General features: G+C 59.4%; 57 protein-coding genes and 1 tRNA gene (1 of these 58 only partly in view). 28 read left to right on the forward strand and 30 right to left on the reverse strand.

Features of this window, described 5'->3' with window-relative positions; translation table 11 throughout:
- The first annotated feature begins 42 nt into the window (after positions 1-42).
- On the forward strand, positions 43-561 hold the full coding sequence (locus ACIQJ2_RS13525) for a GNAT family N-acetyltransferase (protein ID WP_400669382.1): 519 nt from the start codon (positions 43-45) through the stop codon (positions 559-561).
- Positions 562-773: 212 nt separating this feature from the next.
- Positions 774-1163: a MerR family DNA-binding transcriptional regulator gene (locus ACIQJ2_RS13530; protein WP_199094741.1), complete on the forward strand. Its 390-nt coding sequence runs from the start codon at positions 774-776 to the stop codon at positions 1161-1163.
- Positions 1164-1186: 23 nt separating this feature from the next.
- Here ACIQJ2_RS13530 and ACIQJ2_RS13535 read toward each other — a convergent pair whose 3' ends face one another.
- From ACIQJ2_RS13535 to ACIQJ2_RS13545, 3 genes are read right to left on the reverse strand one after another with little or no spacing between them, the layout of a single operon-like run.
- Positions 1187-1660 carry an isoprenylcysteine carboxylmethyltransferase family protein gene (locus ACIQJ2_RS13535; RefSeq protein WP_199148794.1) on the reverse strand — a complete coding sequence of 158 codons (474 nt, stop codon included), beginning with the start codon at positions 1658-1660 and terminating at the stop codon, positions 1187-1189.
- A 12-nt stretch (positions 1661-1672) separates the two neighbouring features.
- Entirely contained in the window at positions 1673-2662 is a 990-nt protein-coding gene (locus ACIQJ2_RS13540) for a DUF1624 domain-containing protein (protein WP_400669385.1), read from the reverse strand.
- 58 nt (positions 2663-2720) lie between these two features.
- Positions 2721-3413 (reverse strand): DUF599 domain-containing protein, encoded by a 693-nt coding sequence (locus ACIQJ2_RS13545; protein ID WP_400669387.1) that lies wholly within the window; start codon positions 3411-3413, stop codon positions 2721-2723.
- 200 nt (positions 3414-3613) lie between these two features.
- Here ACIQJ2_RS13545 and ACIQJ2_RS13550 point away from each other — a divergent pair, with 200 nt between their 5' ends.
- Positions 3614-5023, forward strand: coding sequence for an L-serine ammonia-lyase (locus tag ACIQJ2_RS13550; RefSeq protein WP_199148791.1), 1410 nt, complete (start codon positions 3614-3616; stop codon positions 5021-5023).
- A gap of 60 nt (positions 5024-5083) precedes the next feature.
- The gene (locus ACIQJ2_RS13555; RefSeq protein WP_199151251.1) at positions 5084-5518 is read left to right on the forward strand and encodes a DUF1489 family protein; all 435 of its coding nucleotides are present in this window, start codon (positions 5084-5086) and stop codon (positions 5516-5518) included.
- A gap of 9 nt (positions 5519-5527) precedes the next feature.
- On the opposite strand, the gene ACIQJ2_RS13560 is transcribed toward ACIQJ2_RS13555, so the two are convergent.
- The 7 genes from ACIQJ2_RS13560 to ACIQJ2_RS13590 form a co-directional block, all read right to left on the reverse strand.
- Positions 5528-5803, reverse strand: coding sequence for a hypothetical protein (locus ACIQJ2_RS13560; protein WP_199151250.1), 276 nt, complete (start codon positions 5801-5803; stop codon positions 5528-5530).
- A gap of 227 nt (positions 5804-6030) precedes the next feature.
- Complete coding sequence (locus ACIQJ2_RS13565) at positions 6031-7524, reverse strand: D-alanyl-D-alanine carboxypeptidase (RefSeq protein ID WP_400669391.1); 1494 nt, start codon at positions 7522-7524, stop codon at positions 6031-6033.
- Positions 7525-7642: 118 nt separating this feature from the next.
- A complete protein-coding gene (locus tag ACIQJ2_RS13570; RefSeq protein ID WP_400669393.1) occupies positions 7643-8413 on the reverse strand; it encodes a hypothetical protein in 771 nt (256 codons plus the stop codon).
- A gap of 328 nt (positions 8414-8741) precedes the next feature.
- A complete protein-coding gene (locus ACIQJ2_RS13575) occupies positions 8742-9347 on the reverse strand; it encodes a transglutaminase-like cysteine peptidase (RefSeq protein ID WP_199151247.1) in 606 nt (201 codons plus the stop codon).
- Between the two features lie 386 nt (positions 9348-9733).
- Positions 9734-10696 carry a prolyl aminopeptidase gene (pip, locus tag ACIQJ2_RS13580; protein ID WP_400669396.1) on the reverse strand — a complete coding sequence of 321 codons (963 nt, stop codon included), beginning with the start codon at positions 10694-10696 and terminating at the stop codon, positions 9734-9736.
- Positions 10697-10770: 74 nt separating this feature from the next.
- Complete coding sequence (locus ACIQJ2_RS13585; RefSeq protein WP_400669399.1) at positions 10771-11400, reverse strand: PilZ domain-containing protein; 630 nt, start codon at positions 11398-11400, stop codon at positions 10771-10773.
- An 84-nt stretch (positions 11401-11484) separates the two neighbouring features.
- Complete coding sequence (locus ACIQJ2_RS13590; protein WP_246762468.1) at positions 11485-12144, reverse strand: PAS domain-containing protein; 660 nt, start codon at positions 12142-12144, stop codon at positions 11485-11487.
- 314 nt (positions 12145-12458) lie between these two features.
- Between ACIQJ2_RS13590 and ACIQJ2_RS13595 the strand changes: the two genes are divergently transcribed.
- On the forward strand, positions 12459-13226 hold the full coding sequence (locus tag ACIQJ2_RS13595; protein ID WP_400669402.1) for a rhomboid family intramembrane serine protease: 768 nt from the start codon (positions 12459-12461) through the stop codon (positions 13224-13226).
- 167 nt (positions 13227-13393) lie between these two features.
- Positions 13394-13828 carry a CBS domain-containing protein gene (locus ACIQJ2_RS13600; protein ID WP_199151242.1) on the forward strand — a complete coding sequence of 145 codons (435 nt, stop codon included), beginning with the start codon at positions 13394-13396 and terminating at the stop codon, positions 13826-13828.
- 111 nt (positions 13829-13939) lie between these two features.
- Here the strand turns inward: ACIQJ2_RS13600 and ACIQJ2_RS13605 are convergent, their stop codons facing one another.
- The 3 genes from ACIQJ2_RS13605 to folE form a co-directional block, all read right to left on the reverse strand.
- Positions 13940-14899 carry a patatin-like phospholipase family protein gene (locus ACIQJ2_RS13605; protein ID WP_199151241.1) on the reverse strand — a complete coding sequence of 320 codons (960 nt, stop codon included), beginning with the start codon at positions 14897-14899 and terminating at the stop codon, positions 13940-13942.
- Between the two features lie 107 nt (positions 14900-15006).
- Entirely contained in the window at positions 15007-15456 is a 450-nt protein-coding gene (gene hisI, locus ACIQJ2_RS13610; RefSeq protein WP_400669406.1) for a phosphoribosyl-AMP cyclohydrolase, read from the reverse strand.
- Between the two features lie 134 nt (positions 15457-15590).
- A complete protein-coding gene (gene folE / locus ACIQJ2_RS13615; RefSeq protein WP_199150523.1) occupies positions 15591-16202 on the reverse strand; it encodes a GTP cyclohydrolase I FolE in 612 nt (203 codons plus the stop codon).
- A 291-nt stretch (positions 16203-16493) separates the two neighbouring features.
- Between folE and ACIQJ2_RS13620 the strand changes: the two genes are divergently transcribed.
- The 5 genes from ACIQJ2_RS13620 to ACIQJ2_RS13640 all read left to right on the forward strand — a co-directional run bounded on the left by ACIQJ2_RS13620 (position 16494) and on the right by ACIQJ2_RS13640 (position 21026).
- Positions 16494-16955, forward strand: coding sequence for an iron-sulfur cluster assembly scaffold protein (locus ACIQJ2_RS13620; protein WP_400669409.1), 462 nt, complete (start codon positions 16494-16496; stop codon positions 16953-16955).
- A 15-nt stretch (positions 16956-16970) separates the two neighbouring features.
- Complete coding sequence (yidD, locus tag ACIQJ2_RS13625; protein ID WP_199150521.1) at positions 16971-17393, forward strand: membrane protein insertion efficiency factor YidD; 423 nt, start codon at positions 16971-16973, stop codon at positions 17391-17393.
- A 6-nt stretch (positions 17394-17399) separates the two neighbouring features.
- Entirely contained in the window at positions 17400-17927 is a 528-nt protein-coding gene (locus ACIQJ2_RS13630; protein ID WP_400669412.1) for a DUF1697 domain-containing protein, read from the forward strand.
- 128 nt (positions 17928-18055) lie between these two features.
- Entirely contained in the window at positions 18056-20044 is a 1989-nt protein-coding gene (thrS, locus tag ACIQJ2_RS13635; RefSeq protein ID WP_400669414.1) for a threonine--tRNA ligase, read from the forward strand.
- Positions 20045-20186: 142 nt separating this feature from the next.
- Positions 20187-21026, forward strand: a complete 840-nt coding sequence (locus ACIQJ2_RS13640) for a lysophospholipid acyltransferase family protein (protein WP_400669417.1) — start codon at positions 20187-20189, stop codon at positions 21024-21026.
- Positions 21027-21079: 53 nt separating this feature from the next.
- Here the strand turns inward: ACIQJ2_RS13640 and ACIQJ2_RS13645 are convergent, their stop codons facing one another.
- Positions 21080-22201 carry a hypothetical protein gene (locus ACIQJ2_RS13645; RefSeq protein WP_400669420.1) on the reverse strand — a complete coding sequence of 374 codons (1122 nt, stop codon included), beginning with the start codon at positions 22199-22201 and terminating at the stop codon, positions 21080-21082.
- Positions 22202-22310: 109 nt separating this feature from the next.
- Here ACIQJ2_RS13645 and ACIQJ2_RS13650 point away from each other — a divergent pair, with 109 nt between their 5' ends.
- From ACIQJ2_RS13650 to ACIQJ2_RS13665, 4 genes are all read left to right on the forward strand, one after another.
- Positions 22311-22898: a nitroreductase gene (locus ACIQJ2_RS13650; RefSeq protein WP_400669423.1), complete on the forward strand. Its 588-nt coding sequence runs from the start codon at positions 22311-22313 to the stop codon at positions 22896-22898.
- A complete protein-coding gene (locus ACIQJ2_RS13655) occupies positions 22898-23494 on the forward strand; it encodes a flavin reductase family protein (RefSeq protein ID WP_400669426.1) in 597 nt (198 codons plus the stop codon). The genes ACIQJ2_RS13650 and ACIQJ2_RS13655 overlap by 1 nt, the downstream gene beginning before the upstream one ends.
- Before the next feature lie 229 nt (positions 23495-23723).
- Positions 23724-24875 (forward strand): DUF2336 domain-containing protein, encoded by a 1152-nt coding sequence (locus ACIQJ2_RS13660; protein WP_400669617.1) that lies wholly within the window; start codon positions 23724-23726, stop codon positions 24873-24875.
- Between the two features lie 33 nt (positions 24876-24908).
- The gene (locus ACIQJ2_RS13665; RefSeq protein ID WP_400669429.1) at positions 24909-25373 is read left to right on the forward strand and encodes a GNAT family N-acetyltransferase; all 465 of its coding nucleotides are present in this window, start codon (positions 24909-24911) and stop codon (positions 25371-25373) included.
- An 8-nt stretch (positions 25374-25381) separates the two neighbouring features.
- Here the strand turns inward: ACIQJ2_RS13665 and ACIQJ2_RS13670 are convergent, their stop codons facing one another.
- From ACIQJ2_RS13670 to parE, 3 genes are all read right to left on the reverse strand, one after another.
- The gene (locus ACIQJ2_RS13670; RefSeq protein ID WP_199150512.1) at positions 25382-26560 is read right to left on the reverse strand and encodes an AI-2E family transporter; all 1179 of its coding nucleotides are present in this window, start codon (positions 26558-26560) and stop codon (positions 25382-25384) included.
- 139 nt (positions 26561-26699) lie between these two features.
- Positions 26700-27830, reverse strand: a complete 1131-nt coding sequence (locus ACIQJ2_RS13675) for an esterase-like activity of phytase family protein (protein WP_400669432.1) — start codon at positions 27828-27830, stop codon at positions 26700-26702.
- A 152-nt stretch (positions 27831-27982) separates the two neighbouring features.
- Positions 27983-30040, reverse strand: a complete 2058-nt coding sequence (parE, locus tag ACIQJ2_RS13680; protein WP_400669435.1) for a DNA topoisomerase IV subunit B — start codon at positions 30038-30040, stop codon at positions 27983-27985.
- 205 nt (positions 30041-30245) lie between these two features.
- Between parE and ACIQJ2_RS13685 the strand changes: the two genes are divergently transcribed.
- The 4 genes from ACIQJ2_RS13685 (at position 30246) to ACIQJ2_RS13700 (ending at position 34469) form a co-directional block, all read left to right on the forward strand.
- Positions 30246-31142 (forward strand): alpha/beta hydrolase, encoded by an 897-nt coding sequence (locus ACIQJ2_RS13685; protein ID WP_400669437.1) that lies wholly within the window; start codon positions 30246-30248, stop codon positions 31140-31142.
- Between the two features lie 137 nt (positions 31143-31279).
- On the forward strand, positions 31280-32050 hold the full coding sequence (gene tpiA / locus ACIQJ2_RS13690) for a triose-phosphate isomerase (RefSeq protein WP_199150508.1): 771 nt from the start codon (positions 31280-31282) through the stop codon (positions 32048-32050).
- A 114-nt stretch (positions 32051-32164) separates the two neighbouring features.
- Complete coding sequence (gene secG, locus ACIQJ2_RS13695; RefSeq protein ID WP_199150507.1) at positions 32165-32698, forward strand: preprotein translocase subunit SecG; 534 nt, start codon at positions 32165-32167, stop codon at positions 32696-32698.
- A 142-nt stretch (positions 32699-32840) separates the two neighbouring features.
- Positions 32841-34469, forward strand: a complete 1629-nt coding sequence (locus tag ACIQJ2_RS13700; RefSeq protein ID WP_199150506.1) for a CTP synthase — start codon at positions 32841-32843, stop codon at positions 34467-34469.
- Here ACIQJ2_RS13700 and ftrA read toward each other — a convergent pair.
- Complete coding sequence (ftrA, locus tag ACIQJ2_RS13705) at positions 34432-35469, reverse strand: transcriptional regulator FtrA (protein ID WP_400669440.1); 1038 nt, start codon at positions 35467-35469, stop codon at positions 34432-34434. The genes ACIQJ2_RS13700 and ftrA overlap by 38 nt on opposite strands.
- 64 nt (positions 35470-35533) lie before the next feature.
- Between ftrA and ACIQJ2_RS13710 the strand changes: the two genes are divergently transcribed.
- Together ACIQJ2_RS13710 and ACIQJ2_RS13715 are read left to right on the forward strand one after the other, a co-directional pair.
- Positions 35534-35968, forward strand: a complete 435-nt coding sequence (locus ACIQJ2_RS13710; RefSeq protein ID WP_400669442.1) for a rhodanese-like domain-containing protein — start codon at positions 35534-35536, stop codon at positions 35966-35968.
- A gap of 197 nt (positions 35969-36165) precedes the next feature.
- Positions 36166-37215 carry a HoxN/HupN/NixA family nickel/cobalt transporter gene (locus ACIQJ2_RS13715; protein ID WP_400669444.1) on the forward strand — a complete coding sequence of 350 codons (1050 nt, stop codon included), beginning with the start codon at positions 36166-36168 and terminating at the stop codon, positions 37213-37215.
- Positions 37216-37217: 2 nt separating this feature from the next.
- On the opposite strand, the gene ACIQJ2_RS13720 is transcribed toward ACIQJ2_RS13715, so the two are convergent.
- Positions 37218-37817: a LysE family translocator gene (locus tag ACIQJ2_RS13720; RefSeq protein ID WP_199149070.1), complete on the reverse strand. Its 600-nt coding sequence runs from the start codon at positions 37815-37817 to the stop codon at positions 37218-37220.
- Positions 37818-37915: 98 nt separating this feature from the next.
- Here ACIQJ2_RS13720 and ACIQJ2_RS13725 point away from each other — a divergent pair, with 98 nt between their 5' ends.
- Positions 37916-38791, forward strand: a complete 876-nt coding sequence (locus ACIQJ2_RS13725) for a LysR family transcriptional regulator (RefSeq protein WP_400669446.1) — start codon at positions 37916-37918, stop codon at positions 38789-38791.
- A gap of 24 nt (positions 38792-38815) precedes the next feature.
- Here the strand turns inward: ACIQJ2_RS13725 and ACIQJ2_RS13730 are convergent, their stop codons facing one another.
- Positions 38816-39904, reverse strand: coding sequence for a citrate synthase/methylcitrate synthase (locus tag ACIQJ2_RS13730; protein ID WP_400669448.1), 1089 nt, complete (start codon positions 39902-39904; stop codon positions 38816-38818).
- Positions 39905-39988: 84 nt separating this feature from the next.
- On the opposite strand from ACIQJ2_RS13730, the gene ACIQJ2_RS13735 reads away from it, so the two are divergent.
- Positions 39989-41122: a citrate synthase gene (locus ACIQJ2_RS13735; RefSeq protein WP_400669450.1), complete on the forward strand. Its 1134-nt coding sequence runs from the start codon at positions 39989-39991 to the stop codon at positions 41120-41122.
- A 26-nt stretch (positions 41123-41148) separates the two neighbouring features.
- Here the strand turns inward: ACIQJ2_RS13735 and ACIQJ2_RS13740 are convergent, their stop codons facing one another.
- Together ACIQJ2_RS13740 and tehA are read right to left on the reverse strand one after the other, a co-directional pair.
- Positions 41149-41526, reverse strand: coding sequence for a VOC family protein (locus ACIQJ2_RS13740; RefSeq protein ID WP_400669453.1), 378 nt, complete (start codon positions 41524-41526; stop codon positions 41149-41151).
- Between the two features lie 30 nt (positions 41527-41556).
- Positions 41557-42558, reverse strand: a complete 1002-nt coding sequence (gene tehA, locus ACIQJ2_RS13745) for a dicarboxylate transporter/tellurite-resistance protein TehA (protein ID WP_199149065.1) — start codon at positions 42556-42558, stop codon at positions 41557-41559.
- 305 nt (positions 42559-42863) lie between these two features.
- On the opposite strand from tehA, the gene gnd reads away from it, so the two are divergent.
- Positions 42864-43889, forward strand: coding sequence for a phosphogluconate dehydrogenase (NAD(+)-dependent, decarboxylating) (gnd, locus tag ACIQJ2_RS13750; protein WP_400669455.1), 1026 nt, complete (start codon positions 42864-42866; stop codon positions 43887-43889).
- A 197-nt stretch (positions 43890-44086) separates the two neighbouring features.
- On the opposite strand, the gene glp is transcribed toward gnd, so the two are convergent.
- Genes glp through ACIQJ2_RS13775 form a run of 5 tightly spaced genes read right to left on the reverse strand, consistent with a single transcriptional unit; the run spans position 44087 to position 49572 of the window.
- Positions 44087-45313 (reverse strand): gephyrin-like molybdotransferase Glp, encoded by a 1227-nt coding sequence (gene glp, locus ACIQJ2_RS13755; RefSeq protein WP_400669458.1) that lies wholly within the window; start codon positions 45311-45313, stop codon positions 44087-44089.
- 3 nt (positions 45314-45316) lie between these two features.
- Positions 45317-45811: a cyclic pyranopterin monophosphate synthase MoaC gene (gene moaC / locus ACIQJ2_RS13760; RefSeq protein ID WP_400669460.1), complete on the reverse strand. Its 495-nt coding sequence runs from the start codon at positions 45809-45811 to the stop codon at positions 45317-45319.
- A 1-nt stretch (position 45812) separates the two neighbouring features.
- Complete coding sequence (gene trpC, locus ACIQJ2_RS13765; protein ID WP_400669463.1) at positions 45813-46628, reverse strand: indole-3-glycerol phosphate synthase TrpC; 816 nt, start codon at positions 46626-46628, stop codon at positions 45813-45815.
- Positions 46629-46640: 12 nt separating this feature from the next.
- Positions 46641-47654 (reverse strand): anthranilate phosphoribosyltransferase, encoded by a 1014-nt coding sequence (gene trpD / locus ACIQJ2_RS13770; protein ID WP_199149060.1) that lies wholly within the window; start codon positions 47652-47654, stop codon positions 46641-46643.
- Positions 47655-47679: 25 nt separating this feature from the next.
- Positions 47680-49572, reverse strand: coding sequence for a SurA N-terminal domain-containing protein (locus tag ACIQJ2_RS13775; protein ID WP_400669467.1), 1893 nt, complete (start codon positions 49570-49572; stop codon positions 47680-47682).
- Between the two features lie 181 nt (positions 49573-49753).
- Between ACIQJ2_RS13775 and ACIQJ2_RS13780 the strand changes: the two genes are divergently transcribed.
- The 4 genes from ACIQJ2_RS13780 (at position 49754) to ACIQJ2_RS13795 (ending at position 53567) form a co-directional block, all read left to right on the forward strand.
- A complete protein-coding gene (locus ACIQJ2_RS13780) occupies positions 49754-50035 on the forward strand; it encodes a hypothetical protein (protein ID WP_199149058.1) in 282 nt (93 codons plus the stop codon).
- 314 nt (positions 50036-50349) lie between these two features.
- Complete coding sequence (locus ACIQJ2_RS13785) at positions 50350-50814, forward strand: MarR family transcriptional regulator (RefSeq protein WP_199149057.1); 465 nt, start codon at positions 50350-50352, stop codon at positions 50812-50814.
- A complete protein-coding gene (locus tag ACIQJ2_RS13790; RefSeq protein WP_400669471.1) occupies positions 50807-52030 on the forward strand; it encodes an HlyD family secretion protein in 1224 nt (407 codons plus the stop codon). The genes ACIQJ2_RS13785 and ACIQJ2_RS13790 overlap by 8 nt, the downstream gene beginning before the upstream one ends.
- On the forward strand, positions 52023-53567 hold the full coding sequence (locus ACIQJ2_RS13795) for a DHA2 family efflux MFS transporter permease subunit (protein WP_199149055.1): 1545 nt from the start codon (positions 52023-52025) through the stop codon (positions 53565-53567). Before ACIQJ2_RS13790 ends, ACIQJ2_RS13795 begins: the two co-directional genes overlap by 8 nt.
- Before the next feature lie 169 nt (positions 53568-53736).
- On the opposite strand, the gene ACIQJ2_RS13800 is transcribed toward ACIQJ2_RS13795, so the two are convergent.
- The 3 genes from ACIQJ2_RS13800 to ACIQJ2_RS13810 form a co-directional block, all read right to left on the reverse strand.
- A complete protein-coding gene (locus tag ACIQJ2_RS13800) occupies positions 53737-54333 on the reverse strand; it encodes a DNA-3-methyladenine glycosylase (protein WP_400669475.1) in 597 nt (198 codons plus the stop codon).
- 88 nt (positions 54334-54421) lie between these two features.
- Positions 54422-54511, reverse strand: a tRNA-Ser gene (locus ACIQJ2_RS13805).
- Positions 54512-54699: 188 nt separating this feature from the next.
- On the reverse strand, positions 54700-55375 hold the 3' portion of the coding sequence (locus ACIQJ2_RS13810) for a TCR/Tet family MFS transporter (RefSeq protein WP_400669478.1). 521 nt of this gene lie beyond the right edge of the window; the window shows 676 of its 1197 coding nt (coding positions 522-1197); its start codon lies beyond the right edge, outside the window; it ends in the stop codon at positions 54700-54702.

Genomic DNA, 55375 nt, shown 5'->3' on the forward strand with positions numbered 1-55375 from the left:
TTGGATTGTCGAGGCAGCGGAAATCGGAAAGGGTGAACAGCAATGGTCGATGTGAACATTCGTATCAAGCGAGCTGAGCCCCGGCATTTCCCAGTTTTACAGGCCGTGGAGCTTGCGTCGTTCGAAACATTGCGCGCGACGGGCGCCGTCAGCGGCGATGCGGTAGCAAGCAGCGCGGAAGATCTGCAGGAGTATCTCGACGCCGGATTTCTGTACGCAGCATTCGATGAAAGCGACAGGCCGGTCGGCTATGCGGGAGGATATGTCGCCGAAGGCTGGTTGCATATCGGCGAGGCGGATGTGCATCCGAACTGGCAGCGCAGGGGGATTGGACGGCAATTGATGTTGACATTGCTCGCCGAGGGACGGGAACGAAAACTGGCGGGTGCAACGCTGACAACAGACCGATTTGCACCTTTCAACGCCTCATTCTATGCTTCATTGGGATTTCAGCTGATGGAGAGAGACTCCTGTCCGGATCGCCTGACGACGATTCTTTGCTCGGAAGAGGCGAAAGGCCTCGATCCGCTTCGTCGCGTTGCCATGATGCTTGTCTATTGAACTCGTCCGAAGCGCGCTATTGCTGAAACGGCGCGTGGAGCCGCGGATTTCACTATGTTGCCCGCGATTGAAGTGACGCATCCGCATCGCGAGTGCTGCCACAGCAAACTGTCCGTCATCGGGCAAGATCGAGTGTGAGATCGCCTCAAGTGCGAAAATTGACTATTACGTAAAAGTCAATATTATAGCTCGCGTCAGATAGGGGCGGATTCTTGGTAGACGGATATTATAGCATAACGGAGCTTACGCGGGAATTCGGTGTTTCGACCCGAACATTGCGGTTCTATGAGGACGAGGGCCTCATTCAGCCTGAGCGCAAGGGGCGTACGCGCCTGTTTCGTCCGGCGGACCGGCGCCTCATCGCCGAAATACTCCGCGGCCGCCGCATCGGCTTCACCATCGCAGAAATCCGCGAGATCATTCAAGTCTACAAAGAGCCTCCGGGCGAGATCGGCCAGCTGAAGCTGCTGATGAAACGCGTGGACGAGAAGCGCGACGAGTTGCGCCAGAAGCGCAAGGATATCGACGACACGTTGAGCGAACTCGACAATGTCGAAGAGGCCTGTCTTGGGCGCTTGGCTGAAATCGGCGTCGGGACCTGATTGTTACGCCGGCGGCTGATGCTTCAAAGCCAGCGACGCGTGTGTTTGCAATAGAATTCGAACTCACAGCCGAATCGGGAGAGGAGATGCATCTCCTCGCAACGGATGACGAGCAACGTCGTCAATGCGGCGGCCGCTGCGGCCATGGCCACAAACCAGAGATTGCCGATCAGCAGGCCGAGCCCGGCCGTCAGCAGCGTATAGCCGAGATAGGTCGGATTTCGCGTGAACCGAAACGGGCCAGTCGTTACGAGATATGCGCTACAGCGTTGCGTCAGGACGGTCGTGCGGCGCTCCATCAGCGTCTTGACCGCCCAGACGTTCAGCGTCACTGCAAAGGCGGTCAAAGCCGCTCCGACGATCCATGCGACGATGGACCAGATAAACGGTAGCGGTAAGGGATAGTATCGCTGCAGGCAAAGCGCGATAATTACTGCGACGCTATAGAGCAGCGGCGGCCACGGAAAACTCAGCGACTTCGAACGATAGGCATTCATAGAATAACCCTGTCATTGCGCTTCACCCGTGCATTGTATCGCGATTCGGCTTACGCGTTCATCGCTATCTGCTTTGATCGCCCCGGATTCCAGGGGTTTGAAGAGATTTTGTGCCTGCAACTTGTCCAGCGTGCACTGGCAGAAGCTTCGGCACATTTTTTCGTCGCCAGATTGGCTGCAGGACGCCACGCATTGCCTGATATAGCCGACTGTCGGATCCTGCAGCGGAGCCGGAGCGACCAGCGACAGGAGATAGACAAGGCCGAACAGCAACGGCTGGTGAACAAGATAGAAGGCGAGACTGTGTCGGCCGGCGCGGGCGATCAGATTGTGGCCCGGACCGAATTTCGCAAGCCATTTCAACCAGCCGAAGGACATTGCGAGCTGCGCCATGCCGAGGCCGAAGAGAAACGGCGTCAACCATGGGAAGAGCGGCACATAGTCGTTTGACTGTTGAGGCGCCTGCGACAGGCCTACCCACCAGAGCCATGGCGTATCGAAAGCCGCTGAATGGAGCGAAAACGGCGCGATGACGTTGTCGACGACGATGCCAGCTCCCAGCAATGCAGCGATCAGCAGTGTCGCGAAAGCCGGCAGGCGCAGAAAGAGAAGGCCGATGAGGCTCGCGGCGGCAATCGAATGAAGGATGCCGAAATAGATCCAGCCTGGCCCGATAAAGAATTTCGTGACGATGGAGATCGCCAGCGCCGCCGCGACGATCATTCCCAGGCGACGTCCATAGGAGCGCCAGCGAATCTCCGGCGTGTTGGCAAGAACAAGACTAAAGCCAGCCAGAAACAGGAAGGTGCTGGCGATGGCTCGGGCATAGACCTTCAGCCAACCCGTTTCCGCCGTGCCTGCATCGAGATAGCCGAAAAACTCGAAATCCCAGGTGCAATGGTAGCTTGCCATCGCCAAAAGAGCGATGCCCCGCGCCGTATCCAGAATGCCGATGCGCGACGTTTTCTGCGGTGCATCGGCACTCTCGGCGATTGCGACCATTGATGGGTCCTTCCAGGCATGAACTCAAATCGTGGGCGTCGGCAGCGACGCCAGCTTGTCATGGCATATCGCCATCCATGATGGCCAGACGGGCATCGGAAAAAAACTGACGGCGGACGAGCACGATGATGATGAACATTGTCGTGACCATGAAGACATAAGGGCTCACGAACCAACCGAGATAGCCGATCGAAAGAAAGATCGCTCGCAATCCGGCATTGAAACTGCGGGCAGCGATGATGTTCATGCGAACCACACGTTCAGCCGCGCGTTCGGCACCCACCGGATCGAGAATGGCATCTTCCCGCATCGGCAGAGAACCGAAGAGAATGGTGCAATAATTGAACAGGCGGTAGGCCCAGCCGAATTTGAAGAAGGCGTAGCCGAAAAGGCAGGCTAGCCCCGCCACCTTGATCTCGAAGGCCGCACGGCCGCCGTTGAAAATGAAAGGCAGGTCGGAGAAGAAGGCGTTTATCTTGTCCGTTGCGCCGAGCAGCGCGAAGCAGCTGCCGATAGCGAAGATTGAGGTGGAGGCAAAGAAGCCGGTGCCGTTCTGCAATCCCGACAGGATCTGCGTATCGATCATCTTCAGATCGCGGCGCAGCGAATTGTAGATCCACTCGCGCCGGCGCTCGTTCATCGCCAACGTCAGGCTGATGCGATTGAAGAAATGGGCGCTGCCGACGATCCAGTTCAGCGCAACCCAGAGAAAGATAAAGAGGGCGAGGGCGACATAGTCGGCAGTCGTCATTAAGGCAGATTCTCCCGGATCAATCCGATGTGGACTGTAGCCTAGCGCAGGCTGGGCGCAATGCCCTTCTGTTTGCCTCGCCGGATGCCTACATGTAATGTCGCTGCCATGAAATCCGATGTCGGTCGATCGCCATGCAAGGTTGCCCTGATAGCGTAGCTTTGTTCAAAGTCGATTTGCCGAGGAGGCAATAAAGGTCCATGTTTCTTTCAGTTTTCGATGTTTTCAAGATCGGTGTGGGACCGTCCAGCTCGCACACCATGGGGCCAATGTCCGCCGCGAATCGCTTCCTGGAGCTGGTGCTCTCGAATGAGTGGCCGCGCCCGTCCTCGAATGTGCATGTCGCTTCGATCAAGGTCAGCCTGCATGGCTCGCTTGCTCATACCGGCATCGGTCATGGCACGGGTAGGGCTGTCGTTCTCGGCCTGATGGGCGAGCGTCCGGACACGGTCGATCCGGACCGGATGGATGTCATTATCGACGAAGTCGAGCGCAGCGGGCGTATCACACCGCCTGGCCATCCGGCTTATCAGTTCCAGCCCAAGACCGATCTCATCTTCGACAAGAAGGTGCCGCTGCCGGGCCATGCCAACGGCATGAGCTTTTCTGCTCTCGATAAAGACGACCGTCTGCTCGTCAAGCGCATCTATTATTCCGTCGGTGGTGGCTTTGTCGTCACCGATACCGAATTGGAGCAGATGAAGGCGGACAAGAAGAAGCCCGCCGCTGCGGGCGAGCGCGTTCCGTTCCCCTTTGCCAGCGCCAAGCAGATGCTTGATATGTCCGAGCGCTCCGGTCTTACGATCGCGCAGATGAAGCGGGCCAATGAAGAGACGCGCATGAGCGCCGAGGAACTCGATGCCGGTCTCGACCGCATCTGGGCGGCCATGAGCAGCTGTATCGATCGTGGACTCAAAGTCGACGGCATCATGCCCGGCGGCCTGAAGGTGCGTCGGCGTGCACGCGCCATTCATGACAAGCTTCAGGAGGAGTGGCGCAGCAACCGCATCAATCCGGTGCTCGCTAACGACTGGCTCAGCGTCTACGCCATGGCCGTCAACGAGGAAAATGCCGCTGGCGGCCGCGTTGTGACCGCGCCGACCAATGGTGCGGCGGGCGTCATTCCGGCGACGATCCGATACTACCAGCATTTCCACGAGGATTGGGATCAGGACGGTATTCACAACTATCTACTGACCGCGGCCGCAGTCGGCGGGATCATCAAGCACAACGCCTCGATTTCCGGTGCTGAAGTCGGCTGTCAGGGCGAGGTGGGCTCGGCAGCCGCGATGGCGGCCGCAGGACTTGCCGCAGTCATGGGCGCCACGCCCGAGCAGATCGAGAATGCCGCAGAAATCGCGCTGGAACACCATCTCGGCATGACTTGCGACCCCATTGCCGGGCTCGTTCAGGTGCCCTGCATCGAACGAAACGCACTTGGTGCCGTCAAGGCGGTTACCGCAGCCTCGCTTGCACTCAAGGGCGATGGCCAGCATTTCGTACCGCTCGACGCCTGCATCGAAACCATGCGTCAGACCGGCCACGACATGAGCGAGAAATACAAGGAAACCTCGACCGGCGGCCTTGCGGTAAATGTCGTCGAATGCTGAGTGTGGACGCCTGCTCTTAAAGGCTTGACGTCCTCGGCCAAAAGGACTTCAACGGCATCCATGGCTTTGCATCTCATCAAATTGTGCGTGGGCGCGGATTCCATCGATGACCTGCGCGAATGGGTTTCCGAGCGGGCGATGAATGCCATCGCAGCTGGTCTCGAGCCGCATACGACCCATACGACCCGCATGGTCCCGAAGCGCACGGAGGAGTTGCTCGATGGCGGCTCGCTCTATTGGGTGATCAAGGGGCAGGTGCAGGCAAGACAGAAGCTGCTTGACATCGAGACCTTCACCGATGCCGAAGGCATTCAGCGCTGCCGGCTCATCCTCGACCCGAGCGTCGTCGAAACGACCGGCCAGCCTCGTCGGCCGTTTCAAGGCTGGCGCTATCTGCCTCAGGATGACGTGCCGCGCGATCTCGATAGCCTCGGCGCAGCCGCCGAATTGCCCGCCGACCTGCGACGCGAACTTTCAGAGCTTGGATTGCTCTAAGGCGGCTGCTTATCGCAGCCGCATCATGACCGGTGCACGGCCGCTCGGAGCGGTGATGTGCAGATGGATATGGGCGTCCGGCTGCGAATACCGCCAGGCGCGCGCGCCGTGGCACAGCAGAATGCCGATCAGGTCTTTGGTCTTGTTGCGTGGTCGCGAACGGTTAAGGCCCAGATCGGCCAGCCGCATCGCCGCCTCATGCAGCGGATGAAGAGCGAAGCTCTTCGGTTTCGTCTTGCCCCCGCCGTCGAGCGAGAAACCGGGATAGTTCTCGTTCATTGCCATTTCAAATCCCCGTACACGTTACAAACTCAGGGCCGGTCCGATGGACATCCGGAACCGGGAGGCCAGGCACCAATGATGGAGACCCGACCGATCTTCATGCATTTCCGCTTTCCTTCGAATAGCGAAAGCGCAAAGTCTTCTTGTTTCGTCCGCACTCCGAGCGGAAAACCGCTGCGCACTTTTCCTGGACATGCTTCACGCGACCCGAAACACATTTGGTCGCCATTTTATTCCACGCTCGCCCAGCACTTGACGCCGGCGCGCTTCAAAGCCTTGCAGGCGTTAAGGGCTGAGCCCTGATCCTCAAAGCCGCCAAAGCGCGCACGATAGCCGCCATCAAAGGCGACGGTATAAGGTTTTGCCGAGCGCAATGCCTTACCGCCCTTGCTCTTTGCGGTATCGAGCAGATCGCTGGCGCCATCCTTACTCGAGGAAACGCCGATCTGGACGACCCACCCGGTTGGATCGCGTTCCGCTTTCTCGGCCTTTGAAACCTTCTCGGTCTTCTCCGCCTTTTCAGCACGCTGCAACTTCACGACCTTCGTATCGGCCTTGGATATCGAGGCAGTGGTGACGGTATCGACTTCATCCTCATCGGCATCGTCGGAAGCGACGTCATCGGAAGCCGCGCGTTGCGGAACCGGCTGTGCGGCTAGTAGAGGATTGGCCGATTTCGGCGTTACCGCTGCAAAGGCCGCGGCGCTGGACGGCTGCTGAGGCTCGGCCGCTTCTGCAGTTTCATCGTTGCGAATCTTTGCACGATTGACTTCGCCGAAACGGGCGCTTGCAACCTGAACGCTGGGCGCTGCCGCCGGCGCGTGGGCAATGACATCAGAAGCGATATGGCGCGTTGAAGCCTGAGGCAGATATGCGGCGATCAATTTGCGCATCTGATTGTCGCGGGCAGGCGTGGACGCGCCGCCAAGAACGACGCCGACGATCGAACGGCCATCGACCTTAACCGAAGTCGCGAGATTGTATCCGGCCGCACGCGTATAGCCCGTCTTGATGCCGTCGACGCCGCGCACGGAGCCGATCAGATGATTGTGGCCGGGTATGACCCGGCTGCCGAGGCGAAAGCTCGTCTCGGAAAAGAAGCCGTAATATTGCGGAAAGTGTTCGCGAAGAGCGATGCCCAGGCGAGCCTGATCGCGGGCCGTCGTCATCTGCGCGGTATTCGGCAGGCCGTTCGGATTGCGATAGGTCGTGCGCGTCATGCCGAGTGCGCGAGCCCTATCATTCATCATGCGGGCAAAGCCTTCCTCGGATCCGCCAAGCATTTCGCCCAGCGCCATGGCGGCATCGTTGGCCGATTTGGTGACGATGCCGAGGATAGCCTCGCGAACCGTTACGGAGCGGCCAGTGCCGATGCCGAGCTTCGTCGGCGCCTGCATGGCGGCATTCTTGGAGAAGACAACCGGCGTATCGAGAGTAATGCGGCCTGCCTCAAGCGCTTCGAAGGTCAAATAGACCGTCATCATTTTGGTCAGCGAGGCGGGGTAGTGAAGCGTGTCGGCGTTTTCGCTGTAGAGAACATTGCCCGTATTGGCGTCGATGACAATGCCGGCATATTTCGTGCCCGCGTAGGCGCTCACAGCGGTTACCGTGATCGTTGCCGTTGCGACCGAAAAACCTAAAAACATTCTCGCCAGAATCTTACCGGATTGAGACGACGATACGGGAAGGGTTGATCTGGACACTAAATCACTCTCTGCTTGCATTTACATTCTCGATGATCCGGCCGCTGCCTTCCACAAACGCCCGCTGCGTTCGAGAGTAAGGGCTTAGCGTTACCAATCGGTTTATGATGAACGGTTGGTTTCAGGTTTTCGTGCCTTTTTAGCGACCGCCGCCAGCCGTGGATGAAGAGCTGGCAGCATCCGCAAGCCGCGCTCCAACGAAGCTCTGGACGGCGGCATCCATCGTGCGCCAATCTTCGAGTTGATTGCTGGAAAAGCGATAGAGGACACTCAAGTCCTTGCCGATTTTGACATCTCTCTGACAGTCACCGCTGGTTGCCAGGGCCGGTGAAGCGGGCAGGAGGCAGCGCACGACATAGTCGGGCTGGCCTGGACGCGGCGCCGTCAGGAGAATCTCGTTGTTGTAGCCGGCGTCGGCACGCAGGCGATGCGCTGTCAGGCCATAGGGACCGGCATATGGTGCGCCATCCACGATATGGGAATAGATCGGCTCCAGCCGGCCGGACATGTCGCGCGACATCGTGCTCTGGCTGAGCTGCAGGAAGATCAGCGACGAAGATTGGGAGACATCGTCAAAGCGAAGCCGATCGGCCTCGCTATATCCCTGCATCTGCGGCCATGTGAGATAGAGATCGACACGTTCGGCTGTGCCGTTCACGCGCTCGCTCGGGAATCGGATGGTATTCGCCGCCAGGCGCAGCGTGTCCTCGCCGATCGTCACGGAGACGGGTTTGGTGTCCGTGGTATGGCCGCCCAGCGAAATTCTCTCGCCAAGCCAATGGCCGCCAACGGATATGGCAACGGTGAGGGCGGCCAGTACGGCTATAACAGACGTAACCCGATAGACGAGGCCGCTCGATATCAGTGGCCTTTCGTCGATGATCGAGGCTGATGACGGAGAAGAAACCATGTCCTTGCCTTCATTTCCTTCTGCGCTGGATACCACCCTCAAGTCGAGCGATGGCAATTCCGCGGCAGGGTCAGACTTTTGATGAGTCTTGTCGGAAAAATGATTGGCGCCACGATGGTTAATGAAGCTTTAAAAATACGTCGACGAGCGTGCTATTCCGCGAACTTCCTCCTATGCGGCTGGAACTGAGCCGGAGAACGGAAAGAGCCGTTCCCGGGACAGTGGGAACGGCTCAGAGGCACCGGTCTGGACAGAAATCAGGGGACGAGACCGGGCCTCTGCTCTTGATCATCGGTGCTAGGCCACCGACGATCCTTGTATGGGATCCTTACTTCAGGCTGCCGACGGCGACGGCGCGGCCGTCCTGTATCTTGACCCAGCGAGCCGGGTGTTCGACGGATTGGCGCTTGAGGAAGGTGTATTCGGTCTCGGACCAGAGCTTCACCTTGTTGCGCATGTTGTCGAGGACAAAGTCGCCGCGATCGGTGCGAACCGTCAGGACGGCGTGGCCGTCGCCGTTCGGCTGCAGGACGACGGTCATGAGCAGATCGGACGGGGAAAAGCCGGCATCGATCAGTTCCTTGCGCTTCAGCAGGGCAAAATCCTCGCAGTCGCCGGCCGTGGTCGGGATCGCCCACTTTTCCTCGACGCCGTAGAGTTCCATGTCGGTCATCGGCTTGATCGTCGTGTTGACCGTGTAATTGATCTTCAGGATCGTCTTCCAGCTATCCTGGTTGAGGATGATCGGACCGGCATCACCACCCGCAAAAACGCACTCGCGCGGGTTTTCTTTGCAGAACTCGTAATGACCGATCGGCGGAGCAGCGTCGCCGGTGATCGTCATGCTAGCGGGCGCAGCCTGAGCAAGGCCAAAGAACCCGAGAGTGGTGAGTGCCAAGGCGGCAAGACCGCGAAGTACCAATTGAAAGTTCATGTCCCTGTCCCTGCTTATTTTGTTGGGATCAGAATGACAGGGATGCTTTTATCTGGCGCAAAATTGCACAGTCAAATTAAGGGCTTAGTTGAATCAAATTTGAATCAATTCCTTTACGTCGCAAAAGGAAAGCGCAGAGTCGCTCGTTAACGAATTCGATTAAAATTTGAACGTTTCCGGTATGTGTTCCCCTGTGGGCAACGTCATCCCGGCGCCGCTTTCAATCGGCTTCTCGTCAATGGAATTGTTAACGGTAAGGCGGCTCTTGTGGTCGAATATCGTCTCAGGGTGAAACAATATGGTCGTGTCGGTTCAGCGGGCTGGTGACCGAAATGTGCCATTCCGTACCAATTTAGGAAAAACGGCCAAAAAAATATTTTTGGCTTTTACTTTGAAGTCCGCACACGCATTGCGTCCGTAGCACGAACGATCGTCGCGGCCATCTCCGCCAAATCCGCGGAATGGGCGGCGTTGGGAACAATGATAAGCTCGGCGTCCGGCAATGCCTGCGACAATTCCCATGCCGTAAGCAGGGGTGCTTCGAGATCGAGACGCCCCTGGATCATCATGCAGGGAATGTCGGCGATCCGATCGACGTTGCGCAGGACCTGGCTCTCCTCCAGCCAGGCCAGATGGTGAAAGTAATGCGTGATGATACGGGCTCGCGCCGTTACAAAGCGCGGGTCAGACCAGCGTGCCGATAAAGTGGCGCGAGGATCGATCAGGATCGACGCGGATTCCCAGTCATGCCAATCCCTGGCCGCTTTCACGTGAATGTCCGGATCGGGATTGCACAGAAGGCGGTAGTAAGCGTCGACAAGATGCCCGTCACGATCCTCGGAGGGGACCGCCGCACGGAAACGCGCCCATTCCGCGGGAAAGAAACGGCCGAGACCGTGATAGAGCCAGTCAATCTCCGTCCTCCTCGTCATGGTGATGCCGAGGAGAAGCAAGGAAGACACTCGATCCGGATGGGTTTCGGCATAGACAAGGGCGAGCGTGCACCCCCAGGAATTGCCGAAAACGACCCAGCGTTCGACGCCCAGCCAATGTCGCAGCCGCTCGATGTCCGCGATGGAGTGCCATGTCGTGTTCGCCGACAGATCGGCATCCGGCTCCGACGCATGTGGGAGGCTATTGCCGCAGCCACGCTGGTCGAACTGAATAATCCGGTAATGCTGCGGATCGAAATATCGGCGCGCTCCAGCGGAACTTCCGGATCCCGGCCCGCCATGGAGGATCAGGACCGGCGCGCCGGCGGGATTGCCCGATTGCATCCAGAATATCCGCTGGCCGTCGCCGACCTCGAGCAGGCCATCCGCAAAGGGAGCATTATCCGGATAGAGCATCTTGCCGCCACACGCATCGAAGAAAGGACAAGCGTCGCTATTTCATGGCGTTGTGTGACAGGACGATAACAGGATCATAGAAATTCGCGCAAGGTCTCACGCGATTGCAGCGAAAGGAACTCGATCGCCACGCCTTCCATGAAGTGACGCACAACGCGGCCCCGCATATTGCCGAGGCGTACGGGCGTGCCGAGCGGCGGGCGCACATCAACGTCAACGGCGGCACCGGAGAGCGAAAGGTCCATGATCCGGCAGAAATGAAGCGTGCCGTCGTCGAGGGTCAACTCGCAGCGTGTATTGCGCGGCGTCAGACGATCATGACGGCGATCCTCGGGCAGGCCGAGCTCATGCTTGTTGGCAAGCCAGGTGAGCTGGGCCGCAAGCTTTTCGCGCTTCCTCTCGGTCGCATTGATCGACATTGTGAAACCGCGGCCATCGACAGCAACGACGTGACCTTCCACGCGGCCGAGATGATCGATATAGGCGATGACGCGCTCACCGGCCCGAGGACGTCCCGCGCAGGTGACATGCATATCGCCCGGCGACATTTCGGTTGCCAGGCACTCGAATTCTTCATAATTGGCAAGCATCAGTCGACCCTGCATATTGATCGGGACTCGCTGAAAAGTCCTCTGATCGTTGCGGAGGGTATTGCCTGTCATTTGATTTGACCGCATGCCCTGGGCCGGCTGAAATGAATGCATGGATGAGCTTCTTTGACCAATTGCGTCCGATGCAATAACTAGCCGAAAGTTCTTAAGGTAATGTTGTCTTTCCAGCAGCGTTACTTACAAGCGTCGCCCGATTTTGTCCCGAGGTGGTTCAACAGCGGCATTGCGACCGTGCATTGCCAGATTGAGCTTTCTGCGCATCCATTCGCCCAGGCGCATGCTTTCCTGGGATGGCAGGAGGTCGGTTGGATCGGGATGCGGCGGCGCGTCGATGATGCGGGCAGGGCGCTCATAAAGCAGGCGCGTACGATCGAGCGCCAGGAACTCCAGACATTCATTGCTAAGCCACGCGGCGGGAGCGGTGGGTGCCAGGCAGCCCAACAATCTGTCGCAAGTATTGCTTGAGCTGCGCAAGGGCATCAGCATCATCTCGAACGCTACGCTACGGCCGCTGATACAATAGCCTGTTGCATGGATCATCGCAGGAACGACATGCGTCATGACGCCGGCGGCGATGTGCACGGGATCGTCCTGTTGGCTGCCGGCCCACAGCGCCGCGAAGTCCTCGCCGCGCATCTCGCGTCCCATCAGATTGCAGATCGTCGTGCCCGCCAGGCGGAAACGCGGATTGTCGTCCGCCGTATTCTCAAGAATGAAGAGTTCCGGGAGAATATGGCTGATGGCGGAGGGCTGTATCAAATTGCGCAAGGGCGCATCCGCGTCACCGCGGATCTGCTCCCAGTAGGTAAATATCTCTGTGCTCGTCTTCTGCCGCATGATGCGTGGGTGTCCCATTTCAGTTCAATCGCGTTGCCGTTTTTCGCCTTCACATCATGCCTTGCCAGTTTCATGCCAGACCGGGGTCGTTAGGGTTAACGATCGGTTTCGATTGCCAATCCTGACGGCAGATGAAAGGAATTGAGCATCACTTCACCAAGTGACCTTCAGCACGAACTTCAGGGCGCAATGCAGGCCTTGCAGGCCAACCCAGCAGAAAAGCGTCCGATACGCCGCCCGGCATCCGGGCGGCTTTTTTTTTGAGTTTTGCTGCGCTATGTGTCGATCACATCTAAGGAAAAGCAGAGCAAGACATGGACGATGAACAGCTGCCGCGCCACGAGCCGGAAGATCCCCGGCCGCCGCGAGTTCCGGCCTTCAATCTGCCTCCGGTCATCCTGGCCAGCCTTGCGCTGCTGGTTGCCGTCTTCGCGCTCATGAATGTACCGTCCTGGTCGGACGATACGCTGAACTGGATCTATTTCACCTTCAGCTTCATTCCGGCACGTTACGACTTCCCGCTGTCTCAGCAGGGGCTGGAGTGGCTTTGGACGCCGGTCACCTATTCCCTGTTACATGGCGGCATCGAACATATCGTCTTCAACAGCCTTTGGCTGATGGTGTTCGCGGCACCGGTCGCACGGCGTATCGGTACTGCCCGCTATGTGATTTTCTGGATTCTTTCATCCGCCGCCTCCGCCTTCATGCATGCGGCGCTCTATTGGGGCGATCAGACCCTGCTGATCGGCGCATCCGGGGTCGTTTCGGCACTGATGGGCGCTGCGTGCCGCTTCGCCTTCCCGGCGATGGACGGACGTCGCATTTCGATGCGGCAGGCGCATCTCAATCCGCGGCTGAGCGTTCTCCATGCGTTGCGCAGCCGCACGGTCGTTGCCTATATCGTCATGTGGATTGCCGGTAATGCGCTCGTCGCCTTCGGCATCACGCTTGTCGGCGACAGTGCGCAGCCGGTCGCCTGGGATGCCCATATCGGCGGTTTTCTCTTCGGATTTCTGCTCTTCGCGCTGTTTGATCGCCAGCCCAGCATGGAAGAACAAGAAGCTGCATTACGCGATGAATGAAGCTGTTGCTTTCTTGCCGTTGCGAGCGCACCATTGCTATCCGTCGATCGTGGGATAGAGGAGATCGACTCGACCGACGGGCAGGCGCCGGTTTGAGCTCCGGGGGTGATTTCGGAACATATCGGATGCTTCAAGTGTTCACCATGCTTTCGAGATGGGAGGATCGAATGTCAGTTTCCGTAAAAGCAATACTGGATGCCAAAGGCCGCGATGTCGTTACCGCCGGGGGGAATACGACGCTCGCAGAGGCAGCGAAGCTACTCAACGAAAAGCGCATCGGCGCGATTGTCGTCGTCGGCATGAACGGTAAGATTTCCGGGATTTTTACCGAGCGCGATGTCGTCAATGCGGTTGCCAAACATGGCGCCGAATGCCTCGACAAGCCGATCGCATCGCTGATGACGGCGAAGGTGCAGCGCTGCAAGGAAGATACAACCACCGACGAACTCATGGAGGTGATGACACTGGGTCGCTTCCGGCATGTTCCCGTCGAGGAGAAGGGTAAACTCACCGGTATCATCTCGATCGGCGACGTCGTCAAATGGCGTATCCGCGAGATCGAGCTCGAGGCCGAGCATATCAAGGCCTATATTGCGGGCTGAGGAGCAGTTTGACGTGGCGCGTGCAATCGACCCGACGGGTCGATTGCAAGACAAGCGTTTCCAGCCTGAATCGGCGGCACGACTAGCTTTCGCTGACATATCGGCGCCGGTCTAGCGAGCGTATGCTTCCTGCATGCGCCGGATCTCGGTCAATCTCGCCGAGGCTTCCTCATAGCCGCGCTCTATGGCTTCGCCGGCGCGGTGAAACTCCGAAAGACCGATATCGCTCAGGCGCGGATGCAGCGCCAGATCGGGTGGATCGCCCGCAAGGCGAGCGCGCGCAATTCTATCCTGTATGATGTTGAAGGCCTGTACCATCACGCCGGTCATACCGAGCTTCATGGCGGGCGTATCGTCGCGGCGGACCTGATCGCCGTTGGGCGGGCCGACATTGTGTTTGACCACCGCGGAGCGGCCATAGAGGTCGTAGTGCAGATTCACGGCAACCACCAGCGGCTGCTCATAGCTGCGGCATACCGAAACGGGAACCGGATTGACGAGCGCACCGTCGACGAGTGTTCGGCCGTTCGATCGTACGGGTTCGAAGATACCGGGCAGGGCGTAAGATGCGCGCAGTGCAGTGATAAGGGATCCGTTGGCGATCCAGACTTCGTGACCGGTGTTCAGCTCGGAAGCGACGGCGACGAATGGATGGCCCAAATCTTCGATGGACAGGCCTTCGAGATGTTCCTGCATGCGCTTGGTCAACCGCATGCCGCCAAACAAACCGCTACCACCGATCGTCAGGTCGAGAAGGCTCGCGATGCGCCGCATGGTCAGGGAACGGGCGAAAGCTTCCAGCTCATCGAGCTTGCCGGCAAGATAGCAGCCGCCCACAAGAGCGCCGATCGAGGTGCCTGCGATCATGCCTACGGCTATTCCTGCCTCGTCCAAGGCGCGCAGTACGCCGATATGCGCCCAACCGCGCGCCGCGCCGCCGCCGAGCGCCAGGGCGATATTGACCTTCTTGGGGGGGGCGGGGGTCGGAAGTGGCGGAGACGTATCCTGCGAGGTGCTCAAACCGGTCGAGTTCTGTCCGCCGAGGTGACGATTCAAACCCCAATTCAGCATTTAAAGCCTCCTCCGAGGCCTTGCGTGCCTCTTGCTAAAATACTGTCCCTTTTTTGTTTCCAAATCGTATACCGGTTGTAGCCAGTTCGATTATTTCGCCGATAGGTCTAGTGCTTGTAGACGTCTTCCGGATCGAAATGCAGATGATCGTCGACCACGCTCAGCACAGGCTTTCCGTCTTCCAGTTCGACGGTGCGATAGAAACAGGACCGGCGCCCAGTATGACACGTCGCGTCATGTCCGGCGACTTGGACTTTCAGCCAGATTGCATCCTGATCGCAATCGGTACGGATTTCGATCACGGTCTGCAGATTTCCGGAAGTTTCGCCCTTTTTCCAGAGTTTTCCGCGGGAACGGCTGAAATAGTGGGCGGTACCGGTCTTGATCGTCAAGGCGAGCGCCTCGGCGTTCATATGCGCTACCATGAGAAGTTCGCCGTCGTGCGCATCGGTCACGATCGCGGTGATCAGACCGCGATCGTCGAAGCGCGGCGTGAAATCGCCGGCATCCTCGAGTTCGGATTTGTCTTCGGAAGGCGCATTGAAAATAATATTCATTTCCGGCTCTTTCCCTGACGTCCGGTTAAAGCATGCCGCCGAAAAACGTTAGAGAATTTCGGTCGACATCATGCTCTGCTTGCTTCTAGAGCGGATTCAGTTTCTAGGCCTATGTGGCCTGAAATCATCCGGTTCTAGCGACCCCGGACCATCGACATGAAACGGACCTGTTCTGCGGGATCCGCCTTGAAGGCGCCGGTGAAGGTCGTCGTCAGTGTCGTTGAACCCTGCTTCTGCACACCGCGCATGGCCATGCACATATGTTCGGCATCGATCATCACGGCAACGCCGCGCGGACGCAGCGTATCGTCGATGGCGTTGGCGATCTGCGCAGTCATGGCTTCCTGCGTCTGCAGCCTGCGGCCGAAGATTTCGATGACGCGTGCGATCTTAGACAGACCGAGAACGCGGCCGTTCGGCAGGTAGGCGACATGTGCCTTGCCGATGATCGGGACCATGTGATGTTCGCAATGCGAATAGAACGGAATGTCGCGCACGAGGACCATGTCGTCATAGCCGGAAACTTCTTCGAAGGTACGGCCGAGAACATCCTCGGGGTTCAAGTCGTAGCCGGAGAAGAGCTCACGATAGGCCTTGGCGACGCGCGCGGGCGTGTCGAGCAGGCCTTCGCGCTGCGGATCGTCGCCAGCCCAGCGAAGCAGAACGCGAACTGCGTCTTCGGCTTCCTTCTGCGACGGGCGGTCGGATTCAACGGCTTGCGGAAAGTTCTTTACAATGGCGTCCATTACCTGTGGTTCTCCTGACCCGCTAAGCGGATATCATCTTGTCGGACTCGCCACTGGCATCCCCGAGGTACGGAGAGTGTGTACCTTTGGCGGGCTCCGGGGCGTTCTGGCTGGCGGACAAGCCTGCCGTCCTGCACGGTTTCCCATCAAACTTACAGAAGACCATTGCATTTCGTTGGTCTTCGAACGACATACATATAGTATGGCATTGTCCCTGTGAAAGTGTCCTAAACGGACACGCTGTGTTTTTTGTTACGAAACACTCACGGGTGCATCGGAGCAAAATCTGGTATGGACGACATCTACAACAGCAAAATCCTGGAGTTTGCCGGCAATATCGGCCGTATCGGCAGTCTTCCTGACGCCGATGCCAGTGCCCAGGCCCATTCCAGACTGTGCGGTTCTCGCGTAAAAATCTGGCTGAAAATGGACGGCGATGTGGTGACGGATTTTGCCCATGACGTCAAGGCCTGTGCGCTTGGCCAGGCGTCGTCGTCGGTCATGGCGCTTCACGTGATCGGCGCTTCGGCAGATGAAGTGCGCAAGGCCCGCGAAGACATGCTCGCCATGCTCAAGGCTGATGGCGAGGGGCCGAGCGGTCGGTTCGAGGACATGCGCTATCTGCGGCCTGTCAGGGACTACAAGGCACGCCACGCATCGACGATGCTTACCTTCGATGCCGTTGTCGATGCCATCGGTCAGATCGAAGCGGCTCGCCAGGGCGAAAATGCCAAAACGGCCAAGGCCGTCTGATCGGAGCGCCGGGCAATGTGCCAATTCTGTTTGATGCAGGACGATGACGGGGACGAAGGCGGCGCAGCCCCTTCGAAAAAGTCGCGTGTTGCTGCGTCACCGCTCGGCGACAAGGCGATGCGCTCACGCAATTACTCCGGTCCTTTCCGCAAGACGCCGGATCGCCTTCTCGGTATGGGCTTTATCCGGCTCTACCAGCTTACTCTTTCGGGCTTCGTCGGCAATTCCTGCCGCCACATTCCGACATGTTCGGAATATGGTTATGAGGCCGTTGCGCGCCATGGGCTATGGGCCGGCGGCTGGATGACGCTGTTTCGCGTCGGGCGCTGCGGGCCTGGCGGCACCAGCGGGCTGGATCCGGTGCCCGATGCGTTGGAGCAGCGCTATCATTGGTGGACACCGTGGCGCTACTTCCGCCTCGGGCAGAAGGTCGCTTGAGCCCGTATGACCGTTTACGTTGCCCTGCTTTACAGTATCGTACTCGGCGCCGGACGCAGGGTCGTGATGAACGATCTCAAGGCGATGGCGGAACGGCTTGGTTTTGAAAACCCCAGAACGCTCGTTGCAACCGGCAATCTGATTTTCAAAAGTGAAAAGCAGCCGATCGCTGATATCGAGGCCAAGCTTGAGACCGGCTTTGCCGCAACCTTCGGCAAACATGTCGATATCATTGTGCGTGATGCCGCGACATGGCTGAGGCTCGCCGAGAGCAATCCTTTCCTCGACGGAATCGGCAGCGAAGTCTGTATTCGCATCATGCGCCAGCCGCTTCCGGGAGAGATCATCGACACACTTGCCAGATATCGGCGCGATGAGCGCATGGCCATTATCGACGGCGATCTCTGGGTCGATTTCGGTCTCAAGGCCAGCGAAACAAAATTGTTGCCGGCGCTGACCACAAAAAGGCTCGGTGTCGGAACGATGCGAAACTGGAACACCGTGCGCGGTTTGGCCGAGATGATCCGCCGTTAACGCCGCTTTTTCTTTACTAGATTGCGAAATAGAGCTATCAGGCGCGCGGATATAAGTAGGTAATTACTTAATCCCTATCTTTCGAAACCACCCGCATTCGTTGGCGGGACTGGACAAGGAGAATATCGATGTCCCAACCTGTTTCCCTGACATTTCCCGATGATTCCGTGCGCAGCTTTGCTGCCGGCACGACCGGTCGCGATGTCGCCGAATCCATTTCCAAGTCTCTGGCCAAGAAGGCTGTCGCGATTGCCATCGACGGCACCGTCCGCGACCTTTCCGATCCGGTCACCGACGGCAGGATTGAAATCATTACCCGCTCGGATGACCGCGCGCTGGAGCTGATCCGCCATGACACCGCACACGTTCTCGCCGAGGCAGTGCAGGAACTCTGGCCGGGAACGCAGGTGACGATCGGCCCGGTTATCGAGAACGGCTTTTATTATGATTTCGCCAAGAACGAGCCCTTCACGCCCGATGACCTTCCGGTCATCGAAAAGCGGATGCGCGAGATCATTCAGCGCAACAAGCCGTTCACCAAGCAGATCTGGTCGCGCGAAAAGGCAAAGGAAGTATTTGCCGCAAAGGGCGAGAACTACAAGGTGGAATTGGTCGACGCGATCCCCGAAGGTCAGGATCTGAAGATCTATTACCAGGGCGATTGGTTCGACCTCTGCCGCGGCCCGCACATGGCTTCGACCGGCCAGATCGGCAATGCCTTCAAGCTGATGAAGGTGGCCGGCGCTTATTGGCGTGGCGACAGCAACAATCCGATGCTGACCCGCATCTACGGCACGGCGTTTGCCGAGCAGGCCGACCTCGACAACTATCTGCACATCCTTGCAGAAGCGGAAAAGCGCGACCATCGCCGTCTCGGCCGCGAAATGGACCTGTTCCATTTCCAGGAAGAAGGCCCAGGCGTCGTCTTCTGGCACGGCAAGGGCTGGCGCGTGTTCCAGACGCTCGTGTCCTATATGCGCCGGCGCCTTCAAGGCGACTATCAGGAGGTCAACGCGCCGCAGGTGCTCGACAAGTCATTGTGGGAGACCTCGGGTCACTGGGGCTGGTACCGTGACAACATGTTCAAGGTCACCGTCGCGGGCGATGATACCGATGACGATCGCGTCTTCGCACTGAAGCCGATGAACTGCCCTGGCCATATCCAGATCTTCAAGCATGGTTTGAAGTCCTATCGCGAACTGCCGATCCGTCTTGCGGAATTCGGTGCTGTCCATCGTTACGAGCCCTCGGGCGCGTTGCATGGTCTGATGCGCGTACGCGGCTTCACGCAGGACGATGCGCACATCTTCTGCACCGACGAGCAGATGGCCGCCGAATGCCTGAAGATCAACGATCTCATCCTGTCGGTCTATGAGGATTTCGGCTTCAAGGAGATTGTCGTCAAGCTTTCGACCCGCCCGGAGAAGCGCGTGGGCTCCGACGCGCTCTGGGATCGCGCTGAAAGCGTGATGATGGACGTGCTGAAGACGATCGAGGCACAGTCCGAAGGACGCATCAAGACCGGCATTCTGCCGGGTGAGGGCGCATTCTACGGTCCCAAGTTCGAATATACGCTCAAGGACGCCATCGGCCGTGAATGGCAGTGCGGCACGACGCAGGTCGACTTCAACCTGCCGGAGCGCTTCGGTGCCTTCTACATCGACCAGCATTCGGAAAAGACCCAGCCGGTGATGATCCACCGCGCCATCTGCGGCTCGATGGAGCGCTTTCTCGGCATCCTGATCGAGAACTTCGCCGGCCATATGCCGCTCTGGGTCTCACCGCTGCAGGTCGTCGTCGCGACGATTACCTCAGAAGCCGATGCCTACGGCGAAGAAGTAGCGGAAGCGCTGCGCGATGCCGGTCTCGATGTCGAAACCGATTTCCGCAACGAGAAGATCAACTACAAGATCCGCGAACATTCGGTGACGAAGGTTCCGGTGATCATCGTTTGCGGCAAGAAGGAAGCCGAGGAGCGCTCGGTCAATATCCGCCGTCTCGGCAGCCAGGCGCAGACCTCGATGTCTCTCGACGAGGCGATCGCAGCGCTTACGCTGGAAGCTACGCCGCCGGACGTTCTGCGCAAGCGGGAAGCTCGGCGCATCAAGGCTGCTTGAGGCCAACCATTGCTGACGGCACCTTAAGGGTGCCGTCAGACAACTGACATAAAGCTTTCATATAGTAGAAAAATCAAAGCGTTGCTGCAGCCGCTGGGTGTGGCGCAGCAGAAGGATAGGAGCGGGGCAGCCCGTTGCGCATTTGGATTTCAAAGAATTATCCTACGCCAATGAACGGGATACGCGCATCAAGCGCTGGTTCATCCGCTCCATAGAAGGCCTGTCCGGCCGCGACCGTTACGCCCGGCTCTACGATATCTGGCGCACCGATATCATCGGCAAGAGCGAGCGCGTCTTTGGCAAGATGCTTGACCTTATCGATGTGCGTTTGCTCGCCAAGGGCGAATGGCCGCCTCGGGATATTCCCGACGCGCCGATCGTCATCGTCGCCAATCATCCCTATGGCATCGGCGACGGCATTGCCGTCCTGGCACTTGCCGAGCAACTCGGTCGCCCCTTCAAGGTGCTGATCAACAACGAGCTGTTGAAGGTGCCGGAGATGCACGACTACTCGCTTCCCGTTTCCTTCGAGGAAACCAAAGAGGCGATGGCCATCAACATGAAGACGCGTCATGAGGCCGTTCGTCTGCTGAAGGAAGGCACGACGATCATCATCTTTCCGGCTGGTGGCGTCGCCACCGCCAAGAAGGGGTTTGGCCGCGCGGAAGACCTGCCGTGGAAGATTTTTCCCGCAAAACTTATCCAGGCGGCGCGCGCCAGCGTCATACCCATCTATTTCGAGGGACAGAACGGTCGGCTCTTCCACCTCGCGAGCCGCCTCTCGATGACGTTGCGCATATCGCTGCTGATCCGCGAATTTCGGCGGCTATCTGGAAGTACCATCACGGCGCATATCGGTGCACTGATGAGCTGGGAAGCGCTCAGTGAGGGAAGCGACCGGAAGGATCTGCTCTCGAAGCTCTACAGCGCCGTGTTTTCCATGGCACCGCCGCGAAAGATGCCGCGCCGAAAAGCGGTCTGAGAGGCCGGGTTTTTCAAGGCGGATATAGCGGTGTCGGGAATCTGCCGGCACCTTCAATCCATGCTGTCGCCTTCATCGCCACCGGCGGGTGACAGTTGCTCATACGTGGGCAGTGGTCGCTGGTTCGACGTTGCCGGCTCGGTCTGCGGCGATTGTGTCTGCCGCATTTGCGGCATCTGAAGCGGAATCTGCTGAGCCGGTTGCCGTTTGTCGGCATCCTGCGGCTGCTGCTGCTTCATCAGCACTTCCACGTCGGTATTCATGCCCGCGGCCACGGTAAAATCGCGCTGATAGATCTTATCCTTGTTGCGGGCAACGGCGGTGTAGCGACCTTCGGCAAGCACCATGGTCGGGAAAGCGCTGACGCTTTCGCCGACGATATCGCCGGCGGAGGTCAGGATCGACCAGGCGGTATCGGCGATCGCCTCGCTACCGGCGTCGGATACCAGCTTGAACGTGATCTTGGCCGCCCTGTGCTGGATCGTCGCCTCGGTGACCTTGCCGGCTTCCACCTGGATATCGGCACGGATGACGGCGTTGACCTCGCCATATTCGGAAACGATATGGTAGGTGCCGGCGCTAAGGCCGACGAGCGTGTTCGGCTTGACATCATCCATGACAAGGCCACGCTCGCCATCGTCTTTGGCTTCGCTGGAATAGATCGAGAAGCTCAGTTCATCGGGCGGGATTCGCACATCGGAGCCCGATACGGCGTTCAAAACCATGCCGCCGGCGTCGAGCACCATGGTCTGCTTCTGTGTTTCGCCCGTTTCCGACACGCTCAGTTTCTTGGTGACGCCGGCGCGGCCGAAGGAAACGTTGACGAAGTAATCGCCTGGCAGGAGATGGAAGGAGGCCGAGCCACCCTTCGAGCTGGCCACCAGCGGCAGCTTGCCGTCGGCACCGGCAATCGGACTGAAGACATACCAAGACAGGCCCTGTTGCTGCGGGCCGCTCTGCGGCGTCAGCTTGGCTTCCAGCGAAACGTCGCGCAGCGTTCGGGCAGGAGAATTCTCGCCATCGGGCGCGACGAAGGCGTTCAGCTTCGGCATCTTCATGCTGCCGTCGAGTTGCTTGAACTCTTTGAAAGCTTCCTGCGCCGAGGCGTTTGTACAGAGGCAGCCGAGAACCGCGAAAGCCGCGCTCAATCGGCGAGCCGATGAAATGCCTGACATGGGTTCCGAACCGATTGACTTCCGATAAGACACACGCCACTTCAAAACCAATGCCATGACAAATTCAAGGCCTACATCCTCTTATCCGTTAAATGAAAGCAATCACTCCATGAAAACCGATATTAAGCTGATTGATTATCTTGCCGTGCGCCGATCCATTCCCGCGTTTCAAATGGCGGAGCCAGGCCCCGAGAAGGCCGAGATCGAGGAGATCATTCGGTTGGCATCGCGCGTTCCCGATCATGGCAAGCTCGCACCCTGGCGCTTCATCGTCTATCGCGGCGAGGAACGCGTGCGCATTGGTGAGGAATTGCTGAAGCTCGCTTTGGAGGACAAACCTGATCTGTCGGAGGAAATGATTCAGGTGGAACGCACGCGGTTCACCCGCGCGCCTGTCGTGATCGCCGTCGTCAGCAAGGCGGCTCCGCACGTGAAGATCCCTGAGTGGGAGCAGTTGATGTCGGCGGGTGCGCTTTGCCTCAATCTGCTGATCTCCGCGAACGCCCATGGCTGGGTATCGAACTGGTTGACCGAATGGTTCGCCTATGATGAACGCGCCTATCCGCTGCTCGGCGTCGCGCCGGGCGAGAAAGTTGCAGGCTTCATCCATATCGGCTCTTCCGACTTCCCGCCTGTGGAACGTCCGCGTCCGGAGTTGGCCGAAACCGTTACCTGGGTCGGAGGCGGCAGCGCCTGATGTTCTACTCGACGGATAGCAATTGGCATGGCCTGGCGCGCGATCCCTTCAAGGCGATCGTCGCGCCGAGGCCGATCGGCTGGATCGGGAGCAAGGGCAGGGACGGTTCGCTGAACCTGTCCCCCTATTCCTTCTTCAATGCGGTCAGCGATCGGCCGAAGCTGGTGATGTTTTCTTCGTCCGGCCGCAAGGACAGTGCGCGCAATGTCGAGGAGACCGGCGTTTTCACCACCAACCTTGTCAGCCGCAATCTCGTGGAGAAGATGAACCATTCTTCGATTGCGGCGCCTTATGGCGTCAACGAGTTCGAACTAGCCGGATTGACAGCTGCGCCTGCCAAGCTGATCGACGCCCCCTATGTGGGTGAAGCCTTCGCCGTGCTCGAGTGCCGTGTGACGGAGATCCTCCAGCCGAAGGGCCTCGACGGTCAACCCTCGGACAACATCATGGTCATCGGCCAGGTCGTTGGTATCCATATCGATGAGACGATCATTCGCGACGGCAGGCTCGATATGGCGCTTGCAAGGCCGGTCGCGCGCATGGGCTATATGGACTACGCCGAAGGCAGCGATGTTTTCGAAATGATGCGGCCCTAGCGCCGCATGACTCAACCTCTGCTTGGCGTAAAATCTCGGTCCGCCCAGGAATCAATGAGGCAGAACATGATGTCGTCCGAAAAACGCATATGCTTTTCGGCATCATGCTCGATGCTTCCTGACTTCAGCCTTTGTTTTTGAAGGAGTTAACAAACACGGTAAACGACCCGTAAACCTTTGCCCGGTAACGTTGGCAGCATGAGTTTGCGGGGCGGGAATCGCCTCGCCGATATCGGGGCGTTACGTGATCATAGAAGCATTCCTTCGTTGGGCCGAGACTGCAAAGGCAGAGAACCGTGCAAGGGCCGCCAATGCGCTCGGCCGCGCCTATCTGCAGTCGGATATGCCCAAGGAAGAGCGCGTTGCCGCCGAGATGGCGATGACCTACCTGCTGGACGACCCGTCGCCGCGCGTGCGGCTTTCGCTCGCGGAAGCCGTTGCACACTCGCCGAGAACTCCACGCAACGTGATTCTGACGCTTGCGGAAGACCAGCCCGAAATCGCGGGGCAGATCATTCTGTTTTCGCCTGTGTTTACCGACGCGGATCTCGTCGATCTTGCGTTGCATGGCAGCGACGTCACTCGGGTTCTGATTGCATCGCGCGGGCAGGTGCCGCGCGTGGTCTGCGCGGCGCTCGCCGAAATCGGCGCAGAAACCGAGATCCTTTGTCTTCTGGAAAATGACGGGGCGCTGCTATCGCAAGCTTCGCTGAAGCGCATTGCCGAGCGGCTTGGCGACTGCGCCGACATACGCGGCCTTCTCTTGGCGCGCGACGCCTTGTCATCCGACATCAAGCATTTGTTGATGCGCCGGGTCAGTGATGCATTGTCGGAATCCGATCTCATCCAGAAAGTTATCGGAGCCGGCAGGCTGCAACAGGTCACTCGTGAAGCCAGCGATTGCGCCACGGTTGCGATTGCGGGATCGGCGCAGCATGAACAGTTGCCCGATCTGGTCGAACATCTGAGGCAATCCGGCTGGCTGACGCCGGCATTCCTGATGCATGCGCTATGCTCCGGCAAGGTCGATTTCTTCGCCTGCGCGATTACCAATCTTTCGGGCTGCGACGAACGGCGTGCGCGCTCCATCATTTCCAGAGGCCGGGTCTATGCGATCCGTGCGCTTTACGAGAGCGCCGGCCTGTCCAGGGACATCAGCACCGTGTTCGTGGAGGCCACGCTGATCTGGCGTGATGCCTCGCGCAAGAACGGCGAGGCCATGCTGGAAAATGTTTCTTCACACCTTGCTCGGAAATTTCGTCTGACAGAGCAAGCAGCAGCTGCCAAGCAACTGCTCGACATGGTCGAGAAACTCGCAAACACCGAGCGCAGGCACGCCGCGCGGAACTTTGCCGCACTGGCGACGCTTGCCGCTGCGTGATATCCAGCAGGCGGCTCGTTTGCGAGGTGTATCTTGTCGTTGATTATATCAGTTGAATCTCCCCACCAGAGTGGTGTCATCCGTCTTCTTGAAATGTCGGATGCTTACGCGGAATCGCTCTATCCGGCTGAAAGCAACCACATGCTCGATCTCTCCTCGCTGGAGAAGCCGGCCGTAACTTTCTGGGTTGCGAGGATCGAGAGCGAGATCGTCGGATGCTGCGCTCTGGTCGAGGCTGGCGACGGAACCGCCGAGATCAAGCGCATGTTCGTAGACCCTGCCGCCAGAGGGAAGAGCGTCGCCCGAACATTGATGGAAACAATCGAAGCCGCGGCGATCGAAAAGCATCTCAGCGCCGTTCGGCTCGAAACCGGCATCTATCAACCGGAAGCAATCGGCCTCTATAAGAGGTTCGGGTATGTCGAAATTCCAGCTTTCGGCAGTTATCGACCGGACCCGCTCAGCCTCTTCATGGAAAAGCGCCTAACGCAGGCTTAAGACGGCGCCTATTTTTCGGCAGCGTCCTGAAGTTCCAGCTGAAGCTCCGGCTCCGGCACATGCTGTTCTTCCGTCAATTCTGCCTCGCGGATCCATTCGCGCCAGATTGCGACGATAATCGCCATCAGCACGGGACCGATGAAGAGGCCAAGGAATCCCATGGTTTTCACGCCGCCGACGAGGCCGAAGAAGGTTGGCAGGAACGGCAGCTTGATGGGACCGCCGACGAGCTTTGGACGAAGCGTCTTGTCGACGATGAAGAGTTCGATCGTGCCCCAAAGAAAGAGAGCGATACCGGCCCACAGCGAGCCGCTGGCGACGAGATAGATGGAGACCAGCGACATGGACAGCGGAGCGCCACCCGGCACCAGCGCCATGACACCCGTTAGAACGCCTAGCGTAATCGCGGACGGTGCGCCAGCGATCCAATAAGCAACACCGAGAACGATGCCTTCACCGATGGCGATCAGCGTCATGCCCATAACGGTCGAGCTGATGGTCGCCGGCACGACACGCGAAATCCGCTCCCAGCGGTTCGGGAGTATACGTTCGCCGAGTAAATCGACCTGACGGACGAATGTCGAGCCGTCGCGATAGATGAAGAATAGCGCGATCAACATGAACAGCAGAGTCAGCATGACGTGGAACGCATTGCCGCCGGCAGCGAGCACAGCCCTGTAGATATTACCGATATGCGCGCCGCTGACGATCTGGGCCAATTCGCCCAGGGAACCGGGGCTGCCGACATACTGCACCCACTGGTCGCCAAGCCATGAGCCAATAACGGGCAGGGCCAGGATCCACTGCGGCGGCGGCGCGCCATCGCGATTGACATGCACCGCCCAACCGAACCAATCGCGCACTTCGCCGGCCATATAAAGCGCCGAGAGGACGATCGGCAGGACAAGGAAGGTGACGATGAATGCGATGGCGATACTGGCCGCAAGGGTCGTGTTTCCGCCGGTGCGGCGGACCAGATCACTGTAGAGCGGCCAGGTGGCGAAGCCGATGACTGCAGCAGCTAAAACGGGAACGAGGAAACCGTAGAAGAAGTAGATGCCGGCAACAGCTATGAGGATAAGAAGCCAGCGGGCGGCGGAGATGGATGGTATGAGTGGCATTCGCGCATGCGCGCTCGGCCCGAGCCAACGATGCTCTTTCAGCTTCTGACGTTCAAAGACACCCACCAGACTTACTTCGCCCCACGTTACTAGATCACCCGGTTATGGGGTATGATCTAGGCTCTTTCAAGGGCAGCGCCCTGAAAGCCTCTTTATTCCGCCGCCGTGACAGTAGCACGACTGCCTTGAAGATAAATATAAGTCATCAAGCCGGCCGGCGAACTACCTTGAAAGCAAAGAATTGGGTTTTCTGCGTAGGATTGAAGTTGTTGTCCGAGACGAGGATCAGCACATCCGTACCATCCTTCGCCTTGCCGAAGGTGATGCCTTCGATATTGTCCGGTTCGAGACCGAGCGCCCGCAGATCCATGACCTGCGTCTTGCGCACCGGTACGATCCGCTGGTCGGTCTTTGCCAGAGAAGCGATGTTGGTGATGTCGGTCGCGCCATCGAGGTCGAACATATTGATGACGACCGAAGTTCCGACACCCTCGGCATAGCCGCGTTCGATCGACAGCAGGCGACGATCGTCAAGTGCCATGATCTCGGACAGGCCGAAATCGTTCCAGCCTTTCGCCGTGGACGGAGCCTGCGGAATGGGCGAGATCGGATAGGCATACTGCGCCTTCTGTTCGCCGGTCGCCACGTCATAGCGGATGAGGCGGGCCAGAGTGCCGCCGGTCAGCGTGGCGATCGGGCCATCCTGATAGAGCGCCGATTCCACGCCGACGATCACATCGCCACCGGGCAGGAAGGCCAGGCCTTCGAAGGCGAGATTGTCGCGAATGCCAGTGCTCTTGTCGGCGGTCGGCGCGAATTCCGCCGGAAGCGAGAACTCACGCATGAAACTGCCGTCACGGCTGGCGATCCGCACGAAAGGTGACAGCAACGCCTTGCCGTCACCTTCACTGGTCCAATAGATCCCGTCTTTGCCCAGACGAATGGCTTCGGCATCGACCTTCTTGGTAGCGAAAGGTTGGCCATCCTTGTCTTTGAGCGTGACATGATCGAGCACGGTCACGCCTTTCAAGCCACTGGCGCTGACATCGATATCGAGATTGTAGAAGCGAGCCGGCGCTTTTTCCGAGCGGTCGTCGCTGATCGAAACATAGCGACCGGTGGACGGATCGAACTCGATACCCGAAAGACCGCCGACCTCGACGCCGTTCTCCGTGAAACCCGTGGGGATATCATAGCTGCCGAGATAGGAGAGGCTTATACCCGCATTGCAGTCGCCGAAGGGGCAGGGCACTTCGATCGCCGTTCCGATCTCGAGCGCAGAGGCGGCATGACCAAACAGGAGAACGGCGGCAGTCGTCAGAAGTGGCTTCAACATGGCGAAAACATCAATCCAGATAGTGAAATGGCGGCATCGAGAACAATGCCGCCATCTACACATTCGTCCATGACGCCTTCGTAACGGATATCCGACAATCCAGTAAAATTTCGGGAAATTCTGTTGGTAGGCAACCGGCGATTGCCTGGCCGTCAGATATCCAGATCTTCTGCGAAAGCGGCTCTCTCCTGAATGAAGCGGAAACGGGCATCAGCCTTCGTGCCCATCAGATTGTCGACGGCGTCGCGCGTGCCCTCGAAATCGACGTCATCGATCTCGACGCGCAGAAGCGTGCGCTTGGACGGGTCCATCGTGGTTTCCTTGAGCTGCGCAGGCAGCATTTCGCCCAGACCTTTAAAGCGACTGATCTCGACCTTGCCCTTGCCTCTGAACTCGGTTTCCATCAACTCGAGCCGATGCGCATCGTCGCGGGCGTAAATGGACTTCGAACCCTGCGTGATCTTGTAGAGCGGCGGCACCGCCAAAAAGAGATGGCCGCCACGGATGAGCTCCGGCATCTCCTGATAGAAGAAGGTAATCAGCAGCGAGGCGATGTGAGCACCGTCGACGTCGGCATCGGTCATGACGACGATGCGCTGATAACGAAGATCTTCCTCACGGTACTTCGTGCGCGTACCGCAGCCGAGCGCCTGCACCAGATCGGTGATCTGCTGGTTGGCGGAAAGCTTCTCGCGACCGGCGCTCGCAACGTTCAGGATCTTGCCGCGCAGAGGCAGGATGGCCTGGTTGGTGCGGTTTCGCGCCTGCTTCGCCGAGCCACCTGCCGAATCGCCCTCCACCAGGAAGAGTTCGGCACCTTCCGACGTGCTCTGCGAGCAATCCGCCAGCTTGCCCGGCAGGCGCAGCTTGCGCACGGCGGTCTTGCGGTTGACTTCCTTTTCCTTGCGGCGACGCATGCGTTCGTCGGAGCGCTCGATCACCCATTCCAGAAGCTTCTCGGCCTCGGCCGGATTGTCGGTGAGATAATGGTCGAAGGGGTCTCGCAACGTGTTTTCGACGAGGCGCTGGGCTTCGACGGTCGCAAGCTTGTCCTTCGTCTGACCGACGAATTCCGGTTCGCGGATGAAGATAGACAACATGCCGACGCCGGAAATCATGACGTCGTCCGTCGTGATGTTGGCCGCGCGCTTGTTCTGGGTCAGCTCGGCGTAGTTCTTCAGGCCCTTGGTGAGCGCAATGCGGAACCCGGCCTCGTGCGTACCACCTTCGGGCGTCGGGATCGTATTGCAGTAGGAGTGGATCTGAGGGTCGCCGCCGTACCAGGTGATCGCCCATTCGAGCGAGCCGTGGCCGCTTTCCTTTTCCGACTTGCCGGCAAAGATCTCACGGGTAACGGTGAATTCGTTGCCCATCGTCGCCTTGAGATAATCCTTCAAGCCGCCGGGAAAATGGAAAACAGCTTTTTCGGGAACGTCTGCGCCTTCCGGCGCCAGCTCCGGATCGCAGCTCCAGCGAATCTCGACGCCGCCGAACAGATAGGCCTTGGAACGAGCCATGCGGAAGACGCGTGCCGGATCGAAGCGGGCATGGTCACCGAAAATCTGTGGATCGGGGTGGAAGCGAATGCGCGTGCCGCGACGATTGTGGACATCGCCAAGCTCTTCGAGGCCGCCGACCGGCAGGCCGCGCGAGAAACGCTGGCGATAAAGCTTGCGATTACGGGCGACTTCAACTTCCAGATCGTCCGAGAGCGCATTGACGACGGAGACGCCGACGCCGTGCAGACCGCCAGAGGTTTCGTAGGCCTTGCCATCGAATTTACCGCCGGCATGAAGCTTGGTCATGATGACTTCGAGCGTCGACTTGCCTGGCACCTGCGGATGGTTTTCCACCGGAATACCGCGGCCGTTGTCCGTAACGGTCAGATAGCCCTGCCGATCGAGATAGACCTCGATGAAATTGGCATGGCCGGCAACCGCCTCGTCCATCGAGTTGTCTATGACTTCAGCGAAAAGGTGATGCAGCGCCTTCTCGTCCGTGCCGCCGATATACATGCCGGGACGCATGCGAACCGGCTCAAGGCCCTCGAGAACGCGGATCGAGCTTGCGCCGTATTCCTCGGCCGAAGATGTCGTCGGCGCAGCGCGCGGCGCCGGTGCCGGCTTTTCAACCTTCACATCTGGCTTTTCGGCTGCCTCGGGCTTTGCGGAGCGGGGGAGTCCGGAGAAGAGATCGTTGCTGTTATCCATAGAATTTCAAGCTGCTCAGATTTGTTCTGGTGGGGCCAGACCCCTTTTATCATGCATTTGCTGTCGGTATTCGCGAATCACCGTGATTCTGCCAGAAACGGCACACAAGTGCGATGGCGCCCCACGATGGGGCGGATGTATGAAGAGATTTGCGTTGTCGGGTGCGCAATGGCAAGCCCGGTAGCCGATCAGAGGAAGTATCCGCATGCGAATGTCCACAGCTCATTTGTCTTTTCTGGCCGCGATCTCAGGCATTGCACTGGTGGCCACCGCTCCGGGCGCAGCCGCCGAGATGCTGAAACCGTTCAAGGACGAGCTGTTTTCCAGCCAGACCGTTCTGGAGAGTCACGACAACGGCGCGTTCCAGACGATCGATTATCAGGAGATGCGGGACATCAATGGCCGGGACCAGATCCCGGAGAAGCGCGTCAAGCCCGCCTATGTCGACACTGGCGTGCGCTGGAAAGCGCAAGAAGACGAAACCTTGCAGCTCGGCGACCGCAAGGTTGATGTCACGCGCATAGGTCCGGCATCGAAGCAGGCTTTCACCGTCATCTTCATCCATGGCCGCGGCGGCGACCGCCGGCTCGGCTCCAACGACTATACGTTCGGCGGCAATTTCAATCGGCTGAAGAACCTCGCCTACCGCAATGGCGGCACCTACTACGCGCCGAGCGTCAAGAGCTTCGACAGCAATGGCGTAGCCGATGTCGCGGCTTTGATTAGGAGTTCCTACGAGCAATCGAGCGGCAAGCCCGTCATTCTGACCTGTGCTTCCATGGGCAGCTTCGTCTGCTGGGGCATCACCCGCGATGCCGACAGCGTCAAGCGCCTGAAAGGCATGGCGATTCTGAGCGGCGTCACCGATCCGGATTTTACCAAGAGCGCCTTCTACAAGGCCAGGCTACCGCTTTGGTTCACGCATGGCAGCAAGGACCCGGTCTACGCAGCGACCAACCAGCAGGCGCTGTTCGAGAAACTCTATAAGGCTCATTATCCGACGCGCTTCACCCTTTTTGAAACCGGAAATCACGGAACGCCGGTGCGCATGACCGACTGGCGCAAGGTGCTCAACTGGATCGTCGATCCCCAGGCATCGTGAAATATCTGAAGCCGCTGGATTTATTTTCCGGATAAGCATCTTTCAAACGATTTGAGCCGCTTTCCGCCCTTCCGTAACTTTCCTTTCCTCTGCCTTTTTGTTAGTCCGGCTGCAGGAATAAGGGGGAGAGTATCGGAATGACCAAGTCCATACGGCCGCTTCTGGCCGGAAACTGGAAGATGAACGGCACACGCGCGAGCCTCGATCAGATCAAGGCGATCGCCGATGGCGTCAAGGCGCCGCTGTCGGAGAAAATCGATACGCTGCTCTGCCCCCCGGCCACCTTGCTTTATGTCGCGACGGCGCTTTGCGACGACAGCCCGCTTGCCATCGGCGCACAGGATTGCCATCAACAGGTCAGCGGCGCCCATACAGGGGATATCTCGGCCGAAATGATCGCGGACTGCTTCGGCACCCATGTCATCGTGGGCCACTCCGAACGCCGCAGGAATCACGCGGAGAATGATGCATTGGTGCGGGCCAAGGCACAGGCGGCGCACGATGCCGAACTCATCGCCATCATCTGCATCGGCGAGACCGCCGACGAGCGCAATGATGGCCAGACCCTCGATGTGCTGAAGCGCCAACTGGTCGGCTCCATCCCTGACGGTTCGACCGCGCGGACCACCGTGATCGCCTACGAGCCTGTCTGGGCGATCGGTACCGGTGTAGTCCCGACCCAGGAAAACGTCGAGGAGGCACATGCCTTCATTCGCGCCGAGCTCATCCAGCGCTTCGGCAAGGAAGGCGCGAATATGCGAATCCTCTATGGCGGGTCAGTCAGCGGCGGCAACGCTCGCGACCTTCTTGGGGTCGCGCATGTCAACGGCGTGCTTGTCGGAGGGCAGAGCTTGAAAGCGACCGACTTCCTTGCCATTTATGCCGCATTCGAACGGCAGTTCGCCTGAAGGAACAACTTGCCCGGAGTTCCAGCCTTAAAAAGGCTTGGAATAGGCGAGAGCCTCATGTAAAGAGCCGCGAGCTTTTCTTTTTGATGCCCGCCAGCGGGCAGGACTGGATCTATGCAAACCGTACTGCTTGTCATCTATCTCATGATTGTCGTCGCCCTTATCGGCGTGGTGCTGATTCAGCGCTCCGAAGGTGGCGGCCTCGGCATCGGCGGCGGATCGGGCTTCATGTCCGCACGCGGGACGGCCAATGCGCTGACGCGCACGACAGCCATCCTGGCTGCGCTCTTCTTTGCGCTGGCACTTGGCATGAACGTGCTGTCGCGCTTCGAAGCTCGCCCGACCGATATTCTCAACCGTATCCCGAGCACCGCCGGTCAGGGCAATGGCATCCTTGATTCGCTGGGTGGCCAGAAGGGTGCCGCTCCGGCGACGACCCCGGCAAAGCCAGCCGACAATAGCGGTGTTCCGAACAGCGGCGCCGTCGCTCCGCAGTCGCAGGCCACGCCGCCGGCAGCAACGACGACCCAGCCTGCCGCTACGGCACCGGCTGCGCAGGCTCCGGCCGCCACCGGTCAGCAGACAGCGCCTGCGGCCACGACGCCGGCACCCGCCCAAAGCGGCGGCGACGTTCCGACCGGCAAGTAAGCCTGGTCGTAAAGATCATCCCCGGCAGGTCCTCGGATCTGCCGGTTTTGTTTTGTCTATCTTCCGCGTAATGCGTCCAAAATTCCGGAAACGAATTTTAGGGCTAGCGGAATCATTTGTGAAAAGGTATCCGGTGACTCCCATGGCGCGATATGTATTCATCACAGGCGGCGTGGTTTCTTCCCTCGGAAAAGGAATTGCGGCCGCGGCTCTCGGAGCGTTGTTGCAGGCTCGTGGTTATCGAGTCCGCCTGCGCAAACTCGACCCCTATTTGAACGTGGATCCGGGCACCATGAGCCCGACCCAGCACGGCGAGGTATTCGTCACCGACGATGGTGCGGAAACCGACCTCGATCTCGGCCACTACGAGCGCTTTACCGGTCGCTCGGCCACCAAGACCGACAACATCACCACCGGTCGCATCTACAAGAACATCATCGACAAGGAACGTCGCGGCGATTATCTCGGCGCCACCGTTCAGGTCATTCCGCACGTTACGAACGAGATCAAGGATTTCGTGATCGAAGGCAATGACGACTATGATTTCGTCATCTGCGAGATCGGCGGCACCGTCGGTGACATCGAAGCCATGCCCTTCATGGAAGCGATCCGCCAGCTCGGCAACGATCTGCCGCGTGGCACCGCGATCTACGTTCACCTGACGCTGATGCCGTATATTCCGGCTGCCGGTGAGCTGAAGACCAAGCCGACGCAGCACTCCGTCAAGGAACTTCAGGCGCTCGGTATTCACCCCGACATCCTGCTCGTGCGTGCGGATCGCGAGATTCCGGAAGCCGAGCGCCGCAAGCTTTCGCTGTTCTGCAACGTTCGCGAATCCGCCGTCATCCAGGCGCTCGACGTCGCCAACATCTACGACGTGCCGATGGCCTACCACAAGGAAGGTCTCGACAACGAAGTGCTGGCCGCCTTCGGCATCGAGCCGGCTCCGAAGCCGCGCCTCGATCAATGGGAAGAAGTCTGCAACCGTATCCGTACGCCGGAAGGCGAGGTGACCATTGCCATCGTCGGCAAGTATACCGGCCTCAAGGATGCCTATAAGTCGCTGATCGAAGCGCTGCATCACGGTGGCATTGCCAACCGGGTCAAGGTCAATCTTGAGTGGATCGAGTCCGAGGTCTTCGAAAAGGAAGATCCGGCCCCGTATCTCGAGAAGGTTCACGGCATTCTCGTCCCCGGCGGCTTCGGCGAGCGCGGTTCGGAAGGCAAGATTCTGGCAGCGCGCTTCGCACGCGAGCGCAAGGTGCCGTATTTCGGCATCTGCTTTGGCATGCAGATGGCCGTGATCGAAGCGGCCCGCAACCTGGCTGGCGTCGAACATGCATCCTCGACCGAATTCGGCCCCACGAAGGAGCCGGTGGTCGGCCTGATGACCGAATGGCTGAAGGGCAACGAGCTGCAGAAGCGCACGGCATCCGGCGACCTCGGCGGCACGATGCGTCTCGGTGCCTACAAGGCGGCCTTGAAGAAGGGCACGAAGATTTCGGAGATCTATGGCTCTACCGATATTTCGGAACGCCATCGCCACCGCTACGAAGTCAACGTCGACTACAAGGACAAGCTGGAAAATTGCGGCCTCGTCTTCTCCGGCATGTCACCGGATGGCATTCTGCCAGAGACGGTCGAATATCCCGACCATCCGTGGTTCATCGGCGTTCAGTATCACCCGGAACTGAAATCTCGGCCGCTGGAGCCGCATCCGCTGTTCTCGAGCTTCATTGAAGCGGCGACGGAACAGAGCCGGCTGGTCTAGTAGCCGAAAAACGCTTGCGGTAGTCGCTAGGGCTGACCGCAAGCCTCTCTCGAAAATGATGACGCATGGTGGCGAGCGATCCGAAGCCGCTCGCCACCGCCACATCGTCAAGCGAAATGGCAACTTGCTTTTCCAGCAGGTCCTTTGCGCGCCGCAAGCGCTCGCTCAATAGCCATTCACCCGGAGACATGCCGGTGGTCGCCTCGAAGCGGCGTTGGAAAGTCCGCACGCTCATGCCCGCCCGAGCCGCAAGCGCTGGAATGGGCTGTTCCTCCTGCAAACGTTCCCGCATCCATTCCAGCAGAGGCCCCAGCCGTGCACCTTCACGCTGTCTGAGAACCGGGGTTTCGATATACTGCGCCTGGCCGCCTTCGCGATGCGGCGGCACGACGAGACGACGCGCAACGCTGTTGGCGACATCAGGTCCGAAATCCCGCCGCACCACATGCAGGCAGAGGTCGATGGCAGCAGCGCTGCCGGCGGCGGTCAAAACGCTGTCTTCATCGACATAGAGAACATCGGCATCGACAGAAATATCCGGATAGCGGGCAGCTATGGAATCGACATAGCGCCAATGCGTGGTCGCCTTTCGACCGGCGAGCAATCCCGAGGCGGCGAGAACAGCAACGCCCGAGCATAGCGACATGATGCGAACGCCGCGCCGGCTGGCGGCCTGCAACTCTGCAATCAAGGGAGCAGGGACGGCGGTGCCTATACCGCGCCAACCGGGCACGACGATAAGATCGGCATCGGCAATGACCTCCAGCCCGTGGTCGACCTGTATCGTCAAGCCGCCCGCGGCACGAAGAGGGCCATCCTCGATCGCGCACGAGGAAAACCGATACCAGCCCTCGCCCATTTCCGGGCGCGGCAGGCCGAAAATTTCGTAGGCGACGCCGAATTCGAAGGTGCAGAGCCCGTCGTAGACGAGCGCAACCACGTGCGGACCGAGAAGATTAGGTTTCTCTGAGTTTGGCATTATTTTGATGCTATATGGCATTTCGGCCAATTTCAACCACCGGAGCGCTCAGGCATGAATGCACCGAACCAAGAAGGAGCGTTCCATGTCCCTAGTCAGTGAAATCCCCGCCGCAACCCCGGATCTCGTCGCCGAGCACTATGCACAGAGGCTCGCTTTCGAGACCGATTGCTCCGATGTGCGCCAGGCCATGACATCAGGCAACGCGGATTTCGTTCTGCTTGATGTCCGCGGCCCGGCGATGTTCCAGGAGCGGCACGTTCCAGGCGCGATCAATTTGCCGCATGGCAAGATGACTGCCCGGAAGATGGCGGAATGGCCCGAGGATACGCTGTTCGTCGTTTACTGCGCCGGACCGCATTGCAACGGCACCGACAAGGCTGCCTGGCGCCTCGGCACACTCGGCAAGCGCGTGAAGGTGATGATCGGCGGCATGACCGGCTGGGCCGATGAGGGGCATCCCTTCGAGGTCGGCTACAGCATCGGCCCGAAAATCGGAATCGATTTTCGGAAAGCCTGATGCGTAGATTCAAGGACATAGAGCGTCGTGCTTCCAGAAGGAAGTACGACGCTCTAGTAGGGCGACGCGGTAAACCCGGCACCCACCGGGTTTATCACTCGTGCGATCTGCCGGAGTTTCCGCACCTACGTCATTTGACGGTCGCGCCACTTCCGTTTCCATGCCACTCTGCGAGTAAGCATAATGGGAACAAAAGTATGATCTTCAATCCGTTTGACGATCGCGCGGAGAGGCCGAGGGCCAAGATCGCAATCACCTTCGCGCTGTTGATTGCATTCAATATTGCCGCATGGATCTGGGCATGGGTTGCGTTTGCCGACCGGCCGTCTTTGCTCGGCATTGCGCTGCTCGCCTATATGTTCGGCCTACGCCACGCATTTGACGCCGATCATATCGCTGCGATCGACAATGTTGTACGCAAGCTCATTCAGGAAAAGAAGCAACCCTATGCGGTCGGCTTCTTCTTCTCGTTCGGCCACTCCTCGATTGTCGTGATTGCCTCGATCCTGATTGCGGCGACGGCTGCCGCCATGCAGAGCCAGCTTGATTCGTTCCACGATATCGGCGGTGTCATCGGAACGACGGTTTCGGCGGCGTTCCTGCTGTTGATCGGCATTGCCAATCTCTTTGTTCTCAGGGGCGTATGGTCGGCCTTCAAGCGGGCGCAGCGGGGAGAGAGGATCACCGAAGAAGATCTGGATGCTTTGCTAGCCGGCGGCGGATTTCTGGCGCGTATCTTCCGTCCCATGTTCAAGGTCGTCGGCCGCTCGTGGCACATGTATCCGATCGGCTTTCTCTTCGGCCTTGGCTTCGACACCGCAACGGAGATCGGCCTGCTCGGCATTTCCGCCGCTCAGGCAGCACAGGGCATGTCCTTCTGGACCATCCTGGTTTTTCCGGCGCTTTTCACGGCCGGTATGTCATTGCTGGACACGCTCGACAGCACACTGATGACCGGCGCCTACGGTTGGGCCTTCGTCAAGCCGGTGCGCAAGCTCTGGTACAATCTGACGATCACCGCAGCTTCGGTCGTCGTCGCCATCTTTATCGGCGGCATCGAAGCTCTCGGACTGCTCTCCGACAAGCTCGGTCTCGAAGGAAGCTTCTGGCGTTTCATCGAAGAACTCAACGACAATCTGGCCAACTTCGGTTTCGCCGTCGTCGGCATCTTCCTGTTGAGCTGGCTGATCTCGACCGTGCTTTACAAGGTTCGAGGCTATGACAGCCTGCAGATCAATCATTCCTGACGTCAGTCCCGCCACATAGGAATGATAGATGCCACCAGAAGGCAAGCGAGGAATAGATTGAGGGCACGCCATTGCCATGACGCGCTCAGCATGCGGGCCAGCAACTGCCCCAAAGCACACCACAGTGTCAGCGAGAAAGCCGCCATCACGCTGAAGGTCAAGCCGAGCAGCATGGCCAACGTCAACGGGCCGCTTGCCAGCATGGCGAAGGATGCTGCTGCGCCCATCGTCATCGCCCATCCCTTCGGATTATGCCACAACATCCAGACACCCGCGACAAAGCCAGTCGGCTTGGCCATTCGGCTTGCCTGGTTTGGTTGACCGCTTCTCCCGATTTTTAGAGCGAGCCAGAGCAGGTAGAGCGAACCCAAGATCTTCATCGCGATTTGTAGCGCGGGGAAGGCCAATAGCACGCTCCCCAGTCCCGCCGCTGCGGCACCGGCCATGGAGCCGAGGCCAAAGGCAAAACCCGCCATGACGGGAATCGAACGCCAAAAGCCGAAATGTGCGCCGGAGGCGGTTGCAAGCGTCGTCGCGCCGCCCGGTGTAATCGTCGAGACGAGCGCAAACAGGATCAGCGGCAATAGCGATTCGAAAGTCATTCCGGCCATTCTCCAATTCGGGAGATTGGTTAGCCGGAAGCTCAACATCAGAAAATCGAATATTGAAGGGAGCATGCATTAGCATTTATAATGAAGCAATGACTCGAAACTTCGATATCGCGCTCATCCGAACCTTCGCAGCGGTTGCCGACCAGGGCAGCATGACGATTGCGGCAAACATGTTGCATATGACACAGGGGGCCGTCAGCCAGCAAATCAAACGGCTGGAGGAAATGCTGGGATGCGTGCTCTTCGAGAGGGACAAGCGTGGCTTGCGGCTGACCGAAGCGGGCGAACGGCTGCTTGGCAACGGTCGCCGCCTGTTGATGCTGAACGACGATATCTGGGCCGACATGACGGGGAGAACGGTGCAGGGAAGCGTTCGCCTCGGCGTTCCCTATGATCTTGTCGGCGCAACACTCGCGCCAGTGATAAAATCCTACACGACGCGCCACCCACAGGTGGAAATTTCCCTGGTCTGCGCTTCGTCGCCGGAGTTGCTGGAGAAACTCGATAAGGGCGCCATAGATCTCTGCGTCGTCGAGGAACCATTCGGCTTATCGCAGGGCGAATGTCTGGCGGTCGAACGGCTCGTATGGGTCGGGGCGAAGGGAGGCGTTGCCTATCGCAAGGTACCTCTGCCGATCTCGATGGTGGCCGACACCTGCGCCTTCCGGTCATCCGTTTTCGCGGCATTGAGCAATGGCGGGCGGCGTTGGCGGACGATGTTCGAGAACGGCAATATCGAGGCAACCACGGCAACGGTGCGCACGGATCTGGCGGTTACGGCATGGCTGGCTTCGACGGTTCCCACCGATCTCGATATCCTCTCCGTCGCGGACGGTTTGCCTGAACTGCCGGTTTTTTCGATCAACCTGCATCTGCCCAGAGGCGAGGCGACGCCGGCTGCGTTGGAGCTCGCCCGCCATGTCCGCGACGGTTTGGTGCGACCGCGTCAAACCGCGGCCGCCTGATCCTGGATCAATGTTGACGAAGCCCTATGCCGCTTTCGGCAGCGGACCGACATAGCGCGACTGCGGACGGATCAGCCGTCCGTCGAGCGTCTGCTCGCGGGCATGGGCGATCCAGCCCACTGTGCGGCCAATCGCGAAGACGCCGGTGAAGGCATTGCGCGGAAAGCCGAGGGCGTCGAGCAACAACGCGGTGTAGTACTCGACATTGACGTCCAGGGGACGATCCGGCTTGCGCTCCTTGAGCAGGGCAAGCGCCGCAGATTCGATCGCTTCAGCCAGAGCGATGCGTCCGGCATCGGCCTGGCCGCTGGCGAAAATCGGCTTCAGCGCGGTTTTCAAGGCATCGGCACGCGGATCGCGCACGCGATAGATGCGATGGCCGAACCCCATCAGACGCTCGCCGTGGTCGAGCGCATGCGACAGCCACGCCCTCGCGTTTTCGGGCTTGCCCACGCCATCGAGCATGTCGAGGACCGGACCGGGCGCGCCGCCGTGCAGCGGGCCTTTGAGGGCGCTGATTGCCGCCAGCACGGAGGAGGTCAGACCCGCATGGGTCGAGGCGATGACGCGCGAGGCGAAGGTGGACGCGTTGAGCCCGTGATCCGAGATCGTTACCAGATAGGCATCCAGTCCGGCCGTCTGTTCGGCCGATGGTACGCGACCGCTCAACATGCGCAGAATATCACCGGATTGGGACAAAGAGGCATCCGGCTTTATCGGCTTGTCGCCATTCTGCAGCCTGAGGATAGCGGGCAGGAAGACGGCGGGTGCCGCCATCAACCTGATCGCGCTGGCGAAATCCTCACCGTCCTCTATGCGCGCCAGAAGAGCCCGCATGGCATCTACCGGCGGCAAGGCAAGCACAGTTGCGTCAGCCGCCTCGACGTGGGCGAAAAGTGCCACGCGCGCCGTGCCAAGCTGGCTGCGGATAGAGGCGGCATCAATATGCTCGTCGAACAGGCCATCGAGCAGCAACGCCGCAACATCTTCATAACGGCTGGTCGCCACCAGATCATCGAGCGACACGCCGCGTATGATCAGACGACCGGCGGCACCATCGACGTCGGATAGCTTGGTTTCGGCTGCGATGACATCTTCAAGACCACTTTTCATTACGGTTCTCCTTTGACTATTCGATTAGATCGGACCTATTCTGATTGACGTCAATCTTGATGCAATTGATCAATATGAGGAACGATGAGCTGGCTGACGGCGGAGCAGGCGCTGAACCTGCTGGGAACGAAAACACAGACGCTTTATGCCAATGTCAGCCGCGGGCGCATTCGCGCAAAGCCGGATCCGGCAGATACGCGCCGCAGTCTTTACTTCACCGACGACGTGAAGCGACTGGCGACCCGACATGCCGGCCGGCGGAAGACGGAAGCGGTCGCAGCCGAGGCCATCCAATGGGGAGACCCGGTGTTACCCTCGGCCTTATCGACGGTTTTCAATGGTCGGCTTTTCTATCGCGGTCAGGACGCAGCGACCCTCGCCGAGAGCGCGAGCCTCGAGGATATTGCACTGCTGCTCTGGGACATGAAACGACCGCTGCGACTGGAGGAGGGGGAGGTGCGGCACAAAATCCCCTCTCTGGAGGCGGCTTTTCTCGCACTTGCGGCGCGGACGACCTGCGATCTTCCCTCCCTTGGGCGTTCGCTTCCAGCATTGCAGAACGAGGCAGAAAGCGTCTTCGGAACCGTCGCCGATGCCCTGGCGCCCGGCGCCGCCGGCATGCCGCTGCATCAACGGCTAGCCGCCGCCTGGGGACGCCCGGATGCGGGCGACATGATACGGCGCTGCTACGTACTGCTTGCAGATCATGAATTGAACGCCTCGACATTCACGGCGCGCATCACGGCTTCGGCTGGCGCGACCTTGTCAGCAGTGGCGCTTTCCGGCCTTTCAACGCTGACTGGTCCGCTGCACGGCGGGGCATGGCAGGGCGTGCGCTCGCTTATCGCCCGAGCAGCGTCCATCGGCGCGGAAGAGGCCGTCCGCAGCTATCTGTCGGAAGGCAGGCCATTGCCGTCCTTTGGCCATCAACTCTATCCGGACGTCGATATCCGCGGCGAGACCTTGCTGCAGTGCCTGACGCTTCCGCCGCTGTTTGCCGAAGTTCGCGATATTGGCGAGCAGCTCGTCGGCGAGCGCGTCAATGTTGATTTTGCCTTGACCGCGATGACGCACGCCTACCACCTTCCGGAAGATGCGCCCCTGATCATCTTCGCGCTGGCGCGCACCGTGGGTTGGCTGGCTCATGCCATGGAGCAGGCGACGAGTGGCCGCCTCATTCGGCCGCGCGCCCGCTATGTCGGACCGCCGCTTCCGTGAGCTGCTTTCGTGCGTCTCTCGTCTGATTACGGGTTAATCACCGACAAGTGACATGCGGCCTCGATATTGTGGCCATCCGGATCGAGTATGAAGGCGCCATAGTAGCTGGAGTGATAGTGCGGGCGCAGACCGGGCACTCCGTTGTCGACGCCGCCGGCAGCCAGCGCGGCCTGATGGAATCTGTCGACGACATCCCTTTCCTCGGTGGCAAACGCGACATGAGTGCCGGTCTGCGGCTCCTCGCGTTGTCCGATCCAGAAGAATGCCTTCGATCCTATGCCGTAGCCGGCAAAGGCCTCGCCCTCCGCGTAAAGGCGTTCGATGCCGAGAGGCTTCAGGGCCGCATCGTAGAATAACTTTGAACGTTCCACATTGCGCACGCCGATCGTCACATGGTCCAACATGACTGCTCCCAATATTCGACTTGGTTTGGCCTAGCCTCGGCCGATTGCGCCGGCATCGCGATGCGTAAGCTCGACCCAGCCAATCACCAGCTTACGGTTGACGATAAGCCAGATCGTGGCGAGGGCGATCAGGCCCACGACGATATTGGCGGCAACGAAAAGTGTGGGCGCAAGTTGTGCGACGGGGCCGCTGTCACCGCGCTCGATCAGGCGCATTGGAGCGGTGGCAAGCGCCGTCGCGCCGAAGGAAAATGCCCAATAGGCCGGGCTGAACCCTTCTTTCGTGATCCAGGGAAGCAAGCGAATCATGATGAGCGCCTGCAGCAGGCCATAGCCGATCATGGCATGCACGAGTATATCGGCGGGGCCTTGCAGGATGCCGATATAGGCGAGCGCGCCCACGACCGGCGGCGCCAGTTGAATTCCAAGTGTGGGCCGCAGCGCCGGAGGAAGCGCCGGCCCGGTCAAAAGGCGATGAAGCAGAGCCGATTCGATTGCGAGCCACGCGAAGAAACCCGCGCCGAAGAACAACTGCGCCCATTGCGGAAATCCGAGAGCGGCGGCAACGATCGCGGTCACGAAGCTGCCCGCAACGCTGGGCAGGTAAAGCACCGCTGTCGTGGCGGCAATGTCGCGCTCGCCTTGCCACAGTCCGCCTGTGCGCCAAACCGAGAAGGTGAGCGTGTAGATGGCGCCGGCCAGGAATATCGTTTCCGCACCGACGTGAGAATAGGGCAACAACCCGCCGGCCACCAGCATGGTAGCAACGCCAACCAGGCCGATGAAGCAACACTGGACAGGATGCGCGACTTCCTTGAGGGCTTCCTCCCGTGCCACTGCCCATTTCAGCGTATAGAACGCGACTAGCAGCAGCCAGACGGCGATGGAAACGAAGGTCAGCACTTCACCGACCAACGCCGGCAACTGCCAGATGCGTGCTCCAACACGCCAGGCATTGGCCAGGCCCGAAAGCCCGAGAACCATGCCGAAAAATGAAGCTGGAATCAGCGGCAGTTTCAGCGACGCAGCCATATGCCTCCTTTGACGCTTGCTGAAAGCGCCGCGCTAAAGAGAATTATGCAAGGAATCCGGGATCGATGCTAAATTTACCGACGCAAACACAAGCGCAAAATACAGCTTTCCTCCAAGTCGGCAAAGCGCGATCATGGGGAAAAGCGGGAGGTTTTGGCCAGCGATATCACAGATGCGTGAACGCGCGGATTTTTCCGCGCTGCCGCGCTCATGCATAGCTCGCCCGTCATTTGTTCATTGGAAAATATTGCGAAATATCTCTATGCAGTATTCAAACGATTGAAACCGTCCTAGGAGACTGACACATGCAAATCGGAATGATTGGCCTTGGCCGTATGGGCAACAATATGGTGCAGCGCCTGATGAGGGGCGGTCATACTGCGGTTGTTTTCGATGCGCGCCCGGAAAGTGTCGCGGGGCTTGAGCAGCTCGGCGCCACCGGCAGCAAGTCTCTCGCGGATTTCGTATCGAAACTTGCCAAGCCGCGCGTCGTCTGGATGATGCTGCCGGCGGCAATCGTCGATCAGGAACTGGCGGCCATCGTTCCGCTTCTTGACGAGGGCGATATCGTCATCGACGGCGGCAATTCCTATTATCATGACGATATCCGCCGTGCCGAAGAACTGAAGCCGAAGGGCATTCACTATGTCGACGTCGGCACCAGCGGCGGCGTTTTCGGTCTCGAGCGCGGCTATTGCCTGATGATCGGCGGCGAGAAGGAAACCGTCGAGCATCTCTCGCCGATCTTCGCAACGCTTGCTCCTGGCGTTGGCGATGTGCCTCCGTCGCAGATGCGCTCGGAAGAAGCCGCCAGAAACAGCACGGCAGAGCAGGGCTATCTGCATTGCGGGCCGTCCGGCGCCGGCCATTTCGTCAAGATGGTCCATAACGGCATCGAATACGGCCTGATGGCCGCCTATGCAGAAGGCCTCAACGTTCTGCGCCACGCCAATATCGGCAAGCAGACCGCCGAGAAGGATGCCGAAACCGCTCCTCTCTCTCACCCGCAATACTATCAGTATGATCTCGACATTGCCGAGATCTCCGAAGTATGGCGCCGCGGCAGCGTGATCACCTCCTGGTTGCTCGACCTGACCGCCGACGCTCTGCATGGCGACGCTGCGCTCTCGCAGTATGCCGGCCGCGTTTCCGACTCAGGCGAAGGTCGCTGGACCATCTCGGCCGCCATCGACGAAGGCGTTCCGACGCCGGTCCTCAGCGCCGCGCTTTACGGCCGCTTCGCCTCTCGTGGCAACGACGACTACGCAAACAAGGTTCTCTCCGCCATGCGCGCCGGCTTCGGCGGCCATCACGAGAAGCCTGCGAAGTAATCAATCCGTCGATTGGATGGAATATGAGCCGGGTGGGTCAAACCTCCCGGCTTTTGCTTGCCCCGCTGGGGGCCGTTCCAAGAAAACTCGCGTCCTAGAGCATTTCCGCCTTTCTTCGAAACGCGAAAGCACTCCATCTTATTGTTTTTTCACGCATTCCGAACGGAAAACCGCTGCGCACTTTTCCTAGAAATGCTTTAACCGAGTAGATCGGGCCGCAGGAATATGACCTGAGACGACGAGCCGACGGCAAGTTCCGGCGCATGCGGTGGGCGGACAACCAGACAGTCGGCGCTCGAAAAGACCTTCATCATCGAGGAGTCCTGCTTTGAAAAGGGCTTGGCGAGCCAACGACCGTCATCGCTCTTCGTCAAAGTCGCGCGCACATAGTCCTGGCGCTGGTCGTTCGCAGCAAAGGGCACCGCAGCGTATGCGACGCCCTCGCGTTTCACCGGGGGCAAGGAGGCGAGCTTACGGATCAAAGGTTCCAGGAAGAGCAGGCCACAGACGAGGCTGGAAACCGGATTGCCCGGAAGACCGAGGATGTGAATGTCGCCGAGGCTGCCGACCATCAGCGGTTTGCCGGGGCGCATGGCGATACGCCAGAAATCCAATTTCATACCGGCTGATATCATCGTTGCCTGCACCAGATCGTGATCGCCGACGGAAGCACCGCCGAGCGTGACGACGATATCGGCTTTCGCCACCTGCGCGCGACCGATGGCGGCGGTAATCTCCTCCTTATTGTCAGGGACGATCCCCAGATCGAGCACATGAGCGCCGGCATTGCGCGCTAGCGCGGCGATGCCGAATGTGTTCGAAGCGACGATCTGCGAAGGGCCAGGCGCGCTGCCCGGCACGACCAGCTCGTCACCGGTCGCCAGGATCGCAACCAGCGGCCGGCGATAGACATCCAACGCGGGATGATTCATACCAGCTGCAACGGTGAGCCGGGAAAAATCCATGACCGTGCCAGCCGGCAGAACGACTTCCCCTTCGAGAAAATCCTGGCCGCGCGGGCGAATATGCTGCCCTTTGCGCAGAGCGTAGGTGGTGCGGATACGCTCGCCTTCCAGTCGTTCAGCGTCCTCCTGCAGAAGTACGGAATCAGCACCAGGAGGGACGGGGGCGCCGGTAAAAATGCGAACGGTTTCCCCCTTGCCGACAGCTCCCTCGAAGGCATGACCGGCGGCCGATGCGCCGATGAGCCGCAGCTCGGAGCCGGGCGTTGCCGCATCCTCAAAACGAAGGGCATAACCATCCATTGCCGAGGCATCGAAGGGTGGTTGAGTTAGACGGGCAGCGAGATCTCTCGCCAGCACTCTGCCATCGGCCATATCTAGCGGAACGCTTTCAATGCGATGAAGTGGTGTGGCGCTGTCCAAAAGGCGCGCTTGGGCTTCGGCGACAGGTAACAGGCTCATATGTCAGGCCCCCGGATGGCGGAAATCTCCCGATTTGCCGCCGGATTTCTCCAATAGCGTGATGCCGCCGATCTCCATGCCGCGATCAGCGGCCTTGGCCATATCGTAGATCGTCAGGCAAGCGACCGAAACGGCCGTCAACGCTTCCATTTCAACACCGGTGCGGCCAGTAAGCTTGGCCGTTGCAGTGACGCGCAAACCGGGCAGGGAAGGATCCTCGACAATATCGACGGCAACCTTCGTCAGCATCAGCGGATGGCATAACGGAATGAGATTGCTCGTTTGCTTCGCGGCCATAATGCCGGCAAGCCGCGCCGTGCCGATGACATCGCCCTTCTTGGCATTGCCTTCGCGGATCAGCGCCAATGTTTCCGGCTTCATTTTTACATAACCGGTGGCCGTGGCGCTACGCGCAGTTTCGGCCTTGTCGCCGACATCGACCATATGCGCCTCGCCAGACGAGTCGATATGCGTGAGACCGGCTTTTGGCGTGGCCATCTTATTCGGCCGCCAGAATGCCGGTTTCGCCGTTCAGCAACAGCTTCGTGGCGGCGGTCACGTCATCCTTGCGCATCAGGCTTTCGCCGACAAGGAAAGTGGTGATGCCAACCGCCTCAAGGCGCTTGCAATCGGCATGCGTAAAGACGCCGCTCTCGCCGACCAGCAGCCGGTCGTCCGGCACCATGGCCGCGAGTGTCTCGCTGACCGTGAGGCTGACCTCGAAGGTGCGCAGATTGCGGTTATTGATGCCGATCAGCGGCGAGGACAGTTTCAGTGCCCGCTCCATTTCTTCGGCATCGTGAACCTCGACCAGCACGTCCATGCCGAGGCCGAAAGCTTCGTCCTGCAGGCGCTGGGCATCGGCATCGGACAGCGAGGCCATGATCAGCAGGATGCAATCGGCACCCCAGGCGCGGGCTTCCTGCACCTGATAGGTCTCGAACATAAAATCCTTGCGCAGCGCCGGAAGGGAACAGGCCGCACGCGCAGACATCAAGAATTCGGGCGCACCCTGAAAACTGGGGGTATCCGTCAGCACAGAGAGGCAAGCCGCACCGCCCGCCTCATATGCCTTGGCGAGAGCAGGTGGGTCGAAATCAGGCCGAATCAGCCCCTTGGACGGACTTGCCTTCTTGATCTCGGCAATCAGGCCGAAAGCACCAGCGCTCTGCTTGGCACGAAGCGCCTTGTGGAAGCCACGCGGTGCGGACTGGCCGGCCTGCATGGCCTTGAGATCGGCAAGCGAAACCTTGGCCTTGGCAGCAGCGATTTCCTCGCGCTTGTAGGCTTCGATCTTCTGAAGGATATCGGTCATGACGTCCTGAACCTATTCTTCGTTGGAGACGGCGACCAGTTTTTCCAGCGCAACGGCGGTCGCGCCACTGTCAAGCGACTGGGCTGCGAGCCTCATGCCATCATGGAGCGTTTCAGCTTTTCCGGCAATGACCAGTGACGCCGCCGCATTGGCAAGGGCGATGTCGCGATAGGCGTTCTTCGCACCACTCAGCACGTCGCGAAGCGCCGCTGCATTGGCAACGCCATCGCCGCCCTTGAGATCGGCGAGGTCAGCATGCGGCAGGCCGAAATCCGATGGCGTCAGCTCAAATGTGCGGATCTTGCCGTTTTCGAGCGCAGCGACAGAGGTCTTTCCGGTCGTCGTGATTTCGTCAAGGCCATCGCCGTGCACGACCCAAACGCTTTCGGCATTCAGGTCTCTCAGCACTTCCGCGAGCGGAACAACCCATTGCGGTGCAAAAACGCCGAGCAGCTGGCGACGTGCGCCGGCAGGGTTCGACAAAGGTCCAAGCAGGTTGAAGATCGTGCGTGTGCCCAGTTCCACGCGTGACGGCCCGACATGGCGCATCGACGAATGGTGCAACTGCGCGAACATGAAGCCGATACCGGCCTCGCGAATGCAGCGGGAAATCACGTCTGGCCCGATATCGAGCTTGATGCCCAGTACCGACTGCGTATCCGCCGTTCCAGCCTTCGAGCTTTGGGCGCGATTGCCGTGCTTTGCGACCGGCACACCAGCGCCTGCGACGATAAATGCCGCCAGCGTCGAGATGTTGTAGGTGCCGACACCGTCGCCGCCTGTGCCGACGATATCGATCGCATCAGCAGGTGCATCCACCGGCAACATCTTGGCGCGCATCGTGGTGACGGCCCCGACGATCTCGTCGACCGTTTCGCCGCGCACGCGCAGCGCCATCAGGAAGGCGCCGATCTGCGACGGTGTCGCTTCACCCGACATCAGGATCTCGAACGCACGCCGGGCTTCATCCCGCGTCAGGGCCTCGCGACCTGCGACCTTGGCGAGGAAAGGTTTCAACTCTGACATTGACTATCCATCCTCCCGATCGGGCTTAACGGGACATCGCCTGTTCAGCGAGGCTCTGGTTGACCGTGACCGTGTATCTGGATTGCAACTGGGCAACGATCTGGTCGAGGATGTCGTCGCCAGCAGCATTGGCAACCTGGGCGACCTGCTGATCGTCGTTGCTGAGAGCATCCGTTGTCGGATTGTCGTTGACGTCGGTCACCTTCAGCAGGATCTGGGTCGTATCGTCGGCACCGATCGAGTTGGCGGCAGTATCGATCGGGCCGGAGAACACGGCCGCGACGCCACCCCGGCCGAGAACCGGGTCGTCAGTCGAGCGCGTGACATTTGTCTTGTTTTCAACGGCAATGCCGAGCGGCGCTGCGATATCGGCAAGCGACTTGCCCTTCTGCGCCTCCTGCTTCAACTCGGTTGCCTTGGCGGCAAGCGCAATTTTCTGCTGCTCGGCAGTCCAATCGGCGACGACCTTTTCACGGACATCGGCAAGCGCGCGATCGTGATCGGGCGTGATGTTCAGGATGTCATACCAGATATAGCCATCGTTGCCGACGGTCAGCGGAGCGGGGTTGCCACCCTGTTCGGCCTTGAAGACCTCCGACAGCAGTTGTTGGCGATTAGGCAGATCCTTGATCTCGTTGCCCTTCTGATCCAGGCCGGTCGCGTCGATCGCGTCAATCGTGACCAGTTTCAGCTTGAGCTGCGATGCCGCTTCCTGAAGCGAGGCGCCGGAACCGCGCAGATCCTCGAACTTGTCGTGGACGCTGGTGATTTCGTTGGCGGCGTTGCCGAGCGCGATCTGCTTGCGGATGTCTTCCTTGACGTCGTCGAAGTTTTTCGCCGTCTCATCCTTTACGTTGGTGACGCGCAGAATGACGGGGCCGAACGAACCTTCGACCACGGGCGTTGTGCCGCCATCCTTCGTGACGCTGAAGGCAGCGTCGGCAACGGTCTTGTCCGGAACCTGATCCTTGGTGAAGTTGCCGAGCAATACGTCAGACGGCTTCTTGCCTTGATCGGAAACAAGCTGGTCGAAGGTCGTGCCGGTCTTCAGCGCATCAGCAGCTGCATTGGCAAGATCCTTATTGGCAAAGGTCAGCTGTTCGATCGTTCGCGTGGCCGGCGTCTTGAAGCTGTCCTTGCGCTTGTCGTACTGGGCGCGCAGCTCATCATCCGACACACTCGCCGGATCGGCCAGGTCCTCGGCCTGCAGCTTTACATAGGCGAACTTGCGATATTCCGGAGCGCGATATCTGGATTTCACGCCTTCGAACCACTTGGACAGCACGTCATCGGCCGGGGCCTTGACCGGATCGATATTGGCGTTGGTGAGCAGCAGATAATCGATGCTGCGGCTCTCATCATGATACTGCTTGACGGCATCGACCAGAACCTTCGGCGCAACGAAACCGTTCGATACTGCCTCGACGATCTGGCTGCGGATAGCGACCTTGCTGCGTTCCTTGATGTAATCGTCCGGAGTGATGTTGCTGTTGCGAAGAAGCGTCTCGAATTTCTGGCGATCGAACGCGCCGTTTGCAGCCTTGAAGGCCGGATCGTCACCGATGAGCTTGGCCAGGCGATCCTGAGAAAGACCCAGGTTCATATCGGCTGCAAGCTGATCGAGCGAGGCGCCGGCAACGAGCTGCGCCACGGTCTGCTGCCCTATGCCGAAAGCGCGCGCCTGGTCAGGCGTGATTTGCATGCGCAACTGCTGGCTGATTGCCTGAAGCTGGCGACGATAGGCGAGGCGGAATTCGTTGGTGTCGATCTGCTGATCGCCGACCATTACCACCGTGTTGCTGTTGCCACCGGTGATGAGCGACCGTTCGACGCCCCATATGCCGAAAGCCGCCGCGAGAAGAAGCAACAAGCCCTTGGCAACCCAGGTCTGGGCGATTTTTCTCAGCACATCGAACATCGGAAAGCAAACCTCGTCATCATCAAGTCTTCGCACGCGAGCGAAACAATCGGAGTTCCTTAGAGCAATCCGAACCGGAATTGAAGAGCCATAGGGGAAATCACCCCACGAGGGACAAAAGTGCCGGAACCTTTGACGTTCAATGACGTTCTACTCCCCAAGAAAACATAAGGAGCATATGATGGCAGAGACGAAATCAGCTTCCGCCCAGTCATCCGCAGCGCGAGCACAGACCGAAACGGCAATGGAGGATCTAGCCGCCCAGGTCGCAGCGTTGCGCGAAGATTTGACGAGACTCTCGCAGAGCGCAGCCGCTGTGGGTCAGGGAGCAAAATCTGTCGTCGCCGAGGAAGCCGAGGAGATTACAGAGCAGTTCCGCGAAAGAGTTCGCCAGGATCCGATTTTCATGGTCGCTGCTGCTGCAGGCATCGGCTATCTCATCGGGCTCCTGAGTCGGCGTTAGACTTAACGCCAAACTCTCGACAGGATGAATGAGCCCCACACGTTCATCCAGCTGTGGAATTGCCGGAAAGGCGCGAACGGTTCGATCGTTCGCGCCTTTTCAATTCGAGGGATAATGGCGGGCATATAAAGCCTACCGTGCAAAGTAATTTTCTGCCCCCGGTTGCAGCCCGGCACTGCGACATCTTTGTGACACCGCTGCGACATCTTCGACCATCGCGATTTCTTGATGCGCCGCCCCCTTGTATCAGGTGGATGCTTACTATACGTACACATAATTATAAGGGTGCTTATCAATAGCAGACTTCCAACACCATGAACTCGACACCAACTCTCGGCTTTGTTCTCCACGACGTTGCCCGACTTCTTCGGAAGCGGTTCGAGCAGCGCGCTAAGGATTTGGGGCTAACGCGTTCGCAATGGCAGACGCTTGCCTATCTCGCCAACAATGAAGGCATCCATCAGGCCGGACTGGCCGAAATGCTGGAAATCGAACCAATCACACTGGTTCGCATTCTCGACAAGCTGAGCGAGCGCGGCCTCGTGGAGCGCCGGCAGCATCCGAGCGATCGCCGCAGTTGGCTGCTCTACATGCGCGAGGAGGCTCGTCCTTTGATCGACGCCATGCGCGACATTGGCGAACAGACCCGCAGGGAGGCGCTCGAGGGCGTGCCCCAGGAGGATCGTGAACGCCTCCACGAATTGCTTATCCTAATGAAATCGAACCTGCTTCACGTCTGCCGTTCGAAGGCAGTCGATAAAGAGATACAACATGGCTGACGCATCTTCCTCCCTACGCGTACCTGCAAACGCAAATTCATCCGAACAGAATCAGGCGCTCGTCGCCGAGGCGCCGTCGTCTCCTCCGGCGTCGCAGCCTGCCACGGCAGCGGCGGCTCCAATTGCGCCTCCCGAGGCGCCACGCAAACGCCGCAAGCTGACGCGGCCGATTCTCTTCGCCCTGCTTCCCGTCGCTCTCGTCATCGGCGGCTACTATTACGTTACCGGCGGGCAGATCATGTCCACCGACAATGCCTACATCCAGGCTGATATGGTCGGCGTCTCCACCGATGTTTCCGGCACGGTGATTTCGGTCGATGTGCATGAAAACGAAGTGGTGAAGAAAGGGCAGGTGCTTTTCCGCCTGAAGCCCGATTCCTTCCGCATTGCACTGGAGGGCGCACAGGCGCAGCTCGGCAACGCAAAGAACCAGATCCTGAACCTGCAGGCCAGCTACACCCAGTCTCTGGCCGAGATCGCACAGGCACAGGCCGACATTCCCTACTACCAGACGGAACTCGAGCGGCAGCAGAACCTGATCAACAGCTCGGTCGCCTCAAAGGCGGCTCTCGACCAGGCGAAGCACAATCTTGAGGCTGCGCAACAAAAGGTTTCTGTCGCCAAGGCGCAGGCCGCCACAACGCTGGCCCAATTGGGCGGCGAGGGCGCGGCCAATCTGCCGGTCGAACAAAATCCGCTTTATCTGCAGGCCAAGGCCGCCGTCGACAACGCGCAGCGCGAGCTCGACGACACGGTCGTAAAGGCTCCCTTCGACGGCGTCACCGCCAACGTTCCCTCGCTCCAAGTCGGCGCCTATCTGACGGCTGCCCAGCAGGGCTTTTCGCTGGTATCCACCACCCATATGTGGATCAACGCCAGCCCGAAGGAAACCGAACTTACCTACGTGCGGACCGGCCAGAAGGTAACGATATCGGTCGATGCCTATCCGGGCGTCACCTGGAAGGGCACCGTCGCCAGCATAGCTCCGGCCTCCGGTTCGAGCTTCTCGCTGTTGCCAGCCCAGAACACCACCGGCAACTGGGTCAAGGTCGTCCAGCGCATACCGATGATCATCAGCATCGACGAAACGCAGGGCAAGCCGCCGCTGCGCGTCGGAATGAGCGTCGTCGCCGATGTCGACACCGGCCATGCCCGTGGCCTGCCTGACTTCATTAGCAACCTGCTGGGCCATTCCCGCGGTCAGGACCATGAGTAACGCCACCACTGCTTCGCCATCAGCGCCCATCGCCCATCGCGGCGCGATCACGGCCTGTGTCATCCTGTCGGTCATCATGCAGGCGCTGGATACCACCATCGCCAACGTTGCCCTGCCTCATATTCAGGGCGACGTGTCGGCGAGCGCCGACCAGATCAACTGGGTTCTGACATCCTATATCGTCGCGGCGGCGATCATGACGCCGCCCTCCGGTTTCCTTTCGGCCAAGTTCGGCCGTAAGCGTGTTCTGCTGACGGCAATCGCGGGCTTCGTCGCAGCCTCAGTTCTATGCGGCCTGTCGGAATCGCTGGCGCAAATCGTCGGCTTCCGCCTGCTACAGGGATTTTTCGGCGCTTCGCTGGTGCCGCTGTCGCAGGGAATTCTTCTCGATATCTACAATGTCGAGGAGCGCGGCCGCGCCATGGCGCTGTTCGGCGTCTCGGTGATGGTCGGACCGGTGCTCGGTCCCGTGATCGGTGGCTGGTTGACCGACAATATCAGCTGGCGCTGGGTGTTTTACATCAACGTGCCGATCGGCGCGCTCGCCTTCTTCGGCATTGTCGTCTACGTGACCGAGACCAAGCTCGACGCGCTTGCCAAACTCGATTGGTTCGGCTTCGGGATGCTTTCGATCGCCATCGCAGCCCTGCAGCTCTTCCTCGACCGCGGCGAGCAGCTCGACTGGTTCTACTCGGGCGAGATCATCATCGAGGCACTCGTCTGCGTCTGCGCCTTCTATCTCCTTATCGTACACACGTTCACGGCCGAGCGAAGTTTCGTCAATCCCAGGCTATTCCTGGACCAGAACTTTGCCGTCAGCATGCTGTTCATCTTTATCGTCGGCGTCACCTATCTGGCCTCGCTGGCGCTAATGACACCCTATCTGCAGACATTGATGGGATATCCCGTCGTGACGGCCGGTATCGTCATGGGGCCGCGCGGTCTGGGCACGATGTTCTGCATGTTCCTTGTGGGCCGGCTGATCGGCAAGGTGGACACGCGCCTGCTGCTGTTCCTCGGCCTCGCGCTGACCGCATGGGCGATGTACGACATGACCGGCTGGACGCCCGATGTTTCGCAGTGGACGCTGATCTCGGTCGGGTTCGTCCAGGGTGCGGGTCTCGGCTTTCTGTTCGTGCCGCTGACGACGATCGCCTTCGCGACGTTGCCGGCGCAGATGCGCGGCGAGGGAACCGGCCTCTACAACCTCTCGCGCAATATCGGCTCGAGCGTCGGCATTTCCGTCGTCTCGATGCTGATCACCGAGAATACGCAGGTCAACCACGCGAACATCGCCGCCTATGTGACGCCGTTCAACCGCTATTTCGACGCGACGGCGGCTCACGGTATCAGTCCTCTGACGGCAGTTGGCCGCGCCACGCTCGACGGCATGATCACCACGCAGGCGACCATCATCGCCTATATCGACGACTTCAAATTGCTGATGCTGATGTCGATCTGCGCCATACCGCTGCTGGTGCTCTTGCGCAAACCGTCGGCGCCGCCCGCCGTCGACCACAGCGTCGCAATGGAATAGCTGCGCAGTCTTTCCAGTTTCACTGCGTGGCCGTATGACCGCCGGGCGCCACCCCGGCGGTCTCTTTCGTAAAGCGCCTCCGTCTGCGGGGATCGCGAAAAAGCGCTATCTCACAGCTCTCGCGCATTCCCAGCCAAAGCCGCAGCGCACTATTCCTGGAATTGCTTTGTCAGGGAAAACGGCGGCTGACGAAACGCGACCCCGCCGCACCGAAACGCCAGAGCGGGTCGACGTTCTTCGTGATTCCGATGCGCTTGTCGGCGACGATCGCTACCGGCTCGGCGAGCGAGAATGTGAATGGCGGTTGGTCGAGCGATATGCCGTTCAAGCCGATGTCGATCGCCAGTGCCTGCGACAGCTTTCCTGGTCCGTTGCAGAGAGACACGATATTCGCCATACCGCGACGCGCGAGCATCTCATCGATACCATTCTCCGGCTCCAATGCCCGGATGAGCGCAGCGCTCCCCGTAAGGCAGACGAAATTCAGGCACCAGTGAATGCCATAGGAGCGGTAGATATAGACATGGCCCGGCGGCCCGAACATGGCAGCATTGCGCGGTGTCTTGCCGCGAAAAGCATGGGAGGCTTCATCGTCAGGCCGATAGGCCTCCGTCTCGACGATGCGCCCGCCGATGCCCCCGACAGAAAAGCGTGCACCGACCAGATCCGATGCGACGACGACAGCGTCACGGTTGAAGAATGCCGACAGGGCGGCTCCGGCCAGAGGTTTAGACCCAAGCGCGAGGGTTTGATCGTCTGATGTCATGAGCGGAAGCGGTGTCCCTGCAGCGATGCCAAATCTTTCGCATAAGCAATGACATCATGGAATGCATTTCTGACCATGCGTTGATGAATGGCGGAAGAGGTGGGATTCGAACCCACGGTACGGTTTCCCGCACGCCGGTTTTCAAGACCGGTTCCTTAAACCACTCGGACACTCTTCCTGTCATGGCGACACTGCGCCTTTAAAAGTGGTTGGCTCGCTTTACCGCTATTCGGGCGGAACCGTCAACCGGGCTGCCATGCATAAGCGACAACCAATTGTGAAGCACGGTAAAAGGCGTCGGTTATTTTCGCTCAAGATGCGGCTAAATCCTTGATGGTCGTCCAGACGGTCTTCGCGAGGCACCCGCTAGGCGTTGACGGGTTGTGCGGATTGCGCAGCACGCGTGCCGAGCAAGACCAGCGGGACGGCGACGGCGTAGATGGCGATCACCGAAAGCCAGATGGCGCCAGGCCACTGCTTCTGGACGACGAAATAGAAGGTGGAGAACGCCAGCGGACTGATGACGGAGGCCAGGCTGATGGCTGACGTCAGCACACCCTGAAGCTGCCCCTGACGGGCCTGATCGACCTGCCTGGTGGCGAGAGCCTGGAAGGCGGGCGAGCCGATGCCGGCAAGCGCGAAGATCGGCATGATGGCGAACACCATCCAACCCTGGTTGGCAAAGGCCATGACAACCAGTGCGACGCAGGCGCAAGCGATCCCGACCACGACAGCCCATCTCTCGCCGAACAGTTTGGCCGCAGGGCCAGGCAGGAATATCTGCACCAGCGTTTGGCAGACGCCGAACGCCCCGAGCGAGAGGCCGATCCAGAGACCATTCCATCGGAACGTATCGAAGCCCCATAATGCCCAGCAGGTGCCGTAGGCTTCGCCGGTAGCGCTCAGGATAAAATAGACCAGAACGATCGGCATCAGTCCCTTCATCGAGAAAACCCAGCGAAGTGGCTGAAGCGGATTGAATGCCGCCAGATCGATCTTCCGACCTGACGAAGCGCGGGATTCGGGGAGAACGAACAGGGCC

Source organism: Rhizobium sp. NPDC092011 (genome assembly GCF_044756305.1).
Taxonomy (GTDB): Bacteria; Pseudomonadota; Alphaproteobacteria; order Rhizobiales; family Rhizobiaceae; genus Rhizobium.

Excerpts from the sequence above, each read along its gene's own strand:
- gnd (WP_400669455.1), top strand. The coding sequence starts at position 42,864 with ATGCAAATCGGAATGATTGGCCTTGGCCGTATGGGCAACAATATGGTG.
- secG (WP_199150507.1), top strand. The coding sequence starts at position 32,165 with ATGCAAACCGTACTGCTTGTCATCTATCTCATGATTGTCGTCGCCCTT.
- ACIQJ2_RS13675 (WP_400669432.1), bottom strand. The coding sequence starts at position 27,830 with ATGTTGAAGCCACTTCTGACGACTGCCGCCGTTCTCCTGTTTGGTCAT.
- ACIQJ2_RS13555 (WP_199151251.1), top strand. The coding sequence starts at position 5,084 with ATGGCTTTGCATCTCATCAAATTGTGCGTGGGCGCGGATTCCATCGAT.
- ACIQJ2_RS13595 (WP_400669402.1), top strand. The coding sequence starts at position 12,459 with ATGGACGATGAACAGCTGCCGCGCCACGAGCCGGAAGATCCCCGGCCG.
- parE (WP_400669435.1), bottom strand. The coding sequence starts at position 30,040 with ATGGATAACAGCAACGATCTCTTCTCCGGACTCCCCCGCTCCGCAAAG.
- glp (WP_400669458.1), bottom strand. The coding sequence starts at position 45,313 with ATGAGCCTGTTACCTGTCGCCGAAGCCCAAGCGCGCCTTTTGGACAGC.
- ACIQJ2_RS13780 (WP_199149058.1), top strand. The coding sequence starts at position 49,754 with ATGGCAGAGACGAAATCAGCTTCCGCCCAGTCATCCGCAGCGCGAGCA.
- pip (WP_400669396.1), bottom strand. The coding sequence starts at position 10,696 with ATGCTCTATCCGGATAATGCTCCCTTTGCGGATGGCCTGCTCGAGGTC.
- ACIQJ2_RS13725 (WP_400669446.1), top strand. The coding sequence starts at position 37,916 with ATGACTCGAAACTTCGATATCGCGCTCATCCGAACCTTCGCAGCGGTT.
- moaC (WP_400669460.1), bottom strand. The coding sequence starts at position 45,811 with ATGGCCACGCCAAAAGCCGGTCTCACGCATATCGACTCGTCTGGCGAG.
- ACIQJ2_RS13655 (WP_400669426.1), top strand. The coding sequence starts at position 22,898 with ATGTTCTACTCGACGGATAGCAATTGGCATGGCCTGGCGCGCGATCCC.
- ACIQJ2_RS13700 (WP_199150506.1), top strand. The coding sequence starts at position 32,841 with ATGGCGCGATATGTATTCATCACAGGCGGCGTGGTTTCTTCCCTCGGA.
- ACIQJ2_RS13775 (WP_400669467.1), bottom strand. The coding sequence starts at position 49,572 with ATGTTCGATGTGCTGAGAAAAATCGCCCAGACCTGGGTTGCCAAGGGC.
- ftrA (WP_400669440.1), bottom strand. The coding sequence starts at position 35,469 with ATGCCATATAGCATCAAAATAATGCCAAACTCAGAGAAACCTAATCTT.
- ACIQJ2_RS13630 (WP_400669412.1), top strand. The coding sequence starts at position 17,400 with ATGACCGTTTACGTTGCCCTGCTTTACAGTATCGTACTCGGCGCCGGA.
- ACIQJ2_RS13720 (WP_199149070.1), bottom strand. The coding sequence starts at position 37,817 with ATGACTTTCGAATCGCTATTGCCGCTGATCCTGTTTGCGCTCGTCTCG.
- tpiA (WP_199150508.1), top strand. The coding sequence starts at position 31,280 with ATGACCAAGTCCATACGGCCGCTTCTGGCCGGAAACTGGAAGATGAAC.
- trpD (WP_199149060.1), bottom strand. The coding sequence starts at position 47,654 with ATGTCAGAGTTGAAACCTTTCCTCGCCAAGGTCGCAGGTCGCGAGGCC.
- hisI (WP_400669406.1), bottom strand. The coding sequence starts at position 15,456 with ATGAATATTATTTTCAATGCGCCTTCCGAAGACAAATCCGAACTCGAG.
- ACIQJ2_RS13800 (WP_400669475.1), bottom strand. The coding sequence starts at position 54,333 with ATGACATCAGACGATCAAACCCTCGCGCTTGGGTCTAAACCTCTGGCC.
- tehA (WP_199149065.1), bottom strand. The coding sequence starts at position 42,558 with ATGGCTGCGTCGCTGAAACTGCCGCTGATTCCAGCTTCATTTTTCGGC.
- ACIQJ2_RS13605 (WP_199151241.1), bottom strand. The coding sequence starts at position 14,899 with ATGCTGAATTGGGGTTTGAATCGTCACCTCGGCGGACAGAACTCGACC.
- ACIQJ2_RS13570 (WP_400669393.1), bottom strand. The coding sequence starts at position 8,413 with ATGGTTTCTTCTCCGTCATCAGCCTCGATCATCGACGAAAGGCCACTG.
- ACIQJ2_RS13600 (WP_199151242.1), top strand. The coding sequence starts at position 13,394 with ATGTCAGTTTCCGTAAAAGCAATACTGGATGCCAAAGGCCGCGATGTC.
- ACIQJ2_RS13645 (WP_400669420.1), bottom strand. The coding sequence starts at position 22,201 with ATGTCAGGCATTTCATCGGCTCGCCGATTGAGCGCGGCTTTCGCGGTT.
- ACIQJ2_RS13730 (WP_400669448.1), bottom strand. The coding sequence starts at position 39,904 with ATGAAAAGTGGTCTTGAAGATGTCATCGCAGCCGAAACCAAGCTATCC.
- thrS (WP_400669414.1), top strand. The coding sequence starts at position 18,056 with ATGTCCCAACCTGTTTCCCTGACATTTCCCGATGATTCCGTGCGCAGC.
- ACIQJ2_RS13790 (WP_400669471.1), top strand. The coding sequence starts at position 50,807 with ATGGCTGACGCATCTTCCTCCCTACGCGTACCTGCAAACGCAAATTCA.
- ACIQJ2_RS13540 (WP_400669385.1), bottom strand. The coding sequence starts at position 2,662 with ATGGTCGCAATCGCCGAGAGTGCCGATGCACCGCAGAAAACGTCGCGC.
- ACIQJ2_RS13545 (WP_400669387.1), bottom strand. The coding sequence starts at position 3,413 with ATGACGACTGCCGACTATGTCGCCCTCGCCCTCTTTATCTTTCTCTGG.
- ACIQJ2_RS13590 (WP_246762468.1), bottom strand. The coding sequence starts at position 12,144 with ATGCGGCAGAAGACGAGCACAGAGATATTTACCTACTGGGAGCAGATC.
- ACIQJ2_RS13740 (WP_400669453.1), bottom strand. The coding sequence starts at position 41,526 with ATGTTGGACCATGTGACGATCGGCGTGCGCAATGTGGAACGTTCAAAG.
- trpC (WP_400669463.1), bottom strand. The coding sequence starts at position 46,628 with ATGACCGATATCCTTCAGAAGATCGAAGCCTACAAGCGCGAGGAAATC.
- ACIQJ2_RS13650 (WP_400669423.1), top strand. The coding sequence starts at position 22,311 with ATGAAAACCGATATTAAGCTGATTGATTATCTTGCCGTGCGCCGATCC.
- ACIQJ2_RS13785 (WP_199149057.1), top strand. The coding sequence starts at position 50,350 with ATGAACTCGACACCAACTCTCGGCTTTGTTCTCCACGACGTTGCCCGA.
- ACIQJ2_RS13565 (WP_400669391.1), bottom strand. The coding sequence starts at position 7,524 with ATGCAAGCAGAGAGTGATTTAGTGTCCAGATCAACCCTTCCCGTATCG.
- yidD (WP_199150521.1), top strand. The coding sequence starts at position 16,971 with ATGTGCCAATTCTGTTTGATGCAGGACGATGACGGGGACGAAGGCGGC.
- ACIQJ2_RS13620 (WP_400669409.1), top strand. The coding sequence starts at position 16,494 with ATGGACGACATCTACAACAGCAAAATCCTGGAGTTTGCCGGCAATATC.
- ACIQJ2_RS13535 (WP_199148794.1), bottom strand. The coding sequence starts at position 1,660 with ATGAATGCCTATCGTTCGAAGTCGCTGAGTTTTCCGTGGCCGCCGCTG.
- ACIQJ2_RS13550 (WP_199148791.1), top strand. The coding sequence starts at position 3,614 with ATGTTTCTTTCAGTTTTCGATGTTTTCAAGATCGGTGTGGGACCGTCC.
- ACIQJ2_RS13575 (WP_199151247.1), bottom strand. The coding sequence starts at position 9,347 with ATGAACTTTCAATTGGTACTTCGCGGTCTTGCCGCCTTGGCACTCACC.
- folE (WP_199150523.1), bottom strand. The coding sequence starts at position 16,202 with ATGGACGCCATTGTAAAGAACTTTCCGCAAGCCGTTGAATCCGACCGC.
- ACIQJ2_RS13715 (WP_400669444.1), top strand. The coding sequence starts at position 36,166 with ATGATCTTCAATCCGTTTGACGATCGCGCGGAGAGGCCGAGGGCCAAG.
- ACIQJ2_RS13735 (WP_400669450.1), top strand. The coding sequence starts at position 39,989 with ATGAGCTGGCTGACGGCGGAGCAGGCGCTGAACCTGCTGGGAACGAAA.
- ACIQJ2_RS13525 (WP_400669382.1), top strand. The coding sequence starts at position 43 with ATGGTCGATGTGAACATTCGTATCAAGCGAGCTGAGCCCCGGCATTTC.
- ACIQJ2_RS13795 (WP_199149055.1), top strand. The coding sequence starts at position 52,023 with ATGAGTAACGCCACCACTGCTTCGCCATCAGCGCCCATCGCCCATCGC.
- ACIQJ2_RS13560 (WP_199151250.1), bottom strand. The coding sequence starts at position 5,803 with ATGGCAATGAACGAGAACTATCCCGGTTTCTCGCTCGACGGCGGGGGC.
- ACIQJ2_RS13585 (WP_400669399.1), bottom strand. The coding sequence starts at position 11,400 with ATGCATTCATTTCAGCCGGCCCAGGGCATGCGGTCAAATCAAATGACA.
- ACIQJ2_RS13710 (WP_400669442.1), top strand. The coding sequence starts at position 35,534 with ATGTCCCTAGTCAGTGAAATCCCCGCCGCAACCCCGGATCTCGTCGCC.
- ACIQJ2_RS13685 (WP_400669437.1), top strand. The coding sequence starts at position 30,246 with ATGCGAATGTCCACAGCTCATTTGTCTTTTCTGGCCGCGATCTCAGGC.